At 61.4% G+C, this 57,671-nt stretch carries 41 protein-coding genes (2 of these 41 cut by a window edge); 19 read left to right on the forward strand and 22 right to left on the reverse strand.

The annotated features are described in order from the left end of the window. Positions 1 to 632, forward strand: the 3' portion of a protein-coding gene (locus KGA88_RS03795; RefSeq protein WP_223589066.1) for an FAD-dependent oxidoreductase. The gene continues 1,408 nt to the left of window position 1, outside the view; the window shows 632 of its 2,040 coding nt (coding positions 1,409–2,040); the start codon falls outside the window, past its left edge; the stop codon is at positions 630 to 632. 160 nt (positions 633 to 792) lie between these two features. Then, positions 793 to 1,719: a 1-aminocyclopropane-1-carboxylate deaminase/D-cysteine desulfhydrase gene (locus KGA88_RS03800; RefSeq protein ID WP_223589068.1), complete on the forward strand. Its 927-nt coding sequence runs from the start codon at positions 793 to 795 to the stop codon at positions 1,717 to 1,719. A 41-nt stretch (positions 1,720 to 1,760) separates the two neighbouring features. Here KGA88_RS03800 and KGA88_RS03805 read toward each other — a convergent pair whose 3' ends face one another. The 3 genes from KGA88_RS03805 to KGA88_RS03815 all read right to left on the reverse strand — a co-directional run bounded on the left by KGA88_RS03805 (position 1,761) and on the right by KGA88_RS03815 (position 4,661). Continuing rightward, the gene (locus KGA88_RS03805; protein WP_110660813.1) at positions 1,761 to 2,321 is read right to left on the reverse strand and encodes a cytochrome b; all 561 of its coding nucleotides are present in this window, start codon (positions 2,319 to 2,321) and stop codon (positions 1,761 to 1,763) included. Between the two features lie 250 nt (positions 2,322 to 2,571). Then, positions 2,572 to 3,399: a phosphonoacetaldehyde hydrolase gene (phnX, locus tag KGA88_RS03810; protein WP_223589070.1), complete on the reverse strand. Its 828-nt coding sequence runs from the start codon at positions 3,397 to 3,399 to the stop codon at positions 2,572 to 2,574. 152 nt (positions 3,400 to 3,551) lie between these two features. Beyond that, positions 3,552 to 4,661 carry a 2-aminoethylphosphonate--pyruvate transaminase gene (locus tag KGA88_RS03815; protein ID WP_223589072.1) on the reverse strand — a complete coding sequence of 370 codons (1,110 nt, stop codon included), beginning with the start codon at positions 4,659 to 4,661 and terminating at the stop codon, positions 3,552 to 3,554. Between the two features lie 109 nt (positions 4,662 to 4,770). Here KGA88_RS03815 and KGA88_RS03820 point away from each other — a divergent pair, with 109 nt between their 5' ends. Further along, positions 4,771 to 5,634, forward strand: coding sequence for a LysR substrate-binding domain-containing protein (locus KGA88_RS03820; RefSeq protein ID WP_223589075.1), 864 nt, complete (start codon positions 4,771 to 4,773; stop codon positions 5,632 to 5,634). A gap of 92 nt (positions 5,635 to 5,726) precedes the next feature. On the opposite strand, the gene KGA88_RS03825 is transcribed toward KGA88_RS03820, so the two are convergent. Then, a complete protein-coding gene (locus tag KGA88_RS03825; protein ID WP_110660817.1) occupies positions 5,727 to 6,599 on the reverse strand; it encodes a LysR family transcriptional regulator in 873 nt (290 codons plus the stop codon). A 268-nt stretch (positions 6,600 to 6,867) separates the two neighbouring features. On the opposite strand from KGA88_RS03825, the gene KGA88_RS03830 reads away from it, so the two are divergent. Both KGA88_RS03830 and KGA88_RS03835 read left to right on the forward strand, forming a co-directional pair. Next, complete coding sequence (locus KGA88_RS03830; protein WP_110660818.1) at positions 6,868 to 8,193, forward strand: MFS transporter; 1,326 nt, start codon at positions 6,868 to 6,870, stop codon at positions 8,191 to 8,193. Between the two features lie 69 nt (positions 8,194 to 8,262). Next, positions 8,263 to 9,654 carry an FAD-dependent oxidoreductase gene (locus tag KGA88_RS03835; RefSeq protein ID WP_223589077.1) on the forward strand — a complete coding sequence of 464 codons (1,392 nt, stop codon included), beginning with the start codon at positions 8,263 to 8,265 and terminating at the stop codon, positions 9,652 to 9,654. Positions 9,655 to 9,657: 3 nt separating this feature from the next. Here KGA88_RS03835 and KGA88_RS03840 read toward each other — a convergent pair whose 3' ends face one another. Further along, complete coding sequence (locus KGA88_RS03840; RefSeq protein WP_223589134.1) at positions 9,658 to 11,079, reverse strand: type VI secretion system Vgr family protein; 1,422 nt, start codon at positions 11,077 to 11,079, stop codon at positions 9,658 to 9,660. A 225-nt stretch (positions 11,080 to 11,304) separates the two neighbouring features. Between KGA88_RS03840 and KGA88_RS03845 the strand changes: the two genes are divergently transcribed. Further along, on the forward strand, positions 11,305 to 12,009 hold the full coding sequence (locus tag KGA88_RS03845) for a YebC/PmpR family DNA-binding transcriptional regulator (protein ID WP_223589079.1): 705 nt from the start codon (positions 11,305 to 11,307) through the stop codon (positions 12,007 to 12,009). Between the two features lie 126 nt (positions 12,010 to 12,135). Here KGA88_RS03845 and KGA88_RS03850 read toward each other — a convergent pair whose 3' ends face one another. From KGA88_RS03850 to KGA88_RS03865, 4 genes are all read right to left on the reverse strand, one after another. Next, entirely contained in the window at positions 12,136 to 13,455 is a 1,320-nt protein-coding gene (locus tag KGA88_RS03850; RefSeq protein WP_223589081.1) for a leucine-rich repeat-containing protein kinase family protein, read from the reverse strand. A 185-nt stretch (positions 13,456 to 13,640) separates the two neighbouring features. Next, on the reverse strand, positions 13,641 to 14,765 hold the full coding sequence (gene zapE, locus KGA88_RS03855) for a cell division protein ZapE (RefSeq protein ID WP_110661902.1): 1,125 nt from the start codon (positions 14,763 to 14,765) through the stop codon (positions 13,641 to 13,643). A 223-nt stretch (positions 14,766 to 14,988) separates the two neighbouring features. Beyond that, the gene (locus KGA88_RS03860; protein ID WP_223589083.1) at positions 14,989 to 15,741 is read right to left on the reverse strand and encodes an anti-sigma factor family protein; all 753 of its coding nucleotides are present in this window, start codon (positions 15,739 to 15,741) and stop codon (positions 14,989 to 14,991) included. Next, entirely contained in the window at positions 15,738 to 16,244 is a 507-nt protein-coding gene (locus KGA88_RS03865; protein ID WP_103395435.1) for a sigma-70 family RNA polymerase sigma factor, read from the reverse strand. The genes KGA88_RS03860 and KGA88_RS03865 overlap by 4 nt, the downstream gene beginning before the upstream one ends. A 158-nt stretch (positions 16,245 to 16,402) precedes the next feature. Between KGA88_RS03865 and KGA88_RS03870 the strand changes: the two genes are divergently transcribed. The 3 genes from KGA88_RS03870 (at position 16,403) to KGA88_RS03880 (ending at position 19,541) form a co-directional block, all read left to right on the forward strand. Beyond that, a complete protein-coding gene (locus KGA88_RS03870) occupies positions 16,403 to 17,488 on the forward strand; it encodes a catalase family peroxidase (RefSeq protein ID WP_223589085.1) in 1,086 nt (361 codons plus the stop codon). Then, entirely contained in the window at positions 17,485 to 18,030 is a 546-nt protein-coding gene (locus tag KGA88_RS03875; protein WP_223589087.1) for a cytochrome b, read from the forward strand. Before KGA88_RS03870 ends, KGA88_RS03875 begins: the two co-directional genes overlap by 4 nt. A 161-nt stretch (positions 18,031 to 18,191) precedes the next feature. Continuing rightward, positions 18,192 to 19,541, forward strand: coding sequence for a hypothetical protein (locus KGA88_RS03880; protein ID WP_223589089.1), 1,350 nt, complete (start codon positions 18,192 to 18,194; stop codon positions 19,539 to 19,541). 60 nt (positions 19,542 to 19,601) lie between these two features. Here the strand turns inward: KGA88_RS03880 and KGA88_RS03885 are convergent, their stop codons facing one another. Then, entirely contained in the window at positions 19,602 to 20,753 is a 1,152-nt protein-coding gene (locus tag KGA88_RS03885; protein WP_110660276.1) for a M14-type cytosolic carboxypeptidase, read from the reverse strand. A 683-nt stretch (positions 20,754 to 21,436) separates the two neighbouring features. Between KGA88_RS03885 and KGA88_RS03890 the strand changes: the two genes are divergently transcribed. Genes KGA88_RS03890 through KGA88_RS03900 form a run of 3 tightly spaced genes read left to right on the forward strand, consistent with a single transcriptional unit; the run spans position 21,437 to position 25,825 of the window. Next, positions 21,437 to 23,158: a type I secretion system permease/ATPase gene (locus KGA88_RS03890; RefSeq protein WP_110660277.1), complete on the forward strand. Its 1,722-nt coding sequence runs from the start codon at positions 21,437 to 21,439 to the stop codon at positions 23,156 to 23,158. Between the two features lie 7 nt (positions 23,159 to 23,165). Further along, the gene (locus tag KGA88_RS03895) at positions 23,166 to 24,500 is read left to right on the forward strand and encodes an HlyD family type I secretion periplasmic adaptor subunit (protein ID WP_223589091.1); all 1,335 of its coding nucleotides are present in this window, start codon (positions 23,166 to 23,168) and stop codon (positions 24,498 to 24,500) included. Further along, positions 24,497 to 25,825, forward strand: coding sequence for a TolC family outer membrane protein (locus tag KGA88_RS03900; protein WP_110660279.1), 1,329 nt, complete (start codon positions 24,497 to 24,499; stop codon positions 25,823 to 25,825). Before KGA88_RS03895 ends, KGA88_RS03900 begins: the two co-directional genes overlap by 4 nt. 108 nt (positions 25,826 to 25,933) lie before the next feature. Here KGA88_RS03900 and KGA88_RS03905 read toward each other — a convergent pair whose 3' ends face one another. Both KGA88_RS03905 and KGA88_RS03910 read right to left on the reverse strand, forming a co-directional pair. Next, positions 25,934 to 27,769: a tetratricopeptide repeat protein gene (locus tag KGA88_RS03905; protein WP_223589093.1), complete on the reverse strand. Its 1,836-nt coding sequence runs from the start codon at positions 27,767 to 27,769 to the stop codon at positions 25,934 to 25,936. Positions 27,770 to 27,851: 82 nt separating this feature from the next. Continuing rightward, on the reverse strand, positions 27,852 to 34,385 hold the full coding sequence (locus KGA88_RS03910; RefSeq protein ID WP_223589095.1) for a hypothetical protein: 6,534 nt from the start codon (positions 34,383 to 34,385) through the stop codon (positions 27,852 to 27,854). Between the two features lie 398 nt (positions 34,386 to 34,783). Between KGA88_RS03910 and KGA88_RS03915 the strand changes: the two genes are divergently transcribed. After that, a complete protein-coding gene (locus KGA88_RS03915) occupies positions 34,784 to 35,386 on the forward strand; it encodes a class I SAM-dependent methyltransferase (protein WP_110661212.1) in 603 nt (200 codons plus the stop codon). A gap of 340 nt (positions 35,387 to 35,726) precedes the next feature. On the opposite strand, the gene KGA88_RS03920 is transcribed toward KGA88_RS03915, so the two are convergent. Then, positions 35,727 to 36,068: a DUF6124 family protein gene (locus KGA88_RS03920; RefSeq protein ID WP_110661211.1), complete on the reverse strand. Its 342-nt coding sequence runs from the start codon at positions 36,066 to 36,068 to the stop codon at positions 35,727 to 35,729. A 129-nt stretch (positions 36,069 to 36,197) separates the two neighbouring features. Between KGA88_RS03920 and KGA88_RS03925 the strand changes: the two genes are divergently transcribed. Next, positions 36,198 to 36,845, forward strand: a complete 648-nt coding sequence (locus KGA88_RS03925) for a LexA family protein (RefSeq protein ID WP_223589097.1) — start codon at positions 36,198 to 36,200, stop codon at positions 36,843 to 36,845. Positions 36,846 to 36,884: 39 nt separating this feature from the next. Here the strand turns inward: KGA88_RS03925 and KGA88_RS03930 are convergent, their stop codons facing one another. From KGA88_RS03930 to KGA88_RS03945, 4 genes are all read right to left on the reverse strand, one after another. Beyond that, positions 36,885 to 38,840, reverse strand: coding sequence for an acetyl/propionyl/methylcrotonyl-CoA carboxylase subunit alpha (locus KGA88_RS03930; RefSeq protein ID WP_223589099.1), 1,956 nt, complete (start codon positions 38,838 to 38,840; stop codon positions 36,885 to 36,887). Beyond that, entirely contained in the window at positions 38,840 to 39,652 is an 813-nt protein-coding gene (locus KGA88_RS03935) for a gamma-carboxygeranoyl-CoA hydratase (protein WP_110661208.1), read from the reverse strand. The genes KGA88_RS03930 and KGA88_RS03935 overlap by 1 nt, the downstream gene beginning before the upstream one ends. Before the next feature lie 118 nt (positions 39,653 to 39,770). Then, positions 39,771 to 41,378 carry a carboxyl transferase domain-containing protein gene (locus KGA88_RS03940; RefSeq protein WP_223589102.1) on the reverse strand — a complete coding sequence of 536 codons (1,608 nt, stop codon included), beginning with the start codon at positions 41,376 to 41,378 and terminating at the stop codon, positions 39,771 to 39,773. Positions 41,379 to 41,390: 12 nt separating this feature from the next. Next, entirely contained in the window at positions 41,391 to 42,554 is a 1,164-nt protein-coding gene (locus KGA88_RS03945) for an isovaleryl-CoA dehydrogenase (protein WP_007946948.1), read from the reverse strand. A 341-nt stretch (positions 42,555 to 42,895) separates the two neighbouring features. Here KGA88_RS03945 and KGA88_RS03950 point away from each other — a divergent pair, with 341 nt between their 5' ends. Further along, a complete protein-coding gene (locus KGA88_RS03950) occupies positions 42,896 to 44,593 on the forward strand; it encodes an AMP-binding protein (protein ID WP_223589105.1) in 1,698 nt (565 codons plus the stop codon). A 692-nt stretch (positions 44,594 to 45,285) separates the two neighbouring features. On the opposite strand, the gene KGA88_RS03955 is transcribed toward KGA88_RS03950, so the two are convergent. From KGA88_RS03955 to KGA88_RS03965, 3 genes are all read right to left on the reverse strand, one after another. Beyond that, positions 45,286 to 46,185: a hydroxymethylglutaryl-CoA lyase gene (locus KGA88_RS03955; RefSeq protein ID WP_110660233.1), complete on the reverse strand. Its 900-nt coding sequence runs from the start codon at positions 46,183 to 46,185 to the stop codon at positions 45,286 to 45,288. A gap of 55 nt (positions 46,186 to 46,240) precedes the next feature. Further along, positions 46,241 to 46,642 carry a MerR family transcriptional regulator gene (locus KGA88_RS03960; protein WP_085725920.1) on the reverse strand — a complete coding sequence of 134 codons (402 nt, stop codon included), beginning with the start codon at positions 46,640 to 46,642 and terminating at the stop codon, positions 46,241 to 46,243. Positions 46,643 to 46,848: 206 nt separating this feature from the next. Further along, positions 46,849 to 47,778 (reverse strand): LysR family transcriptional regulator, encoded by a 930-nt coding sequence (locus KGA88_RS03965; RefSeq protein ID WP_110660231.1) that lies wholly within the window; start codon positions 47,776 to 47,778, stop codon positions 46,849 to 46,851. A gap of 164 nt (positions 47,779 to 47,942) precedes the next feature. Between KGA88_RS03965 and KGA88_RS03970 the strand changes: the two genes are divergently transcribed. Next, positions 47,943 to 49,172: an acyl-CoA dehydrogenase gene (locus tag KGA88_RS03970; RefSeq protein ID WP_110660230.1), complete on the forward strand. Its 1,230-nt coding sequence runs from the start codon at positions 47,943 to 47,945 to the stop codon at positions 49,170 to 49,172. 113 nt (positions 49,173 to 49,285) lie between these two features. Here the strand turns inward: KGA88_RS03970 and KGA88_RS03975 are convergent, their stop codons facing one another. Together KGA88_RS03975 and xthA are read right to left on the reverse strand one after the other, a co-directional pair. Further along, positions 49,286 to 50,626: a substrate-binding domain-containing protein gene (locus tag KGA88_RS03975; protein ID WP_223589107.1), complete on the reverse strand. Its 1,341-nt coding sequence runs from the start codon at positions 50,624 to 50,626 to the stop codon at positions 49,286 to 49,288. 187 nt (positions 50,627 to 50,813) lie between these two features. Continuing rightward, positions 50,814 to 51,626 (reverse strand): exodeoxyribonuclease III, encoded by an 813-nt coding sequence (xthA, locus tag KGA88_RS03980; protein WP_223589109.1) that lies wholly within the window; start codon positions 51,624 to 51,626, stop codon positions 50,814 to 50,816. A gap of 310 nt (positions 51,627 to 51,936) precedes the next feature. On the opposite strand from xthA, the gene KGA88_RS03985 reads away from it, so the two are divergent. The 3 genes from KGA88_RS03985 to KGA88_RS03995 form a co-directional block, all read left to right on the forward strand. Then, positions 51,937 to 52,587 carry a GNAT family N-acetyltransferase gene (locus tag KGA88_RS03985; protein WP_110661253.1) on the forward strand — a complete coding sequence of 217 codons (651 nt, stop codon included), beginning with the start codon at positions 51,937 to 51,939 and terminating at the stop codon, positions 52,585 to 52,587. A 65-nt stretch (positions 52,588 to 52,652) separates the two neighbouring features. Continuing rightward, positions 52,653 to 54,380: an autotransporter assembly complex protein TamA gene (locus KGA88_RS03990; protein WP_110661252.1), complete on the forward strand. Its 1,728-nt coding sequence runs from the start codon at positions 52,653 to 52,655 to the stop codon at positions 54,378 to 54,380. Then, on the forward strand, positions 54,377 to 57,671 hold the 5' portion of the coding sequence (locus KGA88_RS03995; protein ID WP_223589111.1) for a translocation/assembly module TamB domain-containing protein. Its footprint extends 377 nt past the window's final position; only the first 3,295 of its 3,672 coding nucleotides appear in the window; the start codon lies at positions 54,377 to 54,379; its stop codon lies beyond the right edge, outside the window. Before KGA88_RS03990 ends, KGA88_RS03995 begins: the two co-directional genes overlap by 4 nt.

Raw genomic sequence — 57,671 nt, forward strand, 5'->3', positions numbered from 1 at the left:
GCATTGCGCCGCGCGTGCCGGCCATTCCAGGTGTGGAAAACGCCAAGGTGCTGAGCTACCTGGATGTGATCCTGGAGCGCAAGCCGGTCGGCAAGCGTGTCGCGGTGATTGGTGCCGGTGGTATCGGTTTCGATGTCTCCGAGTTCCTTGTGCATGAAGGCGTCGCCACCAGTCAGGATCGTGCCGCGTTCTGGAAGGAATGGGGCATCGATACGCACCTTGAAGCGCGCGGCGGTGTCGCGGGTATCAAGGCCACGCCCCATGCGCCGGCTCGCGAGGTGTTCCTGCTGCAACGCAAGAAATCCAAGGTTGGCGACGGCCTGGGCAAGACCACCGGCTGGATTCATCGTATCGGCCTGAAGAACAAGCAGGTACAGATGCTCAACAGCGTTGAATACCTGAAGATCGACGACGAAGGCCTGCACATTCGCATTGGCGAAACCGGCGAACCGCAGGTGCTGCCAGTGGACAACATCGTGATTTGCGCCGGGCAGGATCCGCTGCGTGAGTTGCATGACGGTCTGGTGTCGGCGGGGCAGAGCGTGCACCTGATCGGCGGCGCGGATGTCGCGGCAGAGCTGGATGCCAAGCGGGCGATCAATCAGGGTTCGCGGTTGGCGGCGCAGTTGTAATTCACGTAATCAGGCTGTTCACAAAACCTGTGGCGAGGGGGCTTGCCCCCGTTGGGACGCGAAGCGGCCCTAATACGACTGCTTCGCAGCCGAACGGGGGCAAGCCCCCTCGCCACAAAGGTGCTGCTAAGATGCCGGATCACTCCAATGATCCGGCATCATGCTTTCTCCTCCTGACAACTGGCTTCCTCAAGTCCCCCTCGAACCCCTTCACCTCGACTGGCTCGCTCACGCCGGCATCGAGTTGGCGGTCCTGCGCCTGGACCAGATCGACCCGCTGATCAGCGGCAACAAATGGTTCAAGCTCATCGAACACCTGAGGATCGCCGACCGCGCTGGTGCCGAAGGCATCATCAGCCTGGGTGGCGCGCACTCCAATCACCTTCACGCGCTGGCAGCGGTGGGCAAGCGTTTCGGTTTTTCCACTGTCGGCCTGTTGCGCGGCCATCCTCAGCAAACCCCGACGGTCAACGACTTGCAGGCGTTCGGCATGCAGTTGCACTGGCTGGGCTATGCCGGTTATCGCGCAAGGCATGAAGCGGGTTTCTGGCAACCCTGGCAAACACGCTACCCGACGTTGCATCCGGTGCCTGAAGGGGGAGGAGGTTTACCTGGCGCCCTGGGTTGCATGCAGTTGCGGGCCGCAGTTAGCGCACAATTGCAGGGTTTGGGCTGGAGCGACTACGACGGCTGGTGGCTGGCCTGCGGAACCGGCACGACGCTGGCCGGCCTGGTGCTTGCGGAGGCCGGGGATCATCCGGTGTACGGTGCCCTGGCGGTGCCAGGCGATCACGGGGTGGCGCAGCAGGTCGAGAGTATCGTGCAGCAGGCCGCTATCGCCGATCCGGTTTATGAACTGTTCGACGCCAGCCGGGGCGGTTTTGCCAAAGTCGATCCGCATCTGCTCGATTTCATTGAAAGGGCCGAGCAGGCTAGCGGCATTCCCCTGGAGCCGCTGTACACCGGCAAAGCGCTGCTGGCACTCAAGCAGCAACTCGAGGCGGGAAAGTTTGCCCGTGGCACGCGGCTGATCTTCGTTCACACCGGCGGCTTGCAGGGGCGGCGGGGATTCAGTTCAAAAAACTGAGCGGCGCTGCGAGCCCGCCCCCACATTGGCATTCAGTGGCCTCAGGTATCGCGGTTTACGCTTTTTGGCATCATCCGCAGCAAGGTGTTATCGCCCACCACGTAATGGTGATACAGCGCGGCCACTGCATGCAGGCCGATCAGCCAATAGCCGATAGTGCCGCCGAGCTCGTGCCAGTCCTGGAGTTGTTTGCCCAGCTCCTTGTTTTCAGCTATTGGCATCGGCAGGTCGAAACCGTAGAACATCACCTGATTGCCCTTGGCGCTGGTGACCAGCCACCCGAGAATGGGCGTTACGATCATGAAAATGTACAGCGCCCAGTGCATCAACCTGGCCAGCGTCGTTTGCCATCGCGGCGAGGCCGGGAAGACCTGTGGCGCCGGGCCGAGACTGCGTGCGAACAAGCGCAGCCAGACCAGGACGAATACGGTCAGGCCGAGCATGAAGTGAGATTCGACGATCAGCGTGCGCCCGCCACTGCCCTTGGGAAACATCCCGCGAAACTCGATACAGGCGTAAACCAGTGCCAGCAGGACCAGCATCAACCAATGCAGCGTTATCGATACGGTGCTGTAGCGCGAGGCAGAGTTCTTCCACGGCATACGGTGTTCCTCAGAGGTCCGGTTTAAAGCCACCGTTCTTGTCCGACGGTGTGCCTTAACTGTAATCCTGTTTCACCGGGTTTGCCTGAGGCGAATGGTCGCTGGATGCTCTGATTCGGTAATACACAGAAAATCCCCTGTAGGAGCGAGCCTGCTCGCGATGGTCGTCAACGATGACGCCGGCAGCCTGACACCCAGCGGTGTCCTGGAGCTCATCGCGAGCAAGCTCGCTCCTACAGGGGGGCGTTTTTTAGCTCGATTGCGGCATTTCGCCGTTGGCCAGGCGCTTGTTGATGTCGGCGATCACTTCCGGCAGGTCGGTGATGGTGTCGATCATGTAGTGCGGGCGCGAACTGTCGAACATCGCGTGGATGCGCTTGCGCTCGCTGTCCAGTTGGTCGCTGCCCAGCGCGCGATAACCTTCGTAGTCCAGGCCCAGGGCGTTACCGGAGCAGATCAGCGCAACGGTCCACATGCCGGCGCGGCGACCTTCGAGGATGCCCGGTACGGTGTCATCGATCTTCACGCACGCGCCGACATCGTCGATGCCCAGGGCGATGACGTTGGCCAGTGCCTGGGCAGGCCATGGGCGACCATTCGGCACTTCGTCGGTAGCGACCACGTGATCGGCCACGTAACCGTTGGTCGCGGCCAGTTCGACCACTTTGTCCATGACCTGTTTCGGGTAGCCGGAGCAGGAGCCGATCTTGATCCCTTGCTGGCGCAGGTTGGCGATGGTCTCCAGCGCACCTGGAATCAGCGCCGAGTGCTCGGCGATCTTTTCGATCTGCAGCGGCATGAAGCGCTGATAGATGGCGGTCACGTCATCGTCGGTCGGCGTGCGGCCGAACACTTTGCGATAACGCTCGGCAACTTCCGGCAGATCGCACAGGGTGCGGATGTGGTCCCACTTGCCCATGCCCATCGGGCCTCGGGCTTCTTCGATGGACACCTGGACGTCGAACTCGGCGAACGCCTCGACGAAAATCTGCGTCGGGGCAAAGGAGCCGAAGTCGACCACGGTGCCGGCCCAGTCGAGGATGGCGGCTTGCAGTTTGCTTGGGTTGGAGTAGTTCATGGTGATCAAGTCCTGTGGCAACTGGCTAATGATGGGTTGCTTTTTTGTGGGAGCGGGCTTGCTCGCGAATACGGTCTGACATTCAGCAATGATGTCGACTGATATGCCGCTTTCGCGAGCAAGCCCGCTCCCACAGAGAATTGCGGTGTGGGTTAGATCTCGAGCACTTCCATCTCGCGCAACACTTCAGCAATCGCTGCCACCGCTTCGCGCATTTGCGCCGGGTTGACGTGACCGATGCAGCCGACGCGGAAGGTTTCGACCTGGGTCAGTTTGCCGGGGTAGAGGATGTAGCCCTTGGCCTTGACCCGTTCGTAGAACTCCTTGAACTGGTAGCGCGGATCATTCGGGGCGTGGAAGGTGGCGATGATCGGCGCCTGGATAGCCGCCGGCAGGAAGCTGCGCAGTCCCAGCTTGCCCATCTCTTCCATCAATGCCTGGCAGTTGGCGGCGTAGCGTTCGTGCCGCGCCGGCAAGCCACCTTCTTCGTTGTATTGCAGCAGGGCTTCGTGCAGTGCGGCGACCACATGGGTCGGCGGGGTGAAGCGCCACTGGCCGGTCTTGGCCATGTAGGCGTGCTGGTCCTGCAGGTCCATCGCCAACGAGTGCGAATTACCGGCGGCGCTGGCCAGGGATTCCTTGCGGGCGAAGACAAAACCCATGCCCGGAACACCTTCCAGGCATTTGCCCGACGCAGCGATCAGGGCGTCGAATGGCACCTGTTGCGCGTCCACCGGCAGCGCGCCGAAGGAGCTCATGGCGTCGATGATCAGGCGCTTGCCGTGTTGCGCCACGACCTGGGCAATCTCCGGCAGCGGATTGAGGATGCCGGTGCTGGTTTCGCAGTGAATCAGGGCGATGTGGGTGATGCCGGTGTCGGCGCGCAGCAGACGGTCGACGTCGGCGGCGGTGGTCGGTTCGTCTTCGGCGGTTTCCAAGGTGCTGAAGGAGCGGCCCAGCACTTCGCAGATTTTCGCCAGGCGCTTGCCGTAGGCACCGTTGATCAGTACCAGAACCTTGCCATCGCGAGGCACTAGCGTGCCGATCGCTGCCTCGACCGCGAAGGTGCCGCTGCCTTGCAGGGGTACGCAATGGTGGGTGGCGGCGCCGTTGATGATCGCCAGCAGTTGCTCGCAGAGGCTGGCGGTCAGTTGATTGAAACGGTCATCCCATGAACCCCAGTCGACCATCATCGCCTGACGGGTGCGGGCCGAAGTGGTCAATGGGCCGGGGGTGAGCAGGATGGGTTCGGCAGTACTCATTCTCGTGTCCTCGCAATCGATGGGATGAAGCTACGGGGCTTAAATTGCAATTTGCCGTGTTATCAATCAAATTGTTTATTGTTATGCCAGCCATCAGTGAGGGTTATTCATGAACCTGTTTCAGCTGCGCGCCTTCGATGCCGTGGCCCGGGAGGGCAGCTTTACCCGGGCGGCGGCGCGGCTGTTCATCAGCCAACCGGCGGTTACCGGGCACATCAAGGCCCTGGAGGAGCACTACCAGATCACCTTGCTGCGCCGCACCGCCCGACGAGTGGAGCTGACGGAGGAGGGCACCAAGCTGGCGGCCATCACCCGGGCGATGTTCGGCCTGGCCGAAGAGGCGCAGGTGATGCTCGAAGCCAACCGGCAATTGCTGACGGGGCGTCTGGAGGTGGCGGCGGATGGTCCGCACATGGTCATGCCGATGCTCGCCAGCCTGCGCGCGCGCTATCCGGGGATCACGGTGAACCTGCGCCTGGGTAACGCCCAGGAAACTCTGGCGGCGCTGCTGTCCGAACATGCCGATGTGGCGGTGCTGACCGAGGTCGAGCCGCGCAAGGGCTTGCACCTGCAGGCGCTGAACGAGTCACGGATTTGCGCACTGGTGCCCGAGGGCCATCCTTGGGCGCAGAAGACCAAAGGCGTGCAGCTCAAGGAGCTGAATCAGGTGATCATGGTGCTGCGCGAACCGAGTTCGATTACCCGGCGCACCTTCGATGAGGCTTGCGCCCAGGCCAGGGTCAATCCTCTGGTGTTGCTGGAACTGGACAGCCGCGAAGCGGTGACCGAGGCGGTGGCCGCCGAACTGGGGGTTGGGGTGGTGTCTTCGGTGGAGGTCAGCCACGACCCGCGAGTGGCGGCGGTGCCGATCATTGGCGAGGGGTTGCTTAACCGGCACATGATCGGGTGCATGGAGCGGCGACGGGATTTGCGCTTGATCCAGGCGTTTTTCGGGCTGGCGCCCGTCAGGTAGACCGAGACGCGGCCTTCGCGAGCAAGCCCGCTCCCACAGGGATCACGCTGAACCTGTGGGAGCGGGCTTGCTCGCGAAGGGGCCGGACCTGCCTACACCAGACTCTCGCGAACCATCTGCAGAAACGTCGCCACCACCCGCCGCGAACTCTGCTCGCGCAGGCACACCAGGGTTTCAGTCAGCCGTCGTTTGCAATCGATAATCGGCAGCGCGCAAACCCGGGAGTCCGCGCCAAACTCGGCAGCCGAAACCACGCCCACCCCAATCCCAACCACCACCGCTTCCCGCGCGGCCTCCCGGCCTTCAACCTGAATGGCCGGGCGAATGCGGAACCCGGCCCCGGCCATTTCCTCTTCCAGGGTCTGCCGGGTCACCGAACCGATTTCCCGTAGCACCAGTGGTGTGTCGTCGAGGTCCGCGAGGGTGATGGATTCGCGGTCGGCCCACGGGTGATTGCGCGACACGAATGCGACCATCGGGTCGTTACGCAGGGGCAGGGAGATCAGGCGTTCATCGCTGACGTCGCGGCCCAGTAACGCCAGGTCCGCCTGATAGTTGAACAGTCGAAACAGTGATTCATCGGTGTTGCCGGTTTCGATCTTCACGCTGATGCCGGGGTAGCGTTCGCAGAAGCGGGCAATCTGCGGCAGTACATGCACTGGCGCGTCGACCGCCAGAATCAGACTGCCGGTCTGCAAGGCCTGGGAATCCTGCAACAGTTCCTGGGCTTCGGCCTCAATCACAAAAAGCCGCTGGGTCACGCTTAGCAGGCGTTCACCCAGATCGGTCAGGCGCACCGAGCGCTTGTTGCGGTGAAACAGCAAAACGCCATAACGCTCTTCGAGTTTGCGCACTTGGTCGGAAATCGCCGGCTGCGTCAGAAAAAGTCGCTCGGCGGCTTTGGTAAAGCTTCCATGGACCGCCACGGCATGGAAGGCTTTGAGCTGGGCGTGGGAAACCGACATGGGAATCTCCAGTAACAAGCTGAGCTTATTTTGGAAATACGATAAATCGATTTCACTTATTAATCAGTAATTGGTTTTATCCACCTCAGCCCCGGTGACTGGTCAGTCGAACAGCAGCGGGTGCCATGAGCCTGTGCGTGCAACTACAGGACTCATCTGACCGGAATCACCCAAAGGGACAAGGTGATTTCGCAGTGCTCAACAATAAAAACACAGGCGTTTTCTTCCAATTCTGCCGGCACACTCACACCCTGAGGTCAGAACTACAATGAACAAGCACATCGGCACCATCAAGCGTTGGCGCGTGCAGATCTTCGCGATCACCTGGCTCGCCTACGCCGCTTTCTACTTCACCCGCAAAGCGTTCTCGGTCGCCAAACTCGGTATTGGCGAAGATCCGACCTTCATGCTCGACAAAATGGCCATGGCCAACCTCGACGCCATCTACCTGACGGCTTACGCCGTTGGCCAATTCACCTGGGGCATCCTCGCCGACCGCTTCGGGCCGCGGGTGGTGGTGCTCGGCGGGTTGCTGATTTCCGCCGCAGCAGCGCTGGTGATGGGCAACTTTGCAACGTTACCGATTTTCGCTACCTGCATGCTGATACAAGGCCTGGCGCAATCCACCGGTTGGTCGGGATTGTGCAAGAACCTCGGCAGCTTCTTTCCCTCCGAGCAACGCGGGCGGGTATTGGGCCTGTGGAGTTCCTGCTATGCCTTTGGTGGTCTGGTAGCCTCGCCGTTTGCCGGTTGGTGGGCGTACACGCTCATCGGTAGCTGGCATGCGGCGTTTGTTTCCAGTGCGGCGGTGGTTGGGCTGGTCGCCGTGCTGTTTTTTATTTTCCAACGCAACAAACCGGAAGACGTGGGCTTGCCGGCGGTGGAACCGGAACCTGAGCTGACCGCCGAACAAGCTGACGCGCAAAGCAAAATCAGCATGTGGGAGCCGCTAAAGGAAATCCTGCGCAACCGCACCGTGCTGGTGTTGGGATTGGCGTACTTCATGCTCAAGCCGGCGCGCTACGCGATTCTGCTGTGGGGACCGGTGATCGTCTTCGAACAGATGCCTTCGGTGGGCAAGGTGGGTGCGGCGATCATTCCGACCGCGTTTGAACTGGCGGGATTGCTTGGGCCGATCCTGATTGGCCTGGCCTCGGACAAACTGTTCGGCGCCCGGCGCATGCCGGCCTGCGTGATCAGCCTGTTGGCGCTAACGGTGTCCCTGGCGTTTTTCATGGGCGCCCTGCATACCGGCAGCGTACTGCTGGTGGTGGCGCTGCTGTTCGTCATGGGCCTGACCCTCTATGGACCTGACTCGATGATCAGCGGCTCGGCCGCCATCGACTTCGGCACCGCCAAGGCCGGCGCCACGGCAGCCGGTTTCGTCAACGGCTGCGGCTCGGTCGGGGCGATTCTCGGTGGCCTGCTACCGGGTTACTTCGACACCGTTACCGTGTTCATTGTCTTCGCCGGCTGCGCGATGTTCTCGGCGCTGGTGCTGATCCCGCACTGGAACAGCCGCCCTGGCGGCCTGAAAACCAACTACCCCTTCGTGCCCAATCGGGCGATGAACATCAAACCCCTGCGCACCTGAATCCTGCCCCACGTCGCCTGCTGCGTCTGCGGCAGGCTGGCGGGTGGGCCATTGACTGGAGATTTCCCCATGAGACCCTTTTGGCTGGACCAGGCCTTGAAGGCTGATGCATCCGAAACCTGTCCGCCACTGGAAGGCGACAGCCGCGCCGACGTGTGTATCGTCGGCGGCGGCTACACCGGGTTGTGGACCGCGATCATGCTCAAGGAACAGAACCCCGAGCTGGACGTGTTGCTGATCGAAGCGGATATCTGTGGCGCCGGGGCCAGTGGGCGCAACGGCGGTTGTGCGTTGTCGTGGTCGGCCAAGTATTTCACTCTTGAGCGCTTGTTCGGCGTCGAAGAGGCCGTGCGCCTGGTCAAGGAGTCCGAGCGCAGCATTCATGCCATCGGCGCGTTCTGCGAAAAATACGCGGTGGACGCCGATTACCGCCTCGACGGCACGCTCTACACCGCCACCAACCGTGCGCAATACGGCTCGACCGATGCGGTCATCGCCGCACTGGAGCGCAACGGCATCAACTCATTCACCCAGCGACCGGTGGCCGATGTGCAGCGCATGGCCGGGTCCGGCAAACACCTGGAAGGCTGGTTTTCCCCGGCCGCGGCGAGTGTGCAGCCAGGCAAGCTGGTGCGCGGTCTGCGCCGGGTCGCCCTGCAACTGGGCGTGAGGATTCACGAAAACACCGCGATGACCGGGCTGGAAGAGGGCAAGCCGGTGGGCATTCAAACCCCCAACGGCACCGTCCGCGCCGACCGCGTGGTGCTGGCGATGAATGCCTGGATGGCCCGGGCGTTCCCGCAGTTCGAGCGCAGCGTGGCGATCGTTTCCAGCGACATGCTGATCACTGAACCCCGCCCGGACCTGCTCAATGAAATCGGCTTGACCAGCGGCGTCACGGTGCTCGATTCGCGGATTTTCGTGCACTACTACCACAACACCCCGGACGGCCGGATCATGCTGGGCAAGGGCGGCAATACCTTCGCTTACGGTGGACGCATGCTGCCGGTGTTCGATCAGCCTTCGCCTTATGCGGGTTTGTTGCAGAACAGCCTGGCGGATTTCTTCCCGGCGTTTGCCGACGTCAAGGTTGAAGCGACCTGGAATGGTCCGTCGGACCGCTCGGTGACCGGGCTGCCGTTTTTCGGGCAGATGAGCGCCAGTGGCAATGTGTTCTACGGTTTCGGCTACTCCGGCAGCGGTGTCGGTCCCTGCCATATGGGCGGACAGATTCTGGCGTCGATGGTCCAGGGCCTGGACAACCCCTGGACCCGCTCGCCGCTGGTCAACGGCCCGCTGGGTTTTTTCCCGCCGGAGCCGATTCGCTACCTCGGCTCGTTGATGGTGCGCAACGCCATCCGCCGCAAGGAACGCGCGGAGGATCACGGGCGTCGGCCACGGCATCTGGACGTGCGCCTGGCGAAGTTCGCTGCCGCCGCCGGCAAGGCTGACAAGGGCTGAGTTTCAGGGCGCAAGGTCCGAGCGGGTGAGCAGCCAGTCGAACAGCAGGCGGGTATCGCCACGGGGCTCGCGCGGGCGAGGACGATGAGGTTTCGGCCTAGGGCCCAGAGCCGTACAGAGCACCGGGCGATCCGGGTCACTGTCGAGGAAAATCACCAGTACCTCACTGCCGGCCACGGGCAAGCGGGACGGATCGATCCAGTCCTCGGCGCAGGTCAGCGCCAGCGGCAGCCACAGGCCGGTGGACGCCTCCGTGGCTGATGGCGTGGCGGGCCAGAGGCGCACCTGAACCCGGCCATCCTCATCCACTGGCGCCGGTTGCCCGAGCGGGCCGCACACCTGGCCGGGCTGATACCCGGGAATGCTCGGCCGGGGTTGTTTGAGTGGGGGCCTGTACACCGTCGACCAGGGGATGGCGCTGAATTGATTGCGGTAGCCCGCGGCCATGCCCGACGAGTCGTCGAGCAGAATCGATGAGTGGCGCCCCTGATGGCTTATTTCTGTCACCAGCCATTGATCATTGAAATTCGCCAGCGGGTGCTCGGCCACTTGCAGGATCCGACCACTGCGAAATGCCCTCTGGTTACTTTGACCGTGGATCTGCAGGTGTCGGCAGCGCAGGCGTTCCAGTTGTCGACGGCTGAGCTGGTCGCGATGTTGTTGTTCGCGGGCGGGACAATGCCGTGCTGTGGCGAACGAGTGATTGGCTGCGCCTTCGCTGATGTCTGCTGCACCCGGATTCCTGGCGCCAGGGCGCACAGGGGAGAGCGGGGCATCATGGCGCTGGAACAATTCGCTGATCACCGGTTCCTGGTGCTCGCCGAGGGCATTGTTGCTCATCGACATGAGCAACGGTTCCTGGGGAAAACTCAGGCTGTCATCGGCCAGCACCAGCACATGGCCGTCGTGTTGATGCTCGAAGTGATAGTGGATGCCTTCTTCCTCGCACAGTCGTTGCAGCAACGCCAGGTCGGTTTCATCGTACTGGATGCAAAAAGGTCGCAGTGGATAGTGCCCGGTTGTCAGTTCAAAGCGATAACTGCTGGCGGGCAATCCATGCTCCTCAAGCAATTGGCGCAGGATCATGGGCACGCTGGTGCGCTGGAAAACACGTCGACATCGTTGCTGATCCAGCGCCTGGACACGGGGCACCAGCGCCAGTTTGTAGGCGACCCGGTGTCCGCTTCGATGTTCACAGCTGGCACTGTGCAGCACGCCATGAATGCCTTGGTCGTGGCCGAACTCGAGGACTGCCGGTTGGTGCAGCAATCGCTCAAGGTTCAGGGCCGGTGCCAGCCCGATGACCTCGATGTCGAATCGATAGGGCTGGTTGAGAGCTTCATGACCACTGAACCGTACCACCTGGAAACTCAGGTCGTTGTCGAGAAGCGTGAGGGTGGTGGGACTTTCCTTGTCGTTGTGCATCGAACGCGCTACCGCCGTGGAGTAGGGTGCAGAGCGTACGAAACCCCAGCGCATTGCGGGCACGCCAAAGCGACATTTCCGAATCGCCCTACAACCGCTGGTGAAGATGTCGATGCAAGTCGGGATTTTTTGGTCGATTGCCAACTTTAGGCCGTATAAACTTGCGCAAAGCGTCGGCCAATAGATGTCTCGGCGCCACAGATGCCACAGATAAGAGAGTGAGAAATGGGCGCACAGTGGAAGGTTAAACACAAAGAAGCGGCAGCCAATGCCAAGGGCAAGATCTTCGGCAAACTGGTGAAGGAAATCACCATTGCTGCGCGCAACGGCGCTGATATTGCTACCAACGCACACTTGCGCCTGGTGGTTGAACAGGCCAAGAAAGCTTCGATGCCCAAGGAAACACTGGATCGCGCCATCAAGAAGGGCGCGGGCCTGCTGGGCGAAACCGTGCAATACCATCGCGTGACCTATGAAGGGTTCGCCCCGCATCAGGTGCCGCTGATCGTTGAGTGCGTGACCGACAACATCAACCGCACCGTCGCCGAGATCCGCGTAGCGTTCCGCAAGGGCCAACTGGGCGCGTCCGGCTCCGTGGCCTGGGACTTCAACCATGTCGGCATGATCGAAGCGTCGCCGGACACCCCGGACGCCGATCCGGAAATGGCCGCCATCGAAGCCGGTGCACAGGATTTCGAACCGGCTGAAGAGGGTGCAACCCTGTTCCTGACCGAGCCGACCGACCTCGACGCGGTCCAGAAAGCCCTGCCGGAACAAGGCTTCACCGTGCTGTCGGCCAAACTGGGTTACCAGCCGAAGAACCCGGTCAGCGGCCTGAGCGATGAGCAGATGGCGGAAGTCGAAGCGTTCCTCGAAGGCCTCGATAACCACGACGACGTGCAGGATATGTTTGTCGGCTTGGCGGGTTGATCGGACTGGCCTGGATCTGACTTGTGGCGAGGGGGCTTGCCCCCGTTCGGTTGCGCAGCAGCCGTCGCTTTTGGGACGGCTTCGCCGTCCAACGGGGGCAAGCCCCCTCGCCACATTGTTTTGTATTTACAGTTTGAACTCAGCTAATTCCTGAACAACTTCCTCAAACCCAGGCCGCGCCAGCACCTGCGGCTGACAGCAACGCTGCTCCAGCTGTTCCAGCACCCCACGCTGCTCATCGCTCAACCCCGAATCAACCCGCGCCAGCAATTCCCCCAGCAATACCCCGAACGCCCGTACCTCGATCCGCTGCAAGGCACGGCTTTCCGGGCTGTCGGACAAGGCGTGGAATGACGCCGCGCCAAAATCCCCCAGCAAGCAATCACCCTGTTCATTCCACAGAATATTGTGTCCATAGAGGTCGCCGTGGGTGATGCCATGGCCGTGCAGGTGCTCGGCCACCGAGGCGATGCCCGCGGCAATGCGTAGCGCCACCGCTGCATTGAAGCGCAAGTCGTCGGGGTAAATGTCGCGGCTGCACGACGCCAGGCTGGGCAGCGCGGCAAGGTTGCGGTAGCTCGGTGCGATCAGTTGCATCACCAGTCCGGCGGTTTGCTGCGGGTGATCGACAATCCGCCCTTCGACGCGAATCAGGTTCGGGTGCAGCCCGGCTGTGATGCAGGCGTTCATCTCGTGCAATGGCGAACCGTCGCTGGTCATTTCGCCCTTGTAGAGCTTCACCGCAACAGCCATGGGTGGCTGATCAACCGGTTGCCAGCGGGCTTGATGAATCACTCCGGAGGCCCCTTCGCCGAGTTTTTTCTCCAGGCGTAATGCCGACCAGTCAATGCGCGGTGTGGCGTCGAGGGCCGCGGCATCGGCTTCGGTTTCCAGTGGGTTACCGGCGTACGCCAGCCAGGTCAGGCTCGGCAGTTCCAGCAGCCATTGTGGCAACTCGGTCAACTGGTTGGCGGCAATGCGGATCAGCTCCAGTCGATGGCACTGACGCAACGACTCCGGCAGCGCGTGCAGACGGTTGCCGGCGAGCATGAGCTTTTGCAGGAACGGGCGCTCTCCCAGTTCCTCCGGCAAGGTCTCGATGCTGTTGTCGGTCAGGATCAGCCAGCGCAAAAGAGGCGGGAGGGCCGCTGCGGGCACGTGAACGATACGGTTGGCCTTGAAGCCGATCATCGTCAGTGCGGCGCATTGGCCCAGGCAGGCCGGCAACTCGGTGAAGCGGTTATCGGAACAGAACAGCACGCGCAAACGCGTCAGGCGATGCAAGTCCTCGGGCAGGGCGCTCAAGGCATTGCCAGTGAGGTTGAGCACTTCCAGCGAGTCCGCCAGATCGAAAATTTCCCGAGGGAATTCGGTGAGGCCATCGACCAGATCCAGCCGTGTGATGCCCGACAACTCGCCGGCACGCAATTGAGCAAGGGTATGCATGAACAGATTCGCTATTGATCAAGGAGTAGGCGCGAGGCCCCGCAAATGCGCGACATGATAGCGGGAAAGATGTGGCGACTGTCAGGCCGCCTTCGCGAGCAAGCCCGCTCCCACAAAGGATCGGTAATCAATGTGGGAGCGGGCTTGCTCGCGAAGAGGCCCTTCAATACAACAAAAAAAACCGCTCATGCCAGTTCGCTGACTTCGACCAATTGCCCCAATCGACTGCGGGTGCGCGCCAGATCAATGGCATCACCACCCAGGCTTTCGCGCAATGAGTGCTGCCCAAGCAGCGTCAGGTGTTTGTCCTGGTCGTACAGCACGTCGATGAGGTTGATGAAGCGCTGTTGGGCGGCAATCGAGCACTCGCCAAGCCGCGGCAGGTCATCGATGATCCAGCGGTCGAAGCGGCGGCACAGTTCCAGATAGTCCATCACGGCCGTGGGTTGCTCGCACAGGTCGGCGAAGGTAAAACCAATGCGCCGCTCCTCGCACAAGCGCGCCTGGAAATGCCGGGTGCCGACGGGCAACGACACGGCCGGGGCGTCGCGATCCGGCAGGTGCAAAGCCTGACGCTGCGCCACACTGGCCGGCCACACGTAATGGCCCTGGGTGAACACCTGTTGCGCGTGGCTGCGGATCTGGCTTCGATAGTCGTGCGGCCCGCCGACTTCCATCACCTGCATGCGCGTATTGATCAAGTCGATCACCGGTTTGAAGCGGGCGTGGTACAGCGGATTGGGCAGCAGGCCTTCGGGCGGGTAATTGGAGGTCAGCAGCACCAGGATGCCGCGCTGGAACAGCGCCTTGAACAGCCGGGTGATGAGCATCGCATCGCCGATGTCGTGCACATGGAACTCATCGAAACACAGCACCCGGCAATCGCTGAGCAGTTCATCGAGGGTGATCGCCAGGGCGTCGGCCTGTTCGCGGTGCTTGAACATGCCCAGATGCAGTTGGGCGAAAAACTCATGGAAGTGCAGGCGTTGTTTTTCCGCGAGGGGAATGGCCCGGAAAAACCCGTCGAGCAACCAGCTTTTGCCGCGCCCCACGGCACCATGCAGGTAAAGGCCGGGAAGGGTTTTCGACGATTCACCCATCAGTATCGAGGCATGCAGGGCCATGCAGTCGATCACGCGCTGTTGGCTGTGACTCAGGGTATAACCCCGAGAGTGGGCCTGGTGGCGAAAGTAATCGTGGATGACTTGGCGTGTCGCGTAGCTGCCCGCAGCCGGTGCCCTGCCGAGCAGACGACGCAACGCTTGCCAGCGCGATTGAGTTCGCGAACGGTTGGGCGGTCGAACGGCCACTGGGATATCACCTCTGGAGTGCGGGCAGGCTCTTCGTGCTGCGGCGGCAAAGTGTAACCAGAGCAGTGAATTGGCTTCCAGCGGAGTCGCACTGCAAACCCTGTGGGAGCGGGCTTGCTCGCGAAGGGGGCGCATCAGTCAACATTGATGTTGTTTGACACACCGCCTTCGCGAGCAAGTCGGATCGCCGCACCGCCGCTCCCATATTTGATTGGGGTCGCCATCAAAACTGTACTGTTTTGCTGAGCATCCGCGCCGCCGGGGTGTCCGTCGGGCTGACCATCGCATAGTTGTAGCCGCTTCCCGACCAGTACTCGGCCTGCAACCCGCCATCACTGCGGCTGCCCCTGGGCAGGAGAAAGTTTTTCGGTCCGGGCGGTCGCACATAGAAACTGATCTTCTGCCCGCCCTGGTTCTCGTAGACCACCATCGCCGCCGGTCCTTGCTCGGTGCTCAGCAGGCGCCCGCTAACCGGCTTGAATCCGGCATCCGAAAGGTCGGGCAGGCGATTGGCCTGTGTGAAATAACGGTCGAGCCAACCCTGCATATCACCGTCCTCGCCGACTTTGTAATCGGCCGGCAGGAGGCCTTGCTGGGCAATCAGGCGATAGGCTTGCAGTGCGTCGGCCATCGGTGCCGATGCGCTGAGCAGGGTCATTTGCCGTGCTTGCCAACCGCTAACGCCGCCGATGCCGACCGCGATCAACAACACCGCGGCACTGGCCAGGTGCCGACGGGCCTGGCGTTTGAGGCGCTGGCGTATCACTGCCGGATCGAGGTCCGGGTTGGTTGGCTGCTGCAAGGCGCCACCAAGGGCGGCGCGCAGTTGCTGGGCGTCCAGTTGCCAAGCGTGCACTTGTGCGGAGATTTCGGGATTGCTGGCCAGAAAAGTCTCGACCAGGCGTCGGTCGGCGTCGCTCAGTTGGTGGTCGACGTAGGCGTGCAGGTCACGCTCGCTGGGGGGCATGCTGATCATTTGAGTCTCCGCAGGGATGGGCGGTTGATTTCGCCATCGCTGAGTTGGCGCAGGGCCTGGCGAGCCCGGGACAGGCGGGACATCACGGTGCCGGTGGGTACGTCGAGAATCTCGGCGACCTCTTTGTAGCTCAAGCCTTCCACGGACACCCAGAGCAGCAGCGCGCGTTGTTCGGTGGGCAGTCGGTCGAAGGCGTTGAGGGTCGATTGGGCTATGACTGTGCGCTCCACCGAGGGCTGGGCATCGTCACGGCCGGTGAAAAAGTCGAGCATGCGCGCATAGCGCCGGGAGCGGCGGTGCGCATCGAGAAACTGTCGATAGAGAATCGAGAACAGCCAGGCGCGCAAGTCGCCCTCGGCGCGTTTGCTACCCCAACTCGACAGCGCGCGCTCCAGGCAGGCTTGCACCAGGTCGTCAGCGCTGCTGGTGTTGCGCGTCAACGACACGGCGAAGCGCCGCAATCGGGGAATGATTTCTCTGAGTTGTTCGTCGATATCGTTCATCAAACTCTGACTAGTCACTACGCTTTGGACTAGGAAGACGCCCGGTACTCGAGGTTATTCCACGTCAGAAAAAATAAAAACCGCGTGTGGGAATAAACCTGCGTGCGGTTCGTCTGCTTGATTCTTCTCACTTGTGGCCGATGGCCCTGGAGTCTTTCATGGTAGATCGATCATCACCGCCAATCCGGCCGCCCCTGAGCGCCGCCAGCCTGATGTTGCGTCTGGCTGGCATTGCCGTAGTCGTTGCCGCAGTGGCTGGGGCGTTTGCCTACGTCAACGGCACTCTCGACCCACAGCGCCTGACCCCGAAGAAACTAATCAACGTGCTGGAAACCAACAATGGCGTGCATCCGGGGTTCCGTCGCAATCACTCCAAAGGTGTGTGCGTGATCGGGTATTTCGAGAGCAGCGGTGAGGCACGCAGCTATTCCACCGCTCAGGTGTTCAACGACGCGCGGACGCCGGTGGTCGGACGTTTTGCTCTGCCCGCCGGTAATCCATACGCACCGGACAATGCTGTGCCGATCCGTAGCATGGCCTTGCGCTTCACTCAGGCCAACGGCCAGCAGTGGCGCACCGGGATGAACAGCATGCCGGTGTTCCCGGTGGGCACGCCCGAGGCGTTCTACCAGTTTCAACAAGCCCAGTCGCCAGACCCGGCCACCGGCAAACCCGATCCCAAGGCCGTGCCGGCGTTTTTCGGTTCGCATCCCGAATCCGCGCCTTTCCTGGCCTGGGTCAAGACGGCCAAGCCGTCGGCCAGCTACGTCACCGAAACCTACAACAGCGTCAATGCGTTTTACCTGGTTAACGCCGCCGGTCAAAAGCAAGCGGTACGCTGGAGCATGAAACCAGTGGCCCAGGACGCGCCGGGGGCCACGGCACCGCAGGGCAGTGATTTCCTGGAAAAAGACCTGGTTCAGCGAATCGCCGCCGGCCCGTTGCGCTGGCAGTTGAACATCACCCTGGCCAACCCCGGTGATCCGGTCAACGACGCCAGCAAGGCCTGGCCCGAAGGGCGCAAGGTGTTGAACGCTGGCACGCTGGTGCTTGAAAAGACTCAGCCGCAACTCAACGGCGAATGCCGTGACATCAACTACGACCCGCTGGTGCTGCCTGCCGGGATCGAAAGTTCCGACGACCCGCTGCTCGCCGCTCGTTCAGCCGGTTACGCCAATTCCTACCTGCGTCGCACCAGCGAAGTCAGCCAGTTGCCCGCCGCCAAACAGGAGGCACAGCAATGAACACCCAACCGAACCACTTCGCGCCGCTGGCGCGGCTGCTGCACTGGCTGATGGCGCTGATGATCATCGCCATGCTGTTTATCGGCGCTGGCATGGTTGCCTCGGTGTCCGAGCGTCATGAATGGCTGATTCATCTGCACAAACCCTTGGGCGTCGCGATTTTGTTGTTAGTGATCGTGCGTCTGGTGGTGCGCTTTTCCACCACGCAGCCACCGCTGCCGGCGGACTTGCTGGCTGTGCAAGTACTCGCGGCCAAGGCTTCGCATGTCTTGTTGTATGCATTGATGCTGGTCTTGCCGCTTTTGGGCTGGGCGATGATTTCGGCATCGGGCGAACCGGTGATGCTCAGCAATTCGCTGCAGTTGCCGTCGATTGTGCCGGCGAACGCGCAGGTGTTTGCGTTTTTGCGCAAAGCCCACGGGTATCTGGCGTATCTGTTGTTTCTGACCGTGTTGCTGCATTTGGCGGCAGCGTTGTTTCACGGCTGGGTGCGCCGCGATGAGGTGCTGGACAGTATGTTGCGGGGTAAGGGTCGCGGTTGAACTCATTACGCTAAAAGACAGTTTTAAGAAGGGAGGGCGCTCACCTGTCAACTTTGACAGTTTCGCTGATCTGAAAAAGCACGTTCAATGCTCTAAGGCTGCAGTGATCCCGAACGGGGTCAGTCGAAGAGCACTGATCGTGCCATTCCGGGAGACGGGCCATGTCCAAGACAGCAGGTGTGGGTTCCATGCGACGCGCTTTTTCCGGGCTGTCGTTAGTGTGTTTGGCTTTGATACTCGGAGCCTGTGCACATCCGCCGACGACTGATTCCGCGGAACCGAAAAAACGGGTTGTCGAGAATGTTGCGAGTAAATCGACAGCGGAGTTGTATGCGGATTTGATTGCGCCAGCGGTTTTCGAACGTTCGAGTTCAAAGGTCATTGATGGGTATACCGTTGAGAGTGGCAAGCTACGGTTGCCGGACAAATTCGAGGGTTCTTTGGTCACTGTTCGATCGGCTGACGGAAGCTTGACAGCATTGATCAATAAGCCGGGACAATTCGGCTCCTTACATGTCGATAGTAAGGGGGTAAGTCATTTTATTCCGGAGCCTGAGGCTAAAACCGATATTGAAGACGCTGTTCCCAATCCGAATGAACAGGTCGCTACTGCATCTGTGAATTCAACTAAGTCAGAGCATTTTGTTGTAGATGTACTGATGGGGTATTCCAAGGCAGGAGTTATTAGAGCAGGCGGCGATGCGCATGCCGATGCGTTGGCCAAGATAGAGTTGGTCAATATGATGTTGCGCAATTCCTTGGTGGACAACATTTCATTGAGACTGGTTGGTATTCAGATAGTTGAAGATGATTATCCCATTGCAACTGCAACCCTCGGGAAATTACGTACAATTTTTGCCGAGGGTATGGCCAAGTTTGAGCCAGACGTTACGTACGGAAATTTTGCTTATGTTGTACCAGGGGGGCCACTGGGGGTGGGGTGGACGCCTGGTGGTTCTGCTATCGGTGTATCGAATGGCGCTTATATATTCGCTCACGAAATTGGTCACAATGCAGGCAGTAATCACTGCAATGTTAATGGCGTGAACAATTATCGTTTTGGATATTTTAATGGGAAATCGCGAAGTATCTTATGTCACGGCCCAAACTCAATTTACTATTCGACACCGGCCGTCATCGATCAGTACGGTTTGCCGTTAGGCAACGCTGTCACCGCCGATACAGCGCGTGTCTGGCGCGAAAATGCTATGCGGTTATCCTCTTACGCTCCACCCCAGACCCCGCCAACCGCCCCAGAAAACTTTGCCAAAGTGGGGTCAACCGCCAGGACGATTACTTTTAGCTGGAACGCATCACCTAAAGCTGTTCGATATGAAATATACAGCGTGGATTTTTCTACTGGGGGCCCTATGCCAACAAAAATTGGAGACACTACGGCGTTAACTTTTACCACAACCAATATCTTCGGGGAGGCGCTGTACTTGGTTAAGGCCGTTAGTTTTATTGGCCTGGTTTCACCGTCGAGCAATTCCGTTGTTGCAACACCATAAATGCTCAAGTGAGTGACGTGGCCTGCTGTCAGGCCACGTCACTCTGTCGTTGTAGTCGAATCAGCGCAAGGTATCGACCATATCGGCAAGCGTGGTCAACACATCCTTGCCCAGTTGCTTCGAGCGCTTTCCCGACCAGCCGGTTTCCGCGTTCGGGTGGTCGTCGTGATCCTTGAACGGCATTTCCAGGGTCAGCGACAGGCAGTCGTACTTCTGGCCCACACTGTTGCAGGCCAGCGTCATGTTGGCCTGTCCCGGTTCGTCGCGGGTGTAGCCGTACTTGGTCTGGAAGTCTTTGGTGGTGTGCTTCAGGTGGCTGCGGAAGTGCTCCTCGAGCTTTTCGATCCGCGGCGTGTAACCGGGGTTGCCCTCGCAACCGGCGGTGAACACGTGAGGGATTTCCTCGTCACCATGGGCGTCGAGGAACATATCGACGCCGTACTTTTCCATCTGCTGCTGAACGAACAGGACTTCCGGGCTGATTTCCTGGCTGGCGCTCTGCCAGGCGCGATTGAGGTCCTGGCCCATGGCGTTGGTGCGCAGGTGGCCGTGGAAGGCACCGTCCGGATTCATGTTCGGCACCAGGTACAGATCGGCGCTGGCCAGCAGTTTGTTCAGCACTGGGTCGTCGTGTTTTTCCAGGCGCTCGATCACGCCTTCCATGAACCACTCGGCCATGTGCTCGCCTGGATGTTGCTGGGCAATCATCCACACTTTTTTTCGTCCTTCAGCACCAGTGCCTTTACGCAGCAACTGGATGTCGCGGCCTTCGACGCTCTTGCCGGTGGCCAGCAGTTCGGTACCGGCCTTGCTCAGCGCCTGCTCGATCAGCCAGTCGTGGCGGCCGCGGCTGTAGGGTTCGAAGTAGGCGAACCAGGCGTGGGTCTGCTCGGCCTCGAGGCTGAAGCGCAGGCAGTCACCTTCGAAGATGGTCGGTACGCGGAACCAGTTGACGTGATCGTAGGACGCCACTGCCTGGTAACCGGTCCAGGCCTTGTTATAAGAGGATTGGCTGGCATTGTTCAGGCGAAACCAGTGTTCCTGGCCGACATGCAGGCCGCTGGCCTTGAAGTGGAACCACTGGAAATGGTTGCTTTTGGTGTCCGGGCGGATCGCCAGCAGGGGCTTGAGCGGGTCGCTGAGGTCGATCACCTGGATGTTGCCGCTGTCGAAATTGGCACTGATATCGAAAGAAGATTTAGCCACGGCCATAATCGGGTCCTGAATATGATTTTTATGGTGGCTACTTTACACGCAAGAGTGGGATGAAACCGAGGGGAATTGCGGGGTGCGAGGGTGGGGGGCGTCCTCCTTGACGCCGTCGCAGCTTAGAGATTATGCGATTGATTCTCAAGTGCTATCTGTCGCTGATTTGAACCCATGATGCCGGGCTTCTCTTGCCAATCGGCATTATTTTGATATTATCCGCGCCATCGAATTTGCAGCACCCAAAGACTTCATTAGCCTGAAGATACAAGCCAGAAAAACTGGCAAATAAAAGACCCGGCCCAAAGCCGGGTTTTTTATTTCTTAAAGCCTTTCTATTCCCCCATCCCCTCATCTAAAAAACGCAGTCGATCTGAGCCGTCATTTGCATCAGATTTGACCCGCACGCTTCGCGGACATGACCGCAGAGAACGCTCCAAAGACGACTTCCTCAGAGTACGACGTATGCCTGCCCATGCCTGTGTCGACCCGGCCCGGACGACTGCTCGTCGGCCCATCGAAAACCCACTCAAGATCGCCTCCTTCAAGCCGATGGAGTAAAGGTGCCAACTGGACTCAAGCAGTTCATTAACAAGGGGCAAAGTGCTAGCATCGCCGCCGCGCAATCCCCCCCCGGGCATCAACATAACCGTCGTCTTTCCCAACGCTTTTTTCATCTTTCGGACTTTATGCGATTTTTCCTAGATCCCCAGCGAGATATCGATGCAGCGTTGCTACGTTATCGCCGGCTGTTCGGCGTGTTGGCACTGTTCAGCGGGGTGATCAACCTGCTGATGCTGGTCCCGTCCATCTATATGATGCAGGTTTTCGACCGCGTCCTGACCAGTCGCAATGAAACCACGCTGTTGATGCTGAGCCTTATCTTGCTCGGGTTCTTTGCCCTTGGCTGTGTGCTGGAGTGGGTGCGCGGCCAGGTGATGATCAAGATGAGCGCCGGCCTGGACACTCAGTTGGGCGAGCGGGTATTCGATGCGGCGTTCGAGCGTAGCCTGAAGGAGCACAGCTCCAACCCGGCGCAGGTTCTGAGCGATTTGAACAGCATCCGGCAGTTCGTCACAGGTCCGGCACTGATTGCCATCTTCGATGCGCCGTGGCTGCCGATCTATGTCATCGCGACGTTCCTGTTCCATCCCTGGCTTGGGAGTTTCACTGTCATCGGCTCGCTAATTCTTGCCGGGCTGGGCGTCTGGAACGAGATGACCACCCGCAAAAGCATGAGCGAGGCCAACCGTTTGTCCGTGGCGTCTTCCAGCTACGTGAACAGTACCTTGCAGAACGCCGAAGTGATTCAGGCGATGGGCATGCTCGCGCCCTTGCGCCAGCGCTGGTTCAACGTGCAGCAGCGGGTCATTACCGAGCAGGGTGAGGCCAGTGACCGCAGTTCGCGGATCGCTGCGCTGACACGCTTTGTGCGCATGACCTGGCAATCGCTGGCCCTTGGCCTGGGCGCCATCCTGGTGATCGAGAACCAGATTTCCGCCGGGGTGATGATCGCCGTGTCGGTATTGCTGGGACGGGCCATGGCGCCGGCCGAAGCGCTGATCGGTTCGTGGAAGCAGATGGGTAACGCCAAAAGCAGCTACGAACGCTTGAACCGCCTGCTCGGCGAATTTCCCAAAACCGCACCAGGCATGCCCCTGCCAGCGCCGACCGGGGCCCTTAGCATCGACCGCCTGGTGATCATCCCGCCGGGCATGCACAAGCCTGCGGTCAATGGCGTGACTATCAGCCTGGCCAAGGGCGAAGTACTGGCGATCATCGGTCCGAGCGCGTCGGGCAAGTCTTCCCTGGCGCGCGCGATGGTCGGCATCTGGACTGCCAAGCAGGGCTCGGTACGTCTGGACAGCGCCGAGGTCGGCCAGTGGTCGCGCGCAGCGCTCGGCCCGCACCTGGGGTACCTGCCGCAGGACATCGAGCTGTTCGATGGCAGCATCGCCGAAAACATCGCGCGTTTCGGCGAGGTGGACGCAGGCAAGGTCATCGCAGCGGCGCAACTGGCTGGTATCAACGAGATGATCCTGCACTTCCCCAAAGGCTATGACACCTTGCTCGGGACTGGCGGGCTGGGGTTGTCCGGCGGCCAGAAGCAGCGCATCGGCCTGGCCCGCGCGTTGTATGGCCAGCCGGCTCTGGTGGTGCTCGACGAGCCCAACTCCAACCTCGACGATGCCGGTGAAGCGGCGCTGGTGCAGGCCGTGCGCAAGCTCAAGGCCGAAGGCAGCACCGTGGTGCTGGTCACCCACAGGCCGAGCATTCTCGGCGCGGTCGACAAGCTGTTGTTCCTCAAGGACGGCGTACAAACCCTGTTCGGCCCGCGTGACCAGGTGCTCAAGACCCTGGTGCCAGCGACGCCGGCAAAAGCCGTCGAACTCCGTAATCAAGAAGCCTGAGGCGTCAATGCAAGCCAGTTCGACCGACATTTCGACCCCCGAGAACAAGCCCAATGCGGATGCCGCGGGCATTGCCAGGATCGGTGTGTGGTTTTTGCTCCTGGGCCTCGGCGGGTTCCTGCTCTGGGCCTGCCTGGCGCCACTTGACCGCGGTGTGGTCGGTAGCGGCACGGTGGTGGTTTCCGGCGAACGCAAGACCGTGCAGTCGCGCACCGGCGGCACCATCGACAACATCCTGGTACGTGAGGGCGACCAGGTACAGCAGGGGCAGATAGTGATGCAGCTCAACACTGTCCAGGCCAAGTCGCAACTGGATGTCGCCCTGGGCCAGTGGCTCGGCGCTCGCGCCGTCGAGGATCGGCTGATGGCCGAACGCCTGAACCGCGACACTGTGCAGTGGTCCGCAGCATTGCTGGCCCGCGCCAGCGACCCGCGTGCCGTCGCGGCGATGGAGCTGCAAGGCTATCTGTTCGCCACCCGCCGTGCCGAACTGGCCAGCCGCATGCAAATCAGCCAGCACGAAATAGCCTCGCTCAAAGAACAGCTCCAGGGCTTCGAAGAGATCAAGCGCAACCACGCCGTACAACTGCAATTCCAGCAGCAGGCGCTCACGGGGCTGCGGGAACTGGCCCGTGAAGGTTATCTGCCACGCAACCGGCTGTTCGAAGCCGAAAGCAGTGCGGCGCAGTTAGGCGCCCAATTGGCTTCGAGCGTTTCCGATATCGGCCGCACGCGCCAGGCGATCAATGAAAGCGAGCTCAAGGCGCTGCAACAGGGACAGGTCTTTCGCAGTGACGCCGAGTCGCAATTGACTCAGGTCGTGGCGCAGACATCGAGCCTGATCGACCAGATCAAGTCATTGGAATTCGAAGTCAACAGCGCCGCAATCGTCGCGCCCGTCGCCGGCCAGGTGATGGGCATGACCGTGCACACCGTCGGCGGCGTCGCACCCGCGGGCCAGCGCCTGATGGACATTGTCCCGCAAGGCTCCAGCTGGGTGGTCAAGGCGCAATTCCCGCCGATGATGGCCGACCGGCTCAAGCCGGAGCTGCCGGTCGATCTGCGTTTCGGTTCGTTGCAACGGATCCACACCCCGGTGATCGTCGGCAAGGTGCTCACGGTGTCGGCCGACCAGTTGATCGACGAACACAGCGGTTCGCCCTACTTCTCGGTGGAGGTCTCGGTCAGTCCCGAGGCGATCATCCATCTGCGCGAGTTGGGCCTGGACGTCAAGCCAGGCATGCAGGCTGAAGTCCTGGTCAAGACCGGCGAACGCACCCTTGCCAACTACTTGATGCAGCCGGTGACCGAACGTATGGCTGGCGCTTTCAAGGAAGAATGACCGTGTCCGTACGTATCGCCTTGCTACTCTCCGTGTTCTGCTCGTGCCGGCTGCTGGCGGCTGAAGCGCCGTTGTCACTGGTCGCCCTCTACGACGCCTCGCGGCTCAACGATGCGACCTACCAGGTTGCCAACCATGACTACGAGGCATCGCGCCAGGAAGAGGCTATCGGCCGCAGCGGCTTGCTGCCTCAGGTCGCCATCAACTCACGCTACGGTCAGGGTGGCCTGTTTGAACACCAGTCATCGACCAATAGCCAGGACGATCAGTACGCTTCCGACAGCATTGCCCTGTCGGTTATCCAACCGCTGTTCGACAAAGGCCGCTGGGCCTCCTACGAACAGGCCAAGGCGCGTGGGCAACTGGGCGGAGTCCAGCACGAAGGTGCCGACCAGGAGTTGTTCGATCGAGTGGTGCAGGCCTATTTCGATCTCGCCCAGGTGGAAAACGAACTCAAGCTGACGACCCAGCAGAAAGCCTCGGTCGAAGAATTGGCCAAGCAATCCCGACGCTTGTTCGAAGCCGGTGAAGGCAGCATCACAGACCTTGAAGAGGCTCAAGCCCGGCTCGATTCGATCCGCGCCCTGGAAATTCAGTTGCAGGCCCAGCATCGCGCGGCCCTGCGCAAGCTGGCGGGCCGCGCCGGGATTACCGTCAGCGAGATCCCGCAGATGCAAGAGCAGGCACCGGCCGCCGCCTTGCTTGCACCCGAGCAGGACCTCGACTATTGGCTGATCAAGGCCGACCAGACCGCGTCTGCACTGGGCATCAGCCGTGCTTCGATCAAAGTGGCCGAAGCCAACCTCAAGCAACAGAAGGCCGGGCACTACCCGACCGTAGCACTGAGCGGCCGGCTCGCACGGGTCGGCCAGAGCGACCTGAACGAAACGACCCAGCGCCAGTCGACCTACTACGTGGGCGTCGTCATCGATATCCCTATATACCAGGGCGGCGGGGTCAGCGCTTCTACCGAAAAGGCCCGTGCTGCCCTGGAGAGTGCCCGGTCCGGCTATGAGGTCCAGCTCCAGCAAATGAACGAGGACCTCGAACTCAACTACCTGGGGGTGGTGGCGGGCTTCGAGAAAATCAAGGCGCTGGTGACCGCCGTGCGATCCAGCCAGACCGCCCTGAAATCCGCGGAAAAAGGCTATGAGGCTGGCGTGCGCTCGACGGTCGACATCCTCGACGCCCAACAGCGCCTGTTCTCTTCAAAGCGTGACCTGCTCGATACCAAGCTGGCGATGCTGCAAAGCTATGTCAACCTGCACACCCACACCGGCCTGATGACCCGCAACGAGCTGGAAAAGGTCCAGGGGTTGTTCTGACCAACTGATCAACTGTAGGAGCGAGCTTGCTCGCGATGGTCGTTAACGATAACGCGTGTTTACTGACTAAACGTGGCGCTCTCAAGTCCATCGCGAGCAAGCTCGCTCCTACACCCGGCCAGGCGCGACACTGCTGATCGCGTCCTCGAAATCCCTGACGAAGCGTGGGGTGTCGAACAGCGCCGAGTGCTCGCGGCCCTGGTGCAGACGCTCACGCAAGCCGGGCAACAGATCCGCCTGGGTCCCCAGTTCGACGGCACGCTCTTCGTACTCGGCCAGCGTGGTGGTGATCAGCTCCGGCAGGTCCAGCGCAGTCAGCAGGCTGCCAGCCATGCGTGAGGCAAACGTGCGTCCCGAGCGGGTCAGCACCGGCAGGCCCATCCACAGGGCATCGTTGGCCGTGGTCCCGGCGTTGAACGGGTACGCATCGAGGAACAGATCCGCGGCACTGTAGCGGGCCAGGTATTGCGCTGGTGCGACCCGCGGGGCGAACAGCAGGCGAGCCGGGTTCACGCCATGTGCCTCGGCCCTGGCGCAGAGGTTTTCCTGGGCCCAGGGGTTGTCGGCCAGCAGCCACAACACACTGTCGGGCGCGCGGTGCAGGATGCGCATCCAGCAGTCGAATACTTCTTCGTTGAACTTGTAGTTGTTGTTGAACGAGCAAAACACGAAACGGTCTTGCGGCAATCCGCACTCGGCGCGGGTCGGCAGCGCCGCAACAGGTCGTTGGCGATCGCTGCACTGGTAGATCTGCGCCAGGTACAGCGGTGTTTCGCTGTAGTACGCCTTCTCGCTGTCGGGGATCAGGTAGCGATCGGCGATTACATAATCGATGCCTGGCAGCCCGGTCGACCCGGGAAAGCCCAGGTAGGTCATCTGCACCGCAGCCGGGCGGAAGGCCGGAATGTCCGGACGGGCCCCGGACGTCAGCCCATGCAGGTCGATGAGGATGTCGATCTCATGGTCGCGGATGCATTGCGCGGCAGCGGCATCATCCATAGCGTCGATGCGCACGAAGTGATCCATTGCCTGCCTGACCCGTTCGCGCAGGGGCGAGCCGTCTTCGCGGGTCCAGCAAAAACCGTACACCTCGAAGCGCTGCCGATCGATCAGTTCGAACAGCTCCACCGTCAGCAACGACACCGCATGCAGGCAGAAGTCCGAGGACAGGAAGCCGATGCGCAGCTTCTGGTGGCCATAGCCCTGGGCCGGAGCCAGGGCGGGTACCCGTACATTGACCCGTTCCTTGACGAAGTGCACCGCGGCGGCCAGTTGCAGGCCAGGGTCATCGCTGCCAGCGAGCAGTGCCAAGGGCGAGGACGCCTTGAACAAGTCGCCACGGGTCAAGCCCGCCGGTGGCTCATAGACCGGCCAGACGCATTGTTTCTGGCGCAAGTGCACCCAGTGCTGAATCACCTTGGGTTGATGCGGGTCGACTTCCAGACTGGTGCGCAGGATGGCTTCGGATTTCTGCAACTGCCGGGTTTCCTCGAACAGGCGGCCCAGGTTGTTGCAGGTCATCAGGTACAGCTCGCGGCTTTGCGTGGCGTCGACCAGCCGGTCATCGAGCAACGACTGCCAGATGGCCAGGGCCTCCTGCGGTTTGTTTTGACGCTCCAGAAGCGTCCCCAAGTTGAACCACGCCTGGGCGAATTCCGGGTTCTGGGCAATGGCGGCGCGATAGGCTGCCTCTGCGGCCTCGATCTGCCCCAGTTGCGACAGCGTGGTTCCCAGGTTGAACTGGATAATGTAATTGACCGACGAATGGCAGTGCTGCAGCCAGCGCTGGTAGAGCGCAGCGACATCGGTGATGCGCTGCGCGCCATTGAGCCGGTCTGCGGTTTCGAGCAACTTCATCGGTTCCAGAGCGACGCCCTCGGCCAGCTGCAGGGCTGCGGCCAGCACGATATCGAGGTTCGGGCTCTCAAGATTCTGTCTAGGCATTTGCGCGACGATCTCTTCCAATAAAAAAATACCGAGCTCTTTCGAGCCCGGTATCGGATCAGTCAAGGTTTACCACTGAAACTCAGTGAATCCAAGTCTGCACGTCGGTTGCGACCAACAACTGGACGTCGCCGTCGTTGAACACGTTGTAGCTGGCGCCATCGACCGTGGTGGTTCCGGCCGCCTGCCAGTGGCCACTGTCGCCAGTGATGTTGACCGTGTCGTTATGGTCACCGTCGATGATCATCTGCACCGGTGCCGCGGCACCGCTGGCCACATCCACCTGGCCAGCCTGGCCGAGCTTGGCGACTGTCTCTGCATTGACGGTCAGTACGCTGGCCTTGCCGCCATCGGTCGACAGATCGATGGCACCCAGGGAGTGGGCATCGACTTTCGACGAATCCAGCTTGGTCAGGTCCAGGGACTGATTGCCATTGGCGTCGGTGCGGAACCAGACGTCGGCGATCGTATGGCTCTGGCCATCGCTGGTTTGGTAGCTGCTGTCCAGACCGATCAGGTTGCCATGGTTGAGCTCAGCGGTCTTGGCCACATCCAGATTGAACTGGGTGATGCCCAGCTCCTTGAGGGTGTGCATCTCGCCCTTTTCACTGACGCCATCGTTGTTGGCATCGACCCAGACTTGCAGCGCCGAGAACAACTGGTCAGCCGAGTTGAGCGCGCCGTCATGGTTGCTGTCGAGGCTGACGAGTGCTTCGAAGCCGTCCTTGGCCAACGAACCGTCCGGCAGACGGAACGAGGAACCGAACAGCTCGGAGCCATCGTTGACCTGGCCATCGCCATTGAGGTCGAGTGCCAGCAGGCCGTCACCGCCAGCGGTCCAGCCAGTGGCTTCCTTGTGGCCGTCGGCATTGAGGTCGAACTTGACGCCGTTGCTCAGGTGGGTGGTCTGCACGCCATCGCCGTTGAGGTCCAGGACCAGCGGCGTGGACAGGGCCAGCGCGTCGATCTGGGTGGCGGTCATCGCCTGCAGTTGCGCGGTGGTGAACGAATCAACCTGGGTCATCGACAGGTGCGACAGTTGCGCCGTGGTCAGGACTGCGGCTTGCGCCGTGGTCAGTGCCGCGACTTGCGCCGTGGTCAATGCCGCCATGTCGGTGGTTTCGATCGCCACGATCTGCGCGGTGGTCAGGGCCGCCACATCGGCGGTTTCCAAGGCGCTGATCTGGGTCGGCTTGAAGGCCGCGATCTGCGCCGTGGTCAGTGCCGCGGCCTGGGCAGTGGTCAACGCTACCAGCTGGGCAGACGTCAGCGCGCCGATATCGGCGGTTTCCATGGCCGCCACTTGCGTGGTGGTCAGGGCTGCAATCTGGGTCACCTTCAGCGCCGCCACTTGGGCGGTGGTCAGGGCAACTACCTGGGCGGTGGTCAGGGCCGCAGTCTGCGCGGTGGTCAGGCTGGCAGTGTCGGCCACTGTCAGCGCGGCGATGTCCGCGGTTTCAAAGGCCGCCACTTGCGTGGTGGTCAATGCCGCCGTTTGGGCGGTGGTCAAGGCCGCCACCTGAGCGGTGGTCAGGGCCACGATGTGGGCGGTAGTCAGCGCCGCTACATCGGCGGTTTCCATGGCGCTGATCTGGGCCGGTTTCAATGCGGCCACTTGTGCCGTGGTCAGTGCCGCGACCTGGGCGGTGGTCAAGGCCACCAGTTGAGCGGAAGTCAGGGCGCCAACATCGGCAGTTTCCAGGGCCGCCACTTGCGTGGTGGTCAAGGCAGCGACTTGCGCGGTGGTCAGAGCGGCCACCTGGGCGGTGGTCAACGCCACCACCTGGGCGGTGGTCAAGGCGGCCACGTCGGCGGTTTCCATGGCACTGATCTGGGTCGGTTTCAGTGCCGCCACTTGTGCTGTGGTCAGCGCTGCGACCTGAGCAGTGGTCAGGGCCACGACGCTGGCGGTGGACAGCGCGCCGACATCGGCAGTTTCCATGGCCGCCACTTGCGTGGTGGTCAGTGCAGCTACCTGGGCCGGTTTCAGCGCGGCCACCTGGGCGGTGGTGAGGGCCACGACCTGGGCGGTGGTCAGGGCAGCGGCTTGCGCGGTGGTCAGGGCAGCGATGCTGGTCGCTGGCAAGGCGGCGATGTCAGCGGTTTCGATGGCCGCCACTTGCGTGGTGGTCAAGGCTGCCACTTGCGCGGTGGTCAGTGCAGCCACCTGGGCGGTGGTCAAGGCAACTACCTGAGCCGTGGTCAAGGCGGCCACGTCGGCGGTTTCCAAGGCGCCGATCTGGGTCGGTTTCAGAGCCGCTACTTGTGCCGTGGTCAGTGCCGCGACCTGGGCAGTGGTCAAGGCTACCAGTTGGGCAGAAGTCAGGGCGCCGACATCGGCAGTTTCCATGGCTGCCACTTGCGTGGTGGTCAGGGCTGCGATCTGGGTCACCTTCAGCGCCGCCACCTGGGCGGTGGTGAGGGCCACGACCTGGGCGGTGGTCAGGGCAGCGGTCTGCGCGGTGGTCAGCGCGGCGACGCTGGCCACTGGCAAGGCTGCGATGTCAGCGGTTTCGATGGCCGCCACTTGCGTGGTGGTCAACGCAGCCACTTGTGCGGTGGTCAGAGCGGCCACCTGGGCGGTGGTCAGTGCCACGACCTGGGCGGTGGTCAGCGCCGCGACGTCGACAGTCTGCAGGGCGCTGATCTGGGTCGGTTTCAGTGCCGCCACTTGTGCCGTGGTCAGTGCCGCGACTTGGGCAGTGGTCAAGGCGACGACACCAGCGGTGGTCAATGCACCGATATCAGCGGTTTCAATGGCCGCCACTTGCGTGGTGGTCAAGGCAGCCACTTGCGCGGTCGTCAAGGCAGCCACCTGGGCGGTGCTCAACGCCACCACCTGGGCCGTGGTCAAGGCGGCCACGTCGGCGGTTTCCATGGCGCTGATCTGGGCCGGTTTCAGTGCCGCCACTTGTGCCGTGGTCAGTGCCGCCACCTGAGCGGTGGTCAGGGCCACGACGCTGGCGGTGGACAGCGCACCGATATCGGCAGTTTCCATGGCCGCCACTTGCGTGGTGGTCAGTGCAGCCACTTGGGCCGGTTTCAGCGCGGCCACCTGGGCGGTGGTGAGGGCCACGACCTGGGCGGTGGTCAGGGCAGCGGCTTGCGCGGTGGTCAGCGCAGCGATGCTGGCTGCTGGCAAGGCAGCGATGTCAGCGGTTTCGATGGCCGCCACTTGCGTGGTGGTCAAGGCTGCCACTTGCGCGGTGGTCAGTGCCGCCACCTGGGCGGTGGTCAGTGCTACCACCTGGGCGGTGGTCAAGGCGGCCACGTCGGCGGTTTCCAAGGCGCTGATCTGGGTCGGTTTCAGTGCCGCCACTTGTGCCGTGGTCAGTGCCGCGACCTGGGCAGTGGTCAGGGCTACCAGTTGGGCAGAAGTCAGGGCGCCGACATCGGCAGTTTCCATGGCTGCCACTTGCGTGGTGGTCAGTGCAGCCACTTGGGTCGGTTTCAACGCGGCCACCTGGGCGGTGGAGAGGGCCACGACCTGGGCGGTGGTCAGGGCAGCGGTCTGCGCGGTGGTCAGCGCGGCGACGCTGGCCAGTGGCAAGGCAGCGATATCAGCGGTTTCGATGGCCGCCACTTGCGTGGTGGTCAAGGCAGCGACTTGCGCGGAAGTCAGTGCTGCCACCTGGGCGGTGGTCAGGGCCACCACGTGAGCCGTGGTCAAGGCGGCCACGTCGGCGGTTTCCAGGGCGCTGATCTGGGTCGGTTTCAGAGCCGCCACTTGTGCCGTGGTCAGTGCCGCGACCTGTGCAGTGGTCAAGGCCACCAGTTGGGCAGAAGTCAGGGCGCCGACATCGGCAGTTTCCATGGCCGCCACTTGCGTGGTGGTCAGTGCAGCCACCTGGGCCGGTTTCAGCGCTGCCACCTGGGCGGTGGAGAGGGCCACGACCTGGGCGGTGGTCAGGGCAGCGGTCTGCGCGGTGGTCAGCGCGGCGACGCTGGCCGCTGGCAATGCAGCGATGTCAGCGGTTTCGATGGCCGCCACTTGCGTGGTGGTCAAGGCCGCCACTTGCGCGGTGGTCAGAGCGGCCACCTGGGCGGTGGTCAGGGCCACGACTTGGGCGGTGGTCAGCGCCGCGACATCGACAGTCTGCAGGGCGCTGATCTGGGTCGGTTTCAGTGCCGCCACTTGTGCCGTGGTCAGTGCCGCGACTTGGGCCGTGGTCAAGGCGACGACACCCGCGGTGGTCAATGCACCGATATCTGCGGTTTCGATGGCCACCACTTGTGTGGTGGTCAAGGCAGCCACTTGCGCGGTGGTCAGGGCAGCCACCTGAGCGGTGGTCAACGCCACCACCTGGGCGGTAGTCAATGCCGCCACGTCAGCGGTTTCCATAGCCGCGATTTGAACCGGAGTCAGTGCCGCGACCTGGGCGGTGGTGAGCGCCGCGACCTGGGCGGTGGTCAGGGCCACGACGCTGGCGGTGGTCAGTGCGGCGACATCGGCGGCCTGCATGGCCGCCACTTGCGTGGTGGTCAGTGCAGCGACCTGGGCCGGTTTCAACGCGGCCACCTGGGCGGTGGTGAGGGCCACGACCTGGGCGGTGGTCAGGGCAGCGGCTTGCGCGGTGGTCAGCGCGGCGACGCTGGCCACTGGCAAGGCGGCGATGTCAGCGGTTTCGATGGCCGCCACTTGCGTGGTGGTCAAGGCTGCCACTTGCGCGGTGGTCAGTGCAGCCACCTGAGCGGTGGTCAGGGCCACGACCTGGGCGGTGGTCAGCGCCGCGACGTCGACAGTCTGCAGGGCGCTGATCTGGGTCGGCTTCAGTGCCGCCACTTGTGCCGTGGTCAGCGCCGCGACCTGGGCAGTGGTCAAGGCTACCAGCTGAGCGGAAGTCAGCGCGCCAACATCGGCAGTTTCCATGGCCGCGACTTGCGTGGTGGTTAAAGCAGCCACTTGCGCGGTGGTCAGAGCGGCCACCTGGGCGGTGGTCAGGGCCACGACCTGGGCGGTGGTCAGCGCCGCGACATCGACAGTCTGCAGGGCGCTGATCTGGGGCAGTTTCAGTGCCGCCACTTGTGCGGTGGTCAGTGCCGCGACCTGAGCAGTGGTCAGGGCGACGACACCAGCGGTGGTCAATGCACCGATATCAGCGGTTTCCATGGCCGCCACTTGGGTGGTGGTCAGGGCAGCCACTTGCGCGGTGGTCAGGGCGGCCACCTGAGCGGTGGTCAGTGCCACCACCTGGGCGGTGGTCAAGGCGGCCACGTCGGCGGTTTCCATGGCACTGATCTGGGTCGGTTTCAGTGCCGCCACTTGTGCCGTGGTCAGTGCCGCGACTTGAGCGGTGGTCAGGGCGACGACGCTGGCGGTGGTCAGCGCGGCGACATCGGCAGTTTCCATGGCCGCCACTTGGGTGGTGGTCAGGGCAGCCACTTGCGCCGGTTTCAGCGCGGCCACCTGGGCGGTGGTGAGGGCCACGATCTGGGCGGTGGTCAGGGCAGCGGCCTGCGCGGTGGTCAGGGCGGCGATGCTGGTCGCTGGCAAGGCAGCAATGTCAGCGGTTTCGATGGCCGCCACTTGCGTGGTGGTCAAGGCAGCCACTTGCGCAGTGGTCAGTGCCGCCACCTGGGCGGTGGTCAGGGCCACTACTTGAACCGTGGTCAAGGCGGCCACGTCGGCGGTTTCCATGGCACTGATCTGGGTCGGCTTCAGAGCCGCCACTTGTGCCGTGGTCAATGCCGCGACTTGGGCAGTGGTCAGGGCGACGACGTCAGCGCTGGTCAGTGCGGCGACATCGGCGGCCTGCATGGCCGCCACTTGTGTGGTTGTCATTGCAGCCACTTGGGCCGGTTTCAGCGCGGCCACCTGGGCGGTGGTGAGGGCCACGATCTGGGCGGTGGTCAGTGCAGCGGTCTGCGCGGTGGTCAGCGCGGCGATGCTGGCCACTGGCAAGGCAGCGATGTCAGCGGTTTCGATGGCCGCCACCTGGGTGGTGGTCAGGGCAGCGAGCTGGGTGGTTTTCAGCGCGGCGACCTGGGCGGTGGTCAGGGCCACTACCTGAGCCGTGGTCAAGGCGGCCACGTCGGCGGTTTCCAGAGCACCGATCTGGGCCGGGGTCAGTGCGGCGACCTGGGCAGTGGTCAGTGCGGCGACCTGAGCGGTGGTCAGGGCCACGACGCTGGCGGTGGTCAGCGCGGCGACATCGACGGCCTGCATGGCCGCCACTTGCGTGGTGGTTAGCGCTGCGACTTGCGTGGTTTTCAGCGCGGCCACCTGGGCGGTGGTGAGGGCCACGACCTGTGCGGTGGTCAGCGCTGCGGTCTGGGCGGTGGTCAGGCTGGCGAGTGAGGCAACGGGCAGCGCAGCGATATCCGTCGTTTCGAAGGCAGCGACTTGCGTAGTCGTCAGCGCAGCGATCTGCGTGGTTTTCAGTGCAGTGACCTGAGCGGTGGTCAGAGCTACGACCTGCGCGGTGGTCAGTGCCGGTACCTGCACGGCCGAAAGCACGACAATGTTCGGTGTGGTGATGACCGCGATCTGCGCAGTGGTCATCTGGGCGATCTGAGCGGTGCTCAAGGCGGCAATATCCTGGGTCGCAAGCCCAGCAATGGTGGTTGTACTCAGGGCAGCGACTTGCGCTGGGGTCAACGAAGAAATAAAGCTCATGAACGCATCCTGTTTAGGGGTCATTTACGGCGCTGCCAGCGTTGTCGCCGTAGCCTTGGGCGAAAATTTGGTAGCCCTCGTGTCATTAGCGACACATTCAGTGAAAACATTAAGAATCTTTTTGGTGGCTTTTTGCCTTTTTTAAACTTTTAGTTATAAAAATACTTCGCTTTATAGGCTTGAATAGTAATGATTTGATGCTATATGGCCACTATCGTGGGTTCACGCCATTCGTTGCGAGCTGACCAAACGGCACTCCGTTGTGCTGCCATGACCTTGACCCTTGCCCAGCACTTCCCCTAGTGTGCGCGGGCGTCCGTTGGCAGGCATTGGCCAGCGGAACACGCCCCCATTTCCCCTTTTGCCATCCGGCAAGGGCCTTGATCGAGTAACTGATTGTGAAAACCTTCCTCCATGTAGGTTGCGGTCCAAAGAGCAAGAACAGCACGACCAAGGGCTTCGCCTCGGAGCAATGGCAGGAGCTGCGCTTCGATATCGATGAGAGTGTCAATCCGGACATCGTCGGCACCATGACCGATATGTCCCAGGTCAAGGACGCTTCGGTGGATGCGCTGTTCTCCAGCCACAACATCGAGCATCTCTATCCCCATGAAGTGCCGGTAGCCCTGGCGGAGTTCAAACGAGTTCTCAAGCCTGGCGGCTTCGTGATCATCACTTGCCCGGACCTGCAATCGGTGTGCGCTCTGGTGGCCGAAGACAAGCTGACCGAGGAGGCCTACCTTTCACCGGCCGGCCCGATCGCGCCCATCGACATCCTCTACGGCCATCGCCCGGCCATGGCCAACGGCAACGTGTTCATGGCGCACCGTTGCGGTTTCACCAAGAAGGTCCTGACCGGCTCCCTGCAAGCGGCCGGCTTTGACATGGTGCTGCCGATCCAGCGCGCCCATCCGGCCTATGACCTGTGGGCGGTGGCGGCACTTGCGCCAATCTCCGAGCAGGAAGTGGTGGCGATCGCCAACCAGCATTTCCCTGCCTAAGCCATGCTCACTAGCGGGCCCGGCATGCAGGGCTCGTCTTCTCTCAGCAGATATTGCGGGGGACGCATCGGGATGGCTTGTCTAATCACCAAAGCGCCGTGCAATTGATGCCTTATGGCAAATGCGAAATGCGGCGGACAAAAAAAGACCCGGCAAAAAGCCGGGTCAAAAACCGTGATTAGCCTGATGAGGAGATAGTCCAGGAGACCGACCTAAGGTCACCTGGTCCATCGACTGATCTCGCGACCAGTTGATGCAATAATAATCATTCTCGTTTGCAAGTCAAACGTTTTTACCTGCGCGATAGGAAAATTCTTTCTTTCCCTCTCGATTTACCTTCTCAAGCGTTTTCATACTTCTCCAGTGATCGATCAACCATCGCCTTGGCCATGTCGATCATGTGCACCGTCGAAAACGCCAGGTCGCGGTTTGCACCTTGCAGGTGACTGGCTGACTCGTACGCGGTGGCGGCGGCACAGCGCAACAGGTCCAAAGCATGGACCAGTGCCTCTTCGCCGCTGATATTGCGGTTAACATCAAAAAAACGCGGCTCGGCCAACTCCTCCGAAACAGCAGGTTTCAAGTAATAGTCCAGCGCGCGTTGTGCCGCCGCTGAGTCCAGGGAGGAGGTGAGGGTCGTATCGACTTGCATGTCCGGCAGGTCATTGGCGGGTGGGTTCATGGCGATGGCAAGCTCCGTGTTAGATTCAGATCCGTGAATCGATCCTAATACGAACTGTATTTGTGACCATAATTTAAATACTACAATTTGTGTTTTGATGGCCGGAGTCCCCCACGTATCGTGCCGCACATGGATAAATGGATTGAATTGGTCAAGGCCAAGATGAGTGAGCTCAAGATCACTCAAGAGATACTCGCCGAGCGCCTCGGGATGTCCCAGGGCGGCATTGGCCACTGGCTCAACAAACGTCGTGAACCCGGCATCGAAGACATGAACCGTGTACTGCGGGCGCTGGGTCTTGAGTTTCTCGAAGTGGCGCTGGTGATCCGCGAGCCGCAGGCATCAGTGGACGACGAAATCTCTCTGACACAGAAGTACAACCCGTACTTCCGCTACCCGATCAGTGACTGGCGCGAACCTGCCGAAGTGCGCGACGGCGAGGTTGCGGTATACGCAAAAGAGCGCTCTGAAGTGTCCGACTACCACGCCCGGGGCCAGGCATTCTGGTTGAGGGTGGTGGGCGATGCGATGACCGCACCCAATGGCATCAGCATCCCGGAAGGCATGTTGATCCTGGTGGACCCGGCGGTGGACGCGGTGCCTGGCAAACTGGTCATTGCCCAGTGGCCGGACAGCGCCGAAGCGACTTTTCGCAAGTTGATCGAAGAGGGCGGGCAGCGTTATCTGGTCCCGCTCAATCCGACGTATCCGAAAGCCTTGTACGCCGAAGAATGTCGAATCATCGGCGTAGTGGTTCAGGCAACAGCCAGGTTCTGATCAGATCGGTCCTCGCGATGCGTAGGACCGATCTTCACTTCACGCTTCTTCCAGTTCGACCAGCGCACTGCCTTCGCTGACCATCTCGCCTTCCTGGCAGTACAGCGCCTTGATCACCCCGGCATGGGGCGCGCGAATGCTGTGCTCCATCTTCATCGCTTCCAGTACCACCAATTGCGCCCCGGCCTCGACGGCTTGCCCGGCCTCCACCAAGACGCGCACGATGCTGCCGTTCATCGGTGCGGTGAGCCCGCCCTGATGGCTGTGGCTGGCCTCGACGGCGCTGATCGGGTCGTAGGACTCGATACGGCGCAATTCGCCATCCCACTGCAGATACACATGTTCGCCACGGCGTATGGCCCGGTGTTGACGGCGCACACCGTCGTGTTCGGTCAGCAGGTGCTCGCCCTTGAGCCGTGCGCTGTGGGCATCGATGTCGCCCAGCGTCAGCGCACGGTCCTGGCCTTCACAACTCAAGTGAAGGGTGATTTCTCTCGGCAAACCTGCACGCAGCCCGTTCGGTGCCGCCCACGGCGAACTCGGGTCATCGGTGCGGATTGCATGGGGCTGGCTTTGGGTAAACGCCTGGGCGGCGGCTTGCCAGAAATCATCGCTGAGTTCCGCTGGCGCCGGCAGCAACTGCTCCTGATAGCGCGGAATGAAGCCGGTATCGAGTTCGGCAGCGGCGAACGCCGGATGACCGATAATGCGCCGCAGGAAATTGATGTTGGTCTTCAGCCCGCCGATGGCGAATTCGTCGAGCATGCTCAGCAGGCGCAAGCGCGCCTGTTCACGGTCCACGCCCCAGGCAATCAACTTGCCGAGCATCGGGTCGTAGAATGGCGAAATCTCATCGCCTTCTTCAACGCCGCTGTCCACTCGACGCCCCGATCCCTGGGCGGATTCGCGATACAGTTCCAGACGACCGGTCGCCGGCAGGAAATCATTGCCCGGGTCTTCGGCATATAGCCGCACTTCGATCGCATGCCCTACCAGCGGCACCTGATCCTGGGTCATCGGCAAGGCTTCGCCGCGTGCCACGCGAATCTGCCAGGCCACCAGGTCGAGGCCGGTGATGGCTTCGGTGACCGGGTGTTCCACTTGCAGGCGGGTGTTCATCTCCATGAAGAAGAACTCGCCGCGCGCATCCAGCAAAAACTCCACGGTGCCGGCACCGACATAGCCAATGGCCTGGGCCGAGCGCACGGCGGCTTCGCCCATGGCGCGCCGCAGTTCCGGGCTCAGGCCCGGCGCCGGGGCTTCTTCGACGACTTTCTGGTGGCGGCGCTGAATCGAGCAGTCACGTTCGTTGAGGTACAGGCAGTTGCCGTGCTGGTCGGCGAACACCTGGATTTCCACGTGACGTGGCTTGAGCAGGTACTTCTCCACCAGCATCCGCGAATCGCCGAACGACGACTGCGCCTCGCGCTGTGCCGAGGCCAGGGCTTCGGCCAGTTGGCTGACGTCCTCGACCACTTTCATGCCTTTGCCGCCGCCACCGGCCGTGGCTTTGAGCAGCACCGGGTAGCCGATGCGTTCGCAGGCGGCGCGGAAGGTTTCCAGGTCCTGGGCTTCGCCGTGATAACCGGGCACCAACGGCACGCCGGCGGTTTCCATCAAGGCCTTGGCGGCAGACTTGCTGCCCATGGCGTCGATGGCCGAGGCGGGCGGGCCGAGGAAAATCAGGCCGGCGTTTTCGATGGCGCGGGCGAACCCGGCGTTCTCGGACAGAAAGCCATAACCTGGATGGATCGCCTGGGCACCGCTGGCCTTGGCGGCGGCGATCAGTTTGTCGATCTGCAGATAGCTGTCGGCGGCTTTGCTGCCGCCCAGGTCAACACGAATGTCGGCTTCACGGCTGTGCCGGGCGTCACGGTCGGTGGCGCTGTGCACGGCCACGGTAGTCAGGCCCAGCGCCTTGGCGGTACGCATGACCCGGCAAGCGATTTCGCCACGGTTGGCCACCAGCAGGGTGGTGATGACAGGTGCGCTCATCAACGGGGCTCCTTGGTGGTTTGTGCTTGCCAGCTTGCTGGACGTTTTTGCAGGAAGGCACGCAAGCCTTCCTGGCCTTCAGGGCTGACGCGGATGCGGGCGATGGCGTTTTCGGTGTAGCGGCGCAGTGCCGGGTTCAGCGAGCCATCGCCGACTTCGCGCAGCAAGTCCTTGCTGGCGCGCATGGCGGCGGGGCTGTTGAGCAACAGATTGTCGATCCATTGCTCGATTTTTTGCTCCAGCTCGGCAATCGGGTAACTCTCCGACAACAGACCCAGCTCCCGTGCCCGCTGCCCGCCAAAGCGCTCAGCGGTCAGGGCATAACGACGGGTGGCGCGCTCGCCAATGGCTTGCACCACGAACGGGCTGATCACCGCCGGCGCCAGGCCGATGCGCACTTCCGACAGGCAGAACTGCGCGTCATCGGCACCGATGGCCATGTCGCAGCAACTGATCAGGCCCAGCGCACCGCCAAAGGCCGCGCCTTGCACCACGGCCAGGGTCGGGACTTTGAGCTTGGCCAGGTTGTACATCAACTCCGCCAGTTCCCGGGCGTCATCGAGGTTGGTGGCGTAATCGAGTTCGGCCGATTGCTGCATCCAGGCCAGGTCGGCGCCGGCGCTGAAATGTTTGCCACGGCCGCGCACGATCAGAAATCGCAGGCTGGCATCGCTCGCGACTTTGTCGAGGGCAAGGATCAGCTCGCGGATCATTTCGGCATTGAAGGCGTTGTTCTTTTCTTCACGGCTGAGCCACAGCGTGGCAAAACCACGGGGGTCGGTCAGCAGTTCGAGGGTGTTGAAGTCGCTCATATTCGTCCGTCTCCACGGTCCTTGTGGGAGCGGGCTTGCTCGCGAAAGGGCTTTACGATTGCTACGCAATCGAACGGGAGCCAGCTCCCTCGCCACACAAGCCCGCACCCACAGAAAATCACATCCGGAACACGCCGAAGCGGCTCGGTTCGATTGGCGCGTTCAACGACGCGGACAAGGCCAGGGCCAATACGTCGCGGGTCTGGGCCGGGTCGATGACACCGTCGTCCCACAGGCGCGCGCTGGAATAGTAGGGGTGACCCTGTTCTTCGTACTGGTCGAGGATCGGTTGCTTGATCTCGGCCTCCTGCTCGGCGCTGAAACCCTGGCCACTGCGCTCGGCCTGTTCGCGCTTGACCTGCACCAGCACGCCGGCCGCCTGTTCGGCACCCATCACGCCGATGCGTGCGTTCGGCCACATCCACAGGAAGCGTGGATCGTAGGCGCGGCCACACATGCCGTAGTTGCCGGCGCCGAAGCTGCCGCCGATGATCACGGTGAACTTCGGCACCTTGGCGCAAGCTACCGCCGTCACCAGTTTCGCGCCGTGCTTGGCGATGCCGCCGGCCTCGTATTTCTGGCCGACCATGAAGCCGGTGATGTTTTGCAGGAACAGCAACGGAATGCCGCGCTGGCACGCCAGCTCGATGAAGTGCGCGCCTTTCTGCGCCGCTTCGGCAAACAGGATGCCGTTGTTGGCGAGGATCGCGATCGGGTAACCGTGCAGGTAGGCGAAACCGCAGACCAGCGTGGTCCCGAACAGCGCCTTGAACTCGTCGAACACCGAACCATCCACCAGACGCGCAATCACTTCGCGTACGTCAAACGGTTGCTTGGCGTCGGCCGGGACCACGCCGTACAACTCATCGCTGCTGTAGAGCGGGGCGATCGGCGTGCGTTGCTGGACCTCACCTTGCTTGCGCCAGTTGAGATTGGCGACGCTACGCCGTGCCAGCGCCAGCGCGTGCTCATCGCTCTCGGCGTAATGGTCGGCCACCCCGGAAATCTTGCAGTGCACATCGGCCCCGCCGAGGTCTTCGGCACTGACCACCTCACCGGTCGCGGCTTTCACCAGCGGCGGGCCGGCGAGAAAGATCGTCGCCTGTTGGCGGACCATGATCGCTTCGTCGGCCATCGCCGGTACATAGGCACCGCCAGCGGTGCAGGAACCCATGACCACGGCAATCTGCGGGATGCCCATGGCGCTCATGTTGGCCTGGTTGAAGAAGATCCGCCCGAAGTGCTCGCGGTCCGGAAACACCTCATCCTGGCGCGGCAGGTTGGCGCCGCCAGAGTCCACCAGATAGATGCACGGCAGGCGATTCTGCTGGGCGATGGTCTGGGCGCGCAGGTGCTTTTTCACGGTCAGTGGATAGTACGAGCCACCTTTTACCGTGGCGTCGTTGGCGACGATCATGCACTCGACGCCCTCCACCCGGCCGATCCCGGCAATCACGCCAGCGGCGGGGACGTCTTCGCCATAGACCTCGTAAGCCGCCAGTTGGCTGATCTCCAGAAACGGCGAACCCGGATCGAGCAAGCGGTTGATGCGCTCGCGAGGCAGCAGTTTGCCTCGCGAGGTGTGGCGTTCCTGGGCTTTCGGGCCGCCACCTTGCGCCACTTGGGCGAGCAGGGTGTGCAACGCGTCGACCTGCTTGAGCATCGCCGCGCTATTGGTGGCGAACTCCGCTGAACGGGGGTTGAGCTGGGTGTGCAGGGTAGCCATGGACAGCTCCGTTTAGCGGGTTTCGTTGAACAGTTCACGACCGATCAGCATGCGACGGATCTCACTGGTGCCGGCGCCGATTTCGTACAGCTTGGCGTCACGCAGCAGACGACCGGCCGGGAATTCGTTGATGTAGCCGTTGCCGCCGAGAATCTGGATCGCGTCGAGGGCCATTTGCGTGGCGCGTTCGGCGCTGTAGAGGATCACGCCGGCGGCGTCCTTGCGCGTGGTTTCGCCACGCTCGCAGGCCTGGGCCACCGCATACAGGTAAGCGCGGCTGGCGTTGAGCTGGGTGTACATGTCGGCGACCTTGCCCTGGATCAGCTGGAATTCACCGATGCTCTGGCCGAACTGTTTGCGGTCGTGGATGTACGGCACGATCAGGTCCATGCACGCCTGCATGATCCCGGTCGGGCCACCGGAAAGGACGACACGCTCGTAGTCGAGGCCGCTCATCAGCACTTTCACGCCGCCGTTGAGTACGCCGAGGATGTTTTCTTCCGGCACTTCGACGTCATCGAAAAACAGTTCGCAGGTGTTCGAACCGCGCATGCCGAGCTTGTCGAACTTATTGCTGCGGCTGAAGCCTTTCCAGTCGCGCTCGACGATGAAGGCGGTGATGCCGTGGGGGCCCTTTTCCAGGTCGGTCTTGGCGTAGATCACGTAGGTGTTGGCGTCCGGACCGTTGGTGATCCAGGTCTTGCTGCCGTTGAGCACGTACTTGTCGCCGCGTTTGTCGGCGCGCAGTTTCATCGAGACCACGTCGGAACCGGCGTTCGGTTCGCTCATGGCCAGGGCGCCGATGTGCTCGCCGCTGATCAGTTTCGGCAGGTATTTGGATTTCTGCTCGTGGTTGCCGTTGCGATTGATCTGGTTGACGCACAGGTTGGAGTGCGCGCCGTAGGACAGCGCCACCGAGGCCGAGCCGCGGCTGATTTCTTCCATTGCGACGACGTGAGCCAGGTAACCCAGGCCAGCGCCGCCGTACTCTTCCGGCACGGTGATGCCCAGCAGGCCCATGTCGCCGAATTTGCGCCACAGGTCGGCGGGGAACAGGTTGTCGATGTCGATCTGAGCGGCGCGCGGGGCGATCTCCTTGGCGACGAAGGACTGAACCTGATCGCGCAGCATGTCGATGGTTTCACCGAGGGCAAAATTCAGGGATGGGTAGCTCATGGGTCACCTTTTGGCTTTTTTGTCGGTTGGTGAGACTGTCAATGGGCTCTCACCTTTACGTTAACGTAAGCCTGTGACGAATGGCTGTCAATCACCCTTTACGTTAACGTCAACTTGAGCGAGAGTAGAGACAGTTCAAGATAGAACAGCGGACCCATCCTGTGGTGATGGCCTGTGGCGAGGGGGCTTGCCCCCGTTTGAGTGCGCAGCACTCACAAGATCTTCGATACATCGGAAATTTTGGGGCTGCTTCGCAACCCAGCGGGGGCAAGCCCCCTCGCCACAGGTCGCTCCCACAAGAGACCGCCGGTAGCCCATAAATAAAGACAATAGGGGTCGTCATGGATCAACCCAGTGCAAGCCCGCAACGCAGTTATACCCGTGGTTCCCAGGACAAAGCCTTGCTGGCGATGACCATTGGCCAGGCGTTCGACAACACTGTCGCACAGTATCCGACCGGAGAAGCGCTGGTCGTGCGCCACCAACAGCTGCGCTACACCTGGCGGCAATTGGCGCAGGTTGCGGACCTGCACGCCAGGGCACTGCTGGCGCTGGGACTGCAAGCAGGAGACCGTCTGGGCATCTGGGCACCGAATTGCGCCCAATGGTGTATCACTCAGATTGCCACGGCGAAAATCGGCGTGATCCTGGTCAACATAAACCCGGCCTACCGCAGTTCCGAACTCGAATACGTATTAAAGCAATCCGGTTGCCAGTGGCTGGTCTGCGCCGGGGCCTTCAAGACCTCCAACTATCACGCCATGCTGCAAGGCCTGGTACCGGAACTGGCCGAGCAGTCCATCGGCAAATTGCAGAGTGAACGCCTACCGGATTTACGCGGGGTGATCAGTCTGGACACGCAGCCGCCCAGTGGTTTCCTGCCGTGGTCGCAATTGACCGATCTGGCGGGCAGCGTGTCGGCCGAACAACTGCGCGAGCGCCAGGACAGCCTGCATTTCGACCAGGCGGTGAACATTCAGTACACCTCGGGCACCACCGGTTTCCCCAAGGGTGCAACCCTCAGTCACTACAACATTCTCAACAACGGCTACATGGTCGGCGAAAGCCTGGGCCTGACGGCAGCCGATCGCCTGGTGATCCCGGTGCCGCTGTACCACTGCTTCGGCATGGTCATGGGCAATCTCGGCTGCATCACCCATGGCAGCACCATGATTTACCCCAACGATGCATTCGATCCGCTGCTGACCCTGAGCACTGTCGCCGAAGAAAAAGCCTCGGCGCTGTACGGCGTGCCGACCATGTTCATCGCCATGCTCGATCAGCCGCAACGCGCGCAATTCGACCTGTCGAGCCTGCGCACCGGGATCATGGCGGGCGCGACCTGTCCTATCGAGGTGATGCGCCGGGTTATCAGCGAAATGCACATGAGCGAAGTGCAGATTGCCTACGGCATGACGGAAACCAGCCCGGTATCGTTGCAGACCGGTCCGTCGGACGACCTGGAACTGCGCGTGACCACCGTCGGCCGTACCCAGCCACAACTTGAAAGCAAGATCATTGACGAAGCGGGCAACCTGGTGCCGCGTGGCACCATCGGTGAGCTGTGCACTCGCGGTTACAGCGTAATGCTGGGTTACTGGAACAATCCCGAAGGCACGGCAGAAGCCATCGACCAGGCAGGGTGGATGCACACCGGTGACCTGGCGAGCATGAACGACGAGGGTTATGTATGTATTGCCGGGCGCAACAAAGACATGATCATTCGCGGCGGTGAGAACGTTTATCCACGGGAGCTGGAAGAGTTTTTCTTTACTCATCCGGCCGTTGCCGACGTGCAGGTGATCGGCATTCCATGCTCGCGCTACGGCGAAGAGATCGTCGCCTGGATCAAGTTCCACCCCGGCCACAGCGCCACCGAGCAAGAGCTGCAAGCCTGGTGCAAGGAGCGCATCGCGCACTTCAAGACGCCGCGTTACTTCAAGTTCGTGGAAGAGTTCCCGATGACGGTAACGGGCAAGATCCAGAAATTCCGCATGCGCGAGATCAGTATCGAGGAGTTGCGCATCAACAAGGCCTGACTCGTTCCCCTGTAGGAGTGAGCTTGCTCGCGAAGAACGTCAACGATAACGCGTGCAGCCTGGATAAACGCGGTGCCCTTGAGTTCTTCGCGAGCAAGCTCGCTCCTACACGGGGCGGTGGAAATCTCAAATGCCAGACAGCACAAAGGGGAGCCGAAGCTCCCCTTTAATTTGTCGTTGCGCGTGCTCTTTTTTTATTATTGAGGGTCGGTCTGTTGTTGTTTTTGGCAACCGTTGCCCTTTACCGCTGTTTTTGGCGATCCCCATTCGGGATCAAGAGCAAACGTATTTTTTTGAGCGCTGATCTACTTTCTCGCTGAGCGATCCAACCAGTTCGGGAGCTACCTGAAGGTAGTTTTATTATTCTCTGCCCGGTTGCGGGTAACTCCGAAAAGCACCCTGAAAAGCACATCTTCTCCAAAAAAATCTGTTAGCTGCGTCTCTGCCGTGTTGTTTTTGTTATGTCAGAGTCGTTACGTCTTGTTTTTATTAGGGTTGCCGCAATTTTTTTATTCTTGTTATGCGATAGATATAGCAGGAGCCGTGCCAACTTTTTAAAAGTCTTTAAAATCAATGGTTTGCGAATTTGTAGGGTTTTACGCCTCAGGCTAAACCCTACATTTTGTTTCCGTGTTACTCGCTTACGCCCACGTTTGAGTCCGTGCGGTAACACCCGGACACACTCAGCGCACTCACTGTGCGCTGCGGGCCCTGGCCACGCGGGAACCGGTAGGGCGACCCAATACTGTGCAGATCTGCTGGCCGGCGAGCATCAAGGCGTCGAGGTCGATTCCGGTGTCGATGCCCAGGCCGTTGAGCAGGTAAACCACGTCTTCGGTCGCGACGTTACCGCTGGCACCCTTGGCATAGGGGCAGCCGCCGAGACCGGCGATGGAGCTGTCGAACACCGAGATGCCTTCCAGCAGGCTGGCGTAGATGTTGGCCACGGCCTGACCGTAGGTGTCGTGGAAGTGCCCGGCGAGTTTTTCCCGGGGTACATCCTTCGATACCACTTCAAACATCTTGCGGGTTGCGCCAGCGGTGCCGGTGCCGATGGTGTCCCCCAGCGAGACCTCGTAGCAGCCCATGGCGTACAGCTCGCGGGCGACCAGGGCGACCTGCTCCGGGGCGACGTTACCTTCATAGGGACAGCCCAGCACACAAGACACATACCCGCGCACGGTAATCCCATGTTGTTTCGCGGCGTCCATGATCGGCGCGAAACGCTCCAGGCTTTCGCTGATCGAGCAGTTGATATTGCGCTGGGAAAACGCCTCGGACGCCGCGGCGAACACGGCGACTTCCTTGACTCCGGCGGCGAGGGCATCTTCAAAGCCGCGTAGATTGGGTGCGAGTGCGCCGTAGACCACACCCGGTTTGCGCTGGATCTGCGCAAAGACCTCGGCGGAACCGGCCATCTGCGGCACCCACTTGGGCGAAACGAAACTGCCGACTTCTATATAGCCGAGCCCGGCTGCAGTCAGCGCATCGACCAGTTGCACCTTGTCGGTAACACTGATGGGCTGGGCTTCGTTTTGCAGGCCGTCGCGTGGGCCGACTTCGACAATGCGTACGTGGGTGGGGAGAGGCATAAGGTTCACCTGAAGTAATGGGTGAGTGGTGATCTACTGTGGGAATTGTGGCGGGTTACTGAATCGATTCCTGGCTTTTGAGCGTCTGCTCCAGCGCCTGCACGCAGCGCTCTTCGGCAGTATCCAGCTCCAGTTTCATCTGTTCGATGTCGAGCATTTGCTGTTCAAGCTGCTCCCGGCGCTCGCTGATTTTCGCCAGCATGCTGTGCAGCTGTTTGGTGTTACCGCTGGACGGGTCGTAAAGCTCGATCAGCTCGCGGCATTCAGCCAGGGAGAAACCGATGCGCTTGCCCCGCAGGATCAGCTTCAGGCTGACCTTGTCGCGGGGTGAGTAGATGCGTTCCTGGCCACGGCGCTCAGGGCTGAGCAGGCCTTGCTCTTCATAAAAGCGAATGGCCCGGGTGGTGATGTCGAGCTCGCGGGCGAGGTCGGAAATGCTGTAGGTCTGGCTGCTCATGGAAGCGCTCGCAAAAGGTCATGGCGCTAAGCTAATGGCAGGTTGACGTTTACGTCAAGGGGCGTGAGATTTCAGTGTTCTTGCGGGCCTCTTCGCGAGCAAGCCCGCTCCCACAGGGGATCTGTGTCGAACACAAGTATTGTGTCCACTGAAGATCCAATGTGGGAGCGGGCTTGCTCGCGAAGCAGTCACCTCGGTATCAAGTACTACACCTTCTCGAGCTTTTTCTCCTGCGCCGTCACCTGCTGGCACAACTCGATCATCTGTTCGCGCATCCAGCGGTTCGCCGGGTCCTGGTCGGTGCTTTCGTGCCAGTAAAGGTGGGTTTCCACTGGCGGTACATCGTTGACCGGCAGATAAAAGGCGTGCAGGTCGTTACGGCGGGCGAAGCGTTCCGGCACGGTCATGACCATGTCCGTCTGCTGCAGTACTTGCGAAGCCATCAGGTAATGCTGGGAGCGCAGGGCGATCTTGCGCTGGATGCCCATCTTGCCCAGCGCCAGGTCGACATAGCCGAGGCCGCTGCGGCGGCTGGAAATATGGATGTGGGTCAGGCCCAGGTAATCATCCAGCGTGAGTTTGTCCTTGCCCGCCAGCGGATGCCCCTTGCGCATGGCACACACGTAGCGGTCTTCCATCAACTTGACGTGGCGTACCTGCGGATCGGTGTTGAGCGGCGCGTCGACCGCGAAGTCGAGGCGGCCGGCCGCCAGCTCCTTGGTGGTTTCACGGCGTTTGGACAGGAAGCTTTCGATGATCACCGTCGGCGCCAGGCGGCGCAGGCGCTGGAACAGCGGCGGCAGGATCACCGCTTCGGTGAGGTCGGTCATGCTGATGCGATAGGTCTTGACCGCTTGCTGCGGGTTGAAAATGCGGCTCTCCTGCACCGACACGCGCAGCAGCGAGAGCGCGTTGCGCACCGGGCCGATGATGTTCTGCGCCATCGGCGTCGGCACCATGCCCTGGGCGGTGCGCACGAACAGCGGGTCGTTGAAAGTCTCGCGCAGACGCGCCAGCGCGTTCGACACCGCCGGTTGGGTGATGCCGACAATCTGCCCGGCACGGGTCAGGTTGGCTTCGGTATAGATCGCGTCGAAGACGATGAAAAGGTTGAGATCGACCTTGCTCAGATTCATTACGCGGCTCTCTTATTGTGTGGGCGGACTGACCGTGACGATCAGTCGATCATATATCGGTGATGAATGTTTATACACGCCGAGAATAGGCTAGGTAAATTATCAGCGCTGTTCTAGCATCGATACATGACCTAAACAACCTCCCCCAAGAAGGTATCTCGCTCATGGATTTCGCTTATTCGCCCAAGGTTCAGGAACTGCGTGAGCGCGTAACAGCGTTCATGGACACTTACGTTTATCCCGCCGAAGCCGTGTTCGAGCGCCAAGTCGCCGAAGGCGATCGCTGGCAGCCGACGGCGATCATGGAAGAACTCAAACTCAAGGCCAAGGCTGAAGGCCTGTGGAATTTGTTTCTGCCTGAGTCAGAGCTCGGTGCTGGCCTGACCAACCTCGAATACGCGCCGCTGGCGGAAATCATGGGCCGCTCGTTGCTGGGGCCAGAGCCGTTCAACTGCTCGGCACCGGACACCGGCAACATGGAAGTGTTGGTGCGTTACGCCAACGAAGAGCAGAAACAACGCTGGCTCGAACCGCTGCTGCGCGGCGAGATCCGCTCGGCATTCGCCATGACCGAACCGGATGTCGCATCCTCCGACGCCACCAACATGGCCGCCCGAGCCGTGCGCGATGGTGACGAGTGGGTGATCAACGGCAAGAAATGGTGGACATCGGGCGCTTGCGACCCGCGCTGCAAGATCCTGATCTTCATGGGCCTGAGCAATCCAGATGCGCCGCGCCATGCCCAGCACTCGATGATTCTGGTGCCGGTGGATGCGCCCGGTGTGAAGATCGTGCGCCCACTGCCGGTGTTCGGCTACGACGATGCACCTCATGGGCATGCCGAAGTGCATTTCGAAAACGTGCGGGTGCCGTACGAAAACGTCCTGCTCGGTGAAGGGCGCGGCTTCGAAATCGCTCAAGGTCGCCTAGGCCCTGGCCGGATTCACCACTGCATGCGTTCGATCGGCATGGCCGAGCGTGCACTGGAACTGATGTGCAAACGCTCGGTAAGCCGTACCGCATTCGGCAAACCCCTGGCACGCCTGGGCGGTAACGTCGACAAGATTGCCGACTCGCGCATGGAAATCGACATGGCACGCCTGCTGACGTTGAAAGCGGCGTACATGATGGACACCGTTGGCAACAAAGTGGCGAAAAGCGAGATCGCGCAGATCAAGGTCGTCGCGCCAAACGTGGCATTGCGGGTGATCGACCGGGCGATCCAGATCCATGGCGGGGCAGGGGTTTCCAATGATTTCCCGCTGGCCTACATGTATGCGATGCAGCGCACCCTGCGCCTGGCCGACGGCCCGGACGAAGTGCACCGTGCGGCGATCGGCAAGTTCGAAATCGGCAAATATGTGCCGAAGGAGATGCTGCGTAGCGGGCACTAAGACCGCGGCGCCTGCCATTCGCGAGCAAGCCCCCCCCACAGGGACCGCACTGAACCTGTGGGAGCGGGCTTGCTCGCGAAGGCATCATCCCATTCAAGACAACCACATCAGATTCAATACACCCATACCTCAACCCGCCGATTCTTGATCCTTCCCTCATCGGCGCTATTGGCCGCCACCGGCATTTCGGCACCGAATCCGCGGATCTCGCGAAACACCACGCCGCTCTTCACCAACTCCCGTCGCACCGCCATGGCCCGCAGTTTTGACAACAGATCGGCGCGCGCCGGGTCACTCTTGGCATCGCCAAACCCTACCAGCGTCACTTGCCCAGTCGTTTTGTCGTGCTGCCTTATATAGTCGAGCACTCGTGTCAGGTCTTGCCGCGCCTTGTTGTCCAGGCTGGCACTGCCTTCTTCGAAGCGAAAGTTCACCGACAACCGCTGGGCATGACGACTGAGGGACTGGTATCCCTCGGGCATCAGCGCATTCGGCGTGACGGCCATGGCCTGGACGGTTTGGGCAATAAAACCGTTGGCGGCAACAATGGCCTGACCCTTGGTGCTCTGGGCAAAAGCCACCAGGGCATTGGCCCAGGGATTTTTCCCGCTGGGTGGCAGGTAAAGGAACAACCGACGGGACAGCGGATAATCTTCCGTGGCAATCAGGCTGTTGAGCGGCAGCATGGCTTGTGATTGACCGTCGACAATGGCCACGGCTTTGGCCTGGCGCACGTAGGGCAAACCGATGAAGCCGATGCCTTGCGGGTCAGCGCTGACCGCATCGGACAGTTGTTCGCTGGACTCGAAGCGCTTCGCCGCGCTGCCGAGGATTTTCCCACGGCCACTGAGGACCAGCTCCTTGAAGGTGTCGTAAGTCCCGGACTGGTCATCCCGCGCATACAAATGAATCGGCCCGCCGGGGCCACCGAGGTCTTCCCAGTTTTTCACCTCGCCACTGAAAATGCGCGCCAGTTGCACGGTGTCCAGTTGGTTCAGCGGATTGTCCGGGTGAAGGATGATCGCCAGGCCATCGATGGCAATGACCTGTTCGGCGCTCGGGCTTTTCAGGTCGCCGAGGGACCGCAGGTTGGCCAGTTCACTGTCCTTGATCGGCCGCGAGGAGGCGGCAAGGTCGGCGCTGCCTGCTTTCAGCGCAGTGAAGCCGGTGCTGGAACCATGGGCTGCCACCTCCACCACGACCCGCCGACCCTGAACCGTTTCGCCGACAATGCGCAGTTCGTTGGCGGTGTCCGGGGTTTCCCGGTGAATCTTGCGCAGGCCTTGCTCGCTCAGCAGGCCCTCGACCAGCGCCGGCCCCAATGCCGCGCCGATGGTGTTGGAACCCTGGATGCGCAACACCGGGCCGTGGTCGGGTGTCGGCAAGTCGCCGGCCGAGGCCGCCTGCGACAAGCCCACGGACAGCATCAACAGGAACAACACGCGCAGCATCATGCCGGCACCTTGAATAGCCAAAGGAGGTGTCGGGAGATTAAGTCAGTAAGGTTTCGGAAAAATGACACTTTCCCATGTGGGAGCGGGCTTGCTCGCGAAAGCGGCGGGTCAGTCGACATTTATGTTGAATGATTAACCGTATTCGCGAGCAAGCCCGCTCCCACATGAGAGTTGTGTTCGACGGGGATCAGCTCAATTCAAGCCAGATCGGCGCATGATCCGAAGGTTTTTCCATGCCGCGAAGTTCGTAGTCCACTCCGGCAGCCTTCACCCGTGGCAGCAGGCCATGGGAGGCGAGGATCACATCGATACGCAGGCCGCGCTTGGGCTCGTCTTCGAAGCCACGGCTGCGGTAGTCGAACCAACTGAAGGTGTCGGCCACGTCCGGGTTCAGGTGACGGAAACTGTCGACCAGGCCCCAGTTCTTCAGGCGGGCCATCCACTCGCGCTCTTCCGGCAGGAAGCTGCATTTGCCAGTCTTCAGCCAGCGTTTCATGTTGTCCGGGCCGATGCCGATGTCGCAGTCTTCCGGGGAAATGTTCACATCGCCCATCACCACCAGTGGCTGGTCGTTCTTGAACTGGCTTTCCAGCAACTGCTGCAAATCACCGTAGAAGCGTTCCTTGGCCGGGAATTTGGTCGGGTGGTCGCGGCTTTCGCCCTGTGGGAAATAACCGTTCATGATGGTCACCGGCACGCCGTTGGCGTCGGCAAAGGTGCCCCAGATGAAGCGCCGCTGGGCGTCTTCTTCGTCGGTGACGAAACCTTTATGCAGGGCCAGCGGCTCCTGGCGAGAGAGCAGGGCGACGCCGTAGTGGCCTTTTTGCCCGTGGAAGTACACGTGGTAGCCCAGGGCCTGTACCTCGGCCAGCGGGAACTGATCATCGTGGACCTTGGTTTCCTGCAAGCCGATCACATCCGGCTGGTGCTTTTCGATCAGCGCCGCCAGCTGATGGGGACGGGCACGCAGCCCGTTGATGTTGAAGGAGACGATCTTCATGGTCGGCAGTCCTGGCAAAAGGGCGATGCTAGCTGACATGTGGGAATCGGGCCAGTGTGGGGTGAGGGGATTCGGCTGTGCCTGTCGGTTGTGTATGGGCAGTGATGGCCCTTTCGCGAGCAAGCCCGCTCCCACAAAAGCACAGGCCGGTTCATCACCTGTGGGAGCGGGCTTGCTCCGGGCGGCGTTCCGACGAAGGCGATTTCATTGCCTACACTGATTGCGGATCTGTATGGAACTGTGTCAGCGCCGATCAGCTCGTAACAACAAGAGCGCAGCCATCCGAGCTGTGCCGGGGAGATCAACCGTCATGCCCGAAACCTCGACCGTCATTGCCGATATTCACATGCTCGACAGCGGCTACGCCCGCGAAGCGCGTTCGCTGCTGTACCAGGCTTATCGACACGAACCGACCTTCGGCTATCTGTTCGAGGCCGAACGCCCCGGTTACGAACAGCGGGTCCGCGCCACCGTGCGCGAACTGGTGACCCAGCATTTTCTCCAGGACCTGCCGGCCATCGGCCTGCTGGTCAACGACCGCCTGATCGGCATCGCCCTGATCGCACCGCCGCAACGTCGTCTTGGCGTCACCGAAAGTTGGGCCTGGCGCCTGCGCATGGTGCTCAGTACGGGATTTCGCTGCACTCGCCGCTACCTCGAGTATCACGCTGCCGTGGAAGCCTGCGTACCGAACGACTCGGTGCACGTATTGCCGTTGCTGGGGGTTCATCCGCAGTTCCAGGGCAAGCATTTCGGCGAACAACTACTGCAAGCCGTGCACAACTGGTGCGCGGTGGATGAGAACTCACAGGGCGTGATCCTCGACACCGGGAATCCGCGTTATCTGGAGTTCTACAAGCGTCAGGGCTATGAGGAAATCGGTGAAGTCGCCGTAGGACCGATCCGTGAGCACGTGTTTTTTCACCCCAATCCCCAGGTGTTACACACTGCAACGGCCTAGGCGCCGAACTTTCCGGGCATGTCAGGCTCTATCACGCTCTCAAGCTCGTGATAGCATCCGCGCCTATGAAGTTTCCAGGAAGAATTACCAGCGGTGTGCTGATGCTGATGACCAGCTGCACGGCGCTGGCACAAAGTGAATTGGATGTACGGATCAAACCGTCCAATGATGAGCTGAAAGCCAATATAGAAGGCTACATCGGCAGCCTCGGCGATCGTGACGAGCAGGCGTTGCTGCGCTTCAGTCGTGGCGCCGAAGAGCAGGCGCGCAAGGCTGCCCAGGCCTTGGGTTATTACCAGCCGCACATCGACAGCGAAGTGAAGGGTGGCGACAAGCCGCGCCTGGTACTTTCGGTCGATCCCGGCGAGCCGGTGCATCTGCGCAATGTCACGGTGCGTGTCGACGGTCCGGCAGCCTCCCTCAAAGCCTTTCGGGTGCCCAAAAGCGATGCACTCAAGTCCGGTGCCGTGCTCAATCATGGGCATTACGAGGACGCCAAGCGCCTGATCCAGAACCAGGCTTCGCGCTATGGTTTTTTCAGCGGCCGCTTCACCCGTTCAAAATTGTCGGTCGACCCGCGGGCCGGCGTCGCCGATATCGAACTGATCTATGAAAGTGGTCCGCGCTATACCTTGGGCAAGGTCAGTTTCGAGGGTGATACGCCGTTCGATGACGAGTTGCTGCAACGCATGGTGCCCTTCAAGGCCGGTACGCCGTATGACTCGGAACTGATCGCCGAACTCAATCAGAACCTGCAGTCGAGCGGCTACTTCGAAGGCGTGCGGGTGGACGCGGCGCCAACGGCATCCAAGGACGAAGCGATCCCGGTGGACGTCAAGCTCGAAACCCGCAAACCACGGACCATGGGCCTGGGCCTGGGTTTCTCCACCGACGTCGGCCCGCGGGCCAAGGCCAACTGGACCCGGCACTGGGTCAACGCGCAAGGGCACAGTTACGGCTGGGAGGCCGAAGTCTCGGCGCCTCGGCAAAACGTCGGGCTGTTCTACGACATTCCGCTGGACCCGCCACTGACCGACAAACTGCGTTTTGCCGGCGGCTATCAGAATGAAGACATCGCCGGCACCGACACCCACAGCAAGCTGTTGACCCTCGGCCCCGAATGGCACAGCAAGTTGCCCAGCGGTTGGCAACGGGTGGTGTCGCTGAAGTGGCAACGCGAAGATTACCAACTGGGCGACGACTCGGGACTCAGTACCTTGCTGATGCCTGGCGTGAGCTATTCGTACCTCAAGAGCGATAACCGCATCGACCCGCATAACGGCTATCGGCTGCAATTCGAATCCAAAGTGGCCAAGGAAGGCCTCGGTTCCGACAGCAACTTGCTCTACGGCACGGCATTGGTCAAAGGCCTGACTACGGTGTTCGATAATCACCGTTTCCTCGGGCGGGTGCAGGTCGGCGGCAGTGCCACCAACGGTTTCAATTCGGTGCCGCCATCATTGCGCTTCTTTGCCGGTGGCGATCAGAGCGTGCGTGGTTACGACTATCAGAGCCTGTCCCCGGAAAACTCCGAGGGTGATCGCATCGGTGGCCGCTACATGGTGGCCGCCAGCGCGGAATATCAGTATTCCATCGCCGAAAAATGGCGAATCGCGACCTTTGTCGATCAGGGCAACTCTTTCAACACACTCGAACTGCCGAACCTCAAGACCGGGGTCGGTATCGGCGTGCGCTGGGTCTCGCCGGTGGGGCCGATCCGCCTCGATCTGGCCCATGCGCTGGACGACGATGGCGGCATTCGGCTGCACTTTTCCATGGGGCCTGAGCTGTGAAGCGTGGTTTGAAAGTAACGCTGCTGGCGATAGCGGCGCTGTTGATGTTGGTTGTCCTGACGGCGGCCACGGTGGTGGGTACGGTGACGGGCAGCCGCTGGGCGTTGGGCTTCGTACCGGGTTTGACCCTGGACAACTTCCAGGGCCGGCTGGGCGGGCAGTGGAGCGCCGACCGGGTGTTATGGCAGCAGGCCGACAACCGGGTTGAATTGAGTCGGGTGATTTTCGCCTGGTCGCCGTTGTGCCTGACCCGCAGGACCTTGTGCATCGAACAGTTGCAGGCCGATCAGGTCAGCCTGACGTTCCCGCCGGGCGCCGAAGCACCCGACAGCGGCCCGATCACGCTGCCGGAACTGAAGTTGCCCCTGGCCATCGAACTGGGCGAGATCAAGGTCGGCAGCCTGCTGTTCAACGGCAGTGAAGAACTCAAGGGCTTGCAACTGGCGGCGCACTGGACCATGGCCGGTTTGAAGATCGATTCGGTGTCGCTACAGCGCGATGACCTGAGCCTGAACCTCTCCGGTCTGCTGCAACCAAGCGGTAACTGGCCGCTCAGCGCCGAAGGCAAACTGACCCTGTTGTCGACGCCTGACCCCCTGGCGCTGGCGTTGAAGATCGACGGCGACCTGCTGAAAACCCTGAACCTGAAAGCCGACAGCAGCGGTTACCTCAACGGGCAACTGAGCGGCGAACTGCAACCGCTGGTGGAAAACCTGCCGGCCAAGGTGCGGATCACCGCGGATGGCTTCAAGCCCAGTGCCGATCTGCCGGACACCCTGCAACTCAATCAGCTTGAACTCACGGGGGCGGGCGACCTGAAAAACGGCTATGCCCTTCAAGGCAAAGCTACGTTGCCTGCCGAGCAAGGCCCGGTCGCCCTGGCGCTGCAAGGCAAGGTCGACGCCAAGGGGGCGCAGATCGCCGCGCTGGACCTGACTGCCAGCGACAAACAAAGCCTCAAGCTCACAGGGTTTCTGGACTGGAGCAAGGGCCTGAGCGCCGAGGCGAAGATCGACTGGCTGGACTTCCCGTGGCACCGGCTATACCCGTTGATCGACGAACCGGAGGTAGCGCTGCGCCGCTTCAACGGAGAGGTGTCCTACACCGACGGCAAGTACCTCGGTCATTTCGACGCGGCGGCGGATGGTCCGGCGGGTGCCTTCACCCTGGCCAGCCCGTTCGCGGGCGACCTGACGAAGATCTATCTGCAACAGATTCAACTCCAGGCCGGGCAAGGCAAGGCCGAAGGGCACCTGAACCTGCAATTCGCCGACGGCATTGCCTGGGACACCGCACTGGACCTGTCGGCGATCAACCCGGCGTACTGGGTTGCGGAGCTGCCGGGCACCCTGGCCGGGCCGTTGCGCAGCCAGGGTGAGATGAAAAACGAAGTGCTCAGCCTCAATGCCGACCTGGACCTCAAGGGCAAACTGCGCGGTCAACCGGCGGTGATCCAGGCCAAGGCCGATGGCTGTGGCGAGCAATGGAACCTCAACGCCCTGCAAATTCGCCTGGGCGACAACAGCATCAGCGGCAAGGGCAGCCTGCAACAGAAGCTCGCCGGCAAGATCGATCTCAAGCTGCCGCGCCTGGCACAGCTATGGCCGGAGTTGCGCGGCCAGCTCAATGGCCGCGTGGATGTCGCCGGTACACTCAAGGCGCCCCAAGGCAAGCTTGACCTGCAAGGCTCGCAATTGGCTTTCCAGGACAATCGCCTGCAAAGCCTGAACCTGGACGCCACCCTGGATAGCGCGCAACGGGCGAAAATCGACCTCAAGGGCAGCGGCATCCAGGCCGGCGACACCTCGCTGGGAACACTGACCGCCAGCGGCCAGGGCGACATCAAGAAGCAGACGTTGAACCTCGACCTGCAAGGCCCGAAGCTGAAACTGGCGCTCGGCCTGGACGGTGCGCTGGACCAAGGCAATTGGCGCGGACGCCTGGCCAGCGGTGATATCCAGGCTGGTGGCCAGGACTGGCGGCTACAAGGGCCGGCGAAACTCGAACGCCTGGCGGATGGCAAGATCAACTTTGGCGCCCATTGCTGGGCGTCCGGCCAGGCCAGCCTGTGCGGCGAAGACTCGCGCCTGATGCCCGAGCCCAAGCTGCGTTATCACCTCAAGCAATTCCCGATCGACAGCCTCGCGCAGTGGTTGCCGAAGGATTTCGCCTGGCAGGGTCGGCTCAATGCCGACCTGCAACTGGACCTGCCGGCCAGTGGTCCGAATGGCCAGATCAGCGTGGATGCCGGTGGCGGCACCTTGCGCATCAAGGAAAAGGACCAGTGGCTGGACTTCCCGTACCAGACCCTGAAACTCACCAGCAAACTCACGCCCAAGCGCATCGACACCGAGCTCAATTTCGTCGGTGGCAAACTCGGTGAACTGATGGTGCAGGCGCAGCTCAATCCGTTACCGAAGAACAAACCCGTAACAGGTTCATTTCGCTTGAGCGGGCTGGACCTGTCGGTGGCGCGGCCGTTTGTGCCGATGGTCGAGAAGCTGGCCGGGTGCCTGAATGGCAGTGGCACGATTTCCGGCGGGCTGTTGGCGCCACAGGTCAATGGCAGTCTGCAACTCAGTGACGGCGTGGTGGCCGGGCCTGAATTGCCGATGGAGTTGCAAAACCTGCACGTTCAGGCGCTGATCGCTGGCGAAAGCGTGCAACTGAACGGCGGCTGGAACAGCGGCAAGGCCGGGCAGGGCAGCTTGAACGGCAACATCGCCTGGGGCCAGGCGCTGGTGGTAGACCTGGCACTCAAGGGCTCGCAATTGCCGGTCACCGTCGAGCCTTACGCCAAGCTGGAAGTCGCACCGGACCTGAAAATCTCGATGAAGGGCGACGAACTGGCCATCGCCGGTAAAGTGCTGGTGCCCAAGGGCGACATCACCATTCGTGAATTGCCGCCGTCGACGGTCAAGGTCTCCGATGACACGGTGATCGTCGGTCAGCAGACCGAGGAGGGCAAGCCGCCGCTCGCGATGAAAATGGACATCGAAGTGGTGGTTGGCGAAGACAAGTTGAGCTTCGCAGGATTTGGCCTGACCGCGAATGTGCAGGGGCATGTGCACATTGGCGACAACATGGACACCCGTGGCGAACTGTGGCTCAACGATGGCCGCTATCGCGCCTACGGCCAGCGACTTTCGGTGCGCCGGGCACGCTTGCTGTTTGCAGGTCCCATCGATCAGCCGTACCTGGACATCGAGGCCATTCGCAAGACCGACGACATCATCGCCGGCATTCGCCTCAGCGGCAGCGCCGAGCAGCCGACCACGCAGATCTTCTCGG

It is taken from the genome of Pseudomonas sp. A-R-19, from assembly GCF_019956575.1.
Taxonomy (GTDB): Bacteria; Pseudomonadota; Gammaproteobacteria; order Pseudomonadales; family Pseudomonadaceae; genus Aquipseudomonas.

Coding starts and splice junctions, on each gene's coding strand:
- KGA88_RS03800 (WP_223589068.1), top strand. CDS start 793: ATGCTTTCTCCTCCTGACAACTGGCTTCCTCAAGTCCCCCTCGAACCC.
- KGA88_RS03805 (WP_110660813.1), bottom strand. CDS start 2,321: ATGCCGTGGAAGAACTCTGCCTCGCGCTACAGCACCGTATCGATAACG.
- phnX (WP_223589070.1), bottom strand. CDS start 3,399: ATGAACTACTCCAACCCAAGCAAACTGCAAGCCGCCATCCTCGACTGG.
- KGA88_RS03815 (WP_223589072.1), bottom strand. CDS start 4,661: ATGAGTACTGCCGAACCCATCCTGCTCACCCCCGGCCCATTGACCACT.
- KGA88_RS03820 (WP_223589075.1), top strand. CDS start 4,771: ATGAACCTGTTTCAGCTGCGCGCCTTCGATGCCGTGGCCCGGGAGGGC.
- KGA88_RS03825 (WP_110660817.1), bottom strand. CDS start 6,599: ATGTCGGTTTCCCACGCCCAGCTCAAAGCCTTCCATGCCGTGGCGGTC.
- KGA88_RS03830 (WP_110660818.1), top strand. CDS start 6,868: ATGAACAAGCACATCGGCACCATCAAGCGTTGGCGCGTGCAGATCTTC.
- KGA88_RS03835 (WP_223589077.1), top strand. CDS start 8,263: ATGAGACCCTTTTGGCTGGACCAGGCCTTGAAGGCTGATGCATCCGAA.
- KGA88_RS03840 (WP_223589134.1), bottom strand. CDS start 11,079: ATGCACAACGACAAGGAAAGTCCCACCACCCTCACGCTTCTCGACAAC.
- KGA88_RS03845 (WP_223589079.1), top strand. CDS start 11,305: ATGGGCGCACAGTGGAAGGTTAAACACAAAGAAGCGGCAGCCAATGCC.
- KGA88_RS03850 (WP_223589081.1), bottom strand. CDS start 13,455: ATGCATACCCTTGCTCAATTGCGTGCCGGCGAGTTGTCGGGCATCACA.
- KGA88_RS03860 (WP_223589083.1), bottom strand. CDS start 15,741: ATGATCAGCATGCCCCCCAGCGAGCGTGACCTGCACGCCTACGTCGAC.
- KGA88_RS03865 (WP_103395435.1), bottom strand. CDS start 16,244: ATGAACGATATCGACGAACAACTCAGAGAAATCATTCCCCGATTGCGG.
- KGA88_RS03870 (WP_223589085.1), top strand. CDS start 16,403: ATGGTAGATCGATCATCACCGCCAATCCGGCCGCCCCTGAGCGCCGCC.
- KGA88_RS03875 (WP_223589087.1), top strand. CDS start 17,485: ATGAACACCCAACCGAACCACTTCGCGCCGCTGGCGCGGCTGCTGCAC.
- KGA88_RS03880 (WP_223589089.1), top strand. CDS start 18,192: ATGTCCAAGACAGCAGGTGTGGGTTCCATGCGACGCGCTTTTTCCGGG.
- KGA88_RS03885 (WP_110660276.1), bottom strand. CDS start 20,753: ATGGCCGTGGCTAAATCTTCTTTCGATATCAGTGCCAATTTCGACAGC.
- KGA88_RS03890 (WP_110660277.1), top strand. CDS start 21,437: ATGCGATTTTTCCTAGATCCCCAGCGAGATATCGATGCAGCGTTGCTA.
- KGA88_RS03895 (WP_223589091.1), top strand. CDS start 23,166: ATGCAAGCCAGTTCGACCGACATTTCGACCCCCGAGAACAAGCCCAAT.
- KGA88_RS03900 (WP_110660279.1), top strand. CDS start 24,497: ATGACCGTGTCCGTACGTATCGCCTTGCTACTCTCCGTGTTCTGCTCG.
- KGA88_RS03905 (WP_223589093.1), bottom strand. CDS start 27,769: ATGCCTAGACAGAATCTTGAGAGCCCGAACCTCGATATCGTGCTGGCC.
- KGA88_RS03910 (WP_223589095.1), bottom strand. CDS start 34,385: ATGAGCTTTATTTCTTCGTTGACCCCAGCGCAAGTCGCTGCCCTGAGT.
- KGA88_RS03920 (WP_110661211.1), bottom strand. CDS start 36,068: ATGAACCCACCCGCCAATGACCTGCCGGACATGCAAGTCGATACGACC.
- KGA88_RS03925 (WP_223589097.1), top strand. CDS start 36,198: ATGGATAAATGGATTGAATTGGTCAAGGCCAAGATGAGTGAGCTCAAG.
- KGA88_RS03930 (WP_223589099.1), bottom strand. CDS start 38,840: ATGAGCGCACCTGTCATCACCACCCTGCTGGTGGCCAACCGTGGCGAA.
- KGA88_RS03935 (WP_110661208.1), bottom strand. CDS start 39,652: ATGAGCGACTTCAACACCCTCGAACTGCTGACCGACCCCCGTGGTTTT.
- KGA88_RS03940 (WP_223589102.1), bottom strand. CDS start 41,378: ATGGCTACCCTGCACACCCAGCTCAACCCCCGTTCAGCGGAGTTCGCC.
- KGA88_RS03945 (WP_007946948.1), bottom strand. CDS start 42,554: ATGAGCTACCCATCCCTGAATTTTGCCCTCGGTGAAACCATCGACATG.
- KGA88_RS03950 (WP_223589105.1), top strand. CDS start 42,896: ATGGATCAACCCAGTGCAAGCCCGCAACGCAGTTATACCCGTGGTTCC.
- KGA88_RS03955 (WP_110660233.1), bottom strand. CDS start 46,185: ATGCCTCTCCCCACCCACGTACGCATTGTCGAAGTCGGCCCACGCGAC.
- KGA88_RS03960 (WP_085725920.1), bottom strand. CDS start 46,642: ATGAGCAGCCAGACCTACAGCATTTCCGACCTCGCCCGCGAGCTCGAC.
- KGA88_RS03965 (WP_110660231.1), bottom strand. CDS start 47,778: ATGAATCTGAGCAAGGTCGATCTCAACCTTTTCATCGTCTTCGACGCG.
- KGA88_RS03970 (WP_110660230.1), top strand. CDS start 47,943: ATGGATTTCGCTTATTCGCCCAAGGTTCAGGAACTGCGTGAGCGCGTA.
- KGA88_RS03975 (WP_223589107.1), bottom strand. CDS start 50,626: ATGATGCTGCGCGTGTTGTTCCTGTTGATGCTGTCCGTGGGCTTGTCG.
- xthA (WP_223589109.1), bottom strand. CDS start 51,626: ATGAAGATCGTCTCCTTCAACATCAACGGGCTGCGTGCCCGTCCCCAT.
- KGA88_RS03985 (WP_110661253.1), top strand. CDS start 51,937: ATGCCCGAAACCTCGACCGTCATTGCCGATATTCACATGCTCGACAGC.
- KGA88_RS03990 (WP_110661252.1), top strand. CDS start 52,653: ATGAAGTTTCCAGGAAGAATTACCAGCGGTGTGCTGATGCTGATGACC.